Source organism: Variovorax sp. GW821-FHT09B05 (assembly GCF_059418265.1).
The window spans coordinates 282,919-340,170 of the sequence record NZ_JBWKPN010000010.1 but is presented as its reverse complement, the minus strand read 5'-3'; the positions used below and the strand labels follow the sequence as shown (position 1 = coordinate 340,170).

47 protein-coding genes (2 of these 47 cut by a window edge) are annotated in these 57,252 nt (G+C 70.1%); 15 read left to right on the top strand and 32 right to left on the bottom strand.

The genetic code is table 11. The features are described 5' to 3' along the window. The 14 genes from AC07RM_RS25925 to AC07RM_RS25860 all read right to left on the bottom strand — a co-directional run. A protein-coding gene (locus AC07RM_RS25925; RefSeq protein WP_495336386.1) for an NAD(P)-dependent oxidoreductase crosses the window boundary here: on the bottom strand, positions 1-668 show its 5' portion. 238 nt of this gene lie to the left of the window's left edge; the window shows 668 of its 906 coding nt (coding positions 1-668); it begins with the start codon at positions 666-668; its stop codon lies beyond the left edge, outside the window. Positions 669-686: 18 nt separating this feature from the next. Further along, a complete protein-coding gene (locus tag AC07RM_RS25920; RefSeq protein ID WP_495336385.1) occupies positions 687-2,135 on the bottom strand; it encodes an aldehyde dehydrogenase family protein in 1,449 nt (482 codons plus the stop codon). A gap of 97 nt (positions 2,136-2,232) precedes the next feature. After that, the gene (locus AC07RM_RS25915; protein ID WP_495336384.1) at positions 2,233-3,636 is read right to left on the bottom strand and encodes an amidase; all 1,404 of its coding nucleotides are present in this window, start codon (positions 3,634-3,636) and stop codon (positions 2,233-2,235) included. Between the two features lie 4 nt (positions 3,637-3,640). After that, on the bottom strand, positions 3,641-5,134 hold the full coding sequence (locus tag AC07RM_RS25910; RefSeq protein ID WP_495336383.1) for an ABC transporter substrate-binding protein: 1,494 nt from the start codon (positions 5,132-5,134) through the stop codon (positions 3,641-3,643). Positions 5,135-5,170: 36 nt separating this feature from the next. After that, complete coding sequence (locus tag AC07RM_RS25905; RefSeq protein WP_490879810.1) at positions 5,171-5,977, bottom strand: ATP-binding cassette domain-containing protein; 807 nt, start codon at positions 5,975-5,977, stop codon at positions 5,171-5,173. Beyond that, a complete protein-coding gene (locus tag AC07RM_RS25900; protein ID WP_209546387.1) occupies positions 5,974-6,957 on the bottom strand; it encodes an ABC transporter ATP-binding protein in 984 nt (327 codons plus the stop codon). Before AC07RM_RS25900 ends, AC07RM_RS25905 begins: the two co-directional genes overlap by 4 nt. A gap of 35 nt (positions 6,958-6,992) precedes the next feature. Continuing rightward, positions 6,993-7,874: an ABC transporter permease gene (locus tag AC07RM_RS25895; protein WP_057598410.1), complete on the bottom strand. Its 882-nt coding sequence runs from the start codon at positions 7,872-7,874 to the stop codon at positions 6,993-6,995. Continuing rightward, entirely contained in the window at positions 7,871-8,821 is a 951-nt protein-coding gene (locus AC07RM_RS25890; protein ID WP_057596054.1) for an ABC transporter permease, read from the bottom strand. The genes AC07RM_RS25895 and AC07RM_RS25890 overlap by 4 nt, the downstream gene beginning before the upstream one ends. A 336-nt stretch (positions 8,822-9,157) precedes the next feature. Then, a complete protein-coding gene (locus AC07RM_RS25885) occupies positions 9,158-10,240 on the bottom strand; it encodes a tartrate dehydrogenase (protein ID WP_093355354.1) in 1,083 nt (360 codons plus the stop codon). Between the two features lie 476 nt (positions 10,241-10,716). Then, a complete protein-coding gene (locus tag AC07RM_RS25880; protein ID WP_495336382.1) occupies positions 10,717-10,992 on the bottom strand; it encodes a hypothetical protein in 276 nt (91 codons plus the stop codon). Positions 10,993-11,204: 212 nt separating this feature from the next. After that, on the bottom strand, positions 11,205-11,714 hold the full coding sequence (locus AC07RM_RS25875) for a hypothetical protein (protein WP_296780589.1): 510 nt from the start codon (positions 11,712-11,714) through the stop codon (positions 11,205-11,207). 42 nt (positions 11,715-11,756) lie between these two features. Next, positions 11,757-12,200, bottom strand: a complete 444-nt coding sequence (locus AC07RM_RS25870) for a hypothetical protein (protein ID WP_281081115.1) — start codon at positions 12,198-12,200, stop codon at positions 11,757-11,759. 174 nt (positions 12,201-12,374) lie between these two features. Further along, positions 12,375-14,942, bottom strand: a complete 2,568-nt coding sequence (cphA, locus tag AC07RM_RS25865) for a cyanophycin synthetase (RefSeq protein ID WP_495321664.1) — start codon at positions 14,940-14,942, stop codon at positions 12,375-12,377. A 64-nt stretch (positions 14,943-15,006) separates the two neighbouring features. Next, positions 15,007-17,244, bottom strand: a complete 2,238-nt coding sequence (locus tag AC07RM_RS25860) for a cyanophycin synthetase (protein WP_256223074.1) — start codon at positions 17,242-17,244, stop codon at positions 15,007-15,009. Between the two features lie 139 nt (positions 17,245-17,383). On the opposite strand from AC07RM_RS25860, the gene AC07RM_RS25855 reads away from it, so the two are divergent. Both AC07RM_RS25855 and AC07RM_RS25850 read left to right on the top strand, forming a co-directional pair. Beyond that, the gene (locus AC07RM_RS25855; protein ID WP_093355374.1) at positions 17,384-19,666 is read left to right on the top strand and encodes a cyanophycin metabolism-associated ABC transporter; all 2,283 of its coding nucleotides are present in this window, start codon (positions 17,384-17,386) and stop codon (positions 19,664-19,666) included. Next, positions 19,663-20,151 (top strand): cyanophycin metabolism-associated DUF1854 family protein, encoded by a 489-nt coding sequence (locus tag AC07RM_RS25850; RefSeq protein WP_495336381.1) that lies wholly within the window; start codon positions 19,663-19,665, stop codon positions 20,149-20,151. The genes AC07RM_RS25855 and AC07RM_RS25850 overlap by 4 nt, the downstream gene beginning before the upstream one ends. Position 20,152: 1 nt before the next feature. Here the strand turns inward: AC07RM_RS25850 and AC07RM_RS25845 are convergent, their stop codons facing one another. Further along, positions 20,153-20,563 (bottom strand): DUF2177 family protein, encoded by a 411-nt coding sequence (locus AC07RM_RS25845; RefSeq protein WP_296780600.1) that lies wholly within the window; start codon positions 20,561-20,563, stop codon positions 20,153-20,155. Positions 20,564-20,722: 159 nt separating this feature from the next. Between AC07RM_RS25845 and queC the strand changes: the two genes are divergently transcribed. Then, positions 20,723-21,451 carry a 7-cyano-7-deazaguanine synthase QueC gene (queC, locus tag AC07RM_RS25840; protein WP_209546412.1) on the top strand — a complete coding sequence of 243 codons (729 nt, stop codon included), beginning with the start codon at positions 20,723-20,725 and terminating at the stop codon, positions 21,449-21,451. On the opposite strand, the gene AC07RM_RS25835 is transcribed toward queC, so the two are convergent. Together AC07RM_RS25835 and AC07RM_RS25830 are read right to left on the bottom strand one after the other, a co-directional pair. Beyond that, entirely contained in the window at positions 21,409-23,193 is a 1,785-nt protein-coding gene (locus AC07RM_RS25835) for an ABC transporter ATP-binding protein/permease (RefSeq protein ID WP_495336380.1), read from the bottom strand. The two genes, queC and AC07RM_RS25835, sit on opposite strands and share 43 nt — an antisense overlap. Before the next feature lie 118 nt (positions 23,194-23,311). After that, the gene (locus AC07RM_RS25830) at positions 23,312-23,878 is read right to left on the bottom strand and encodes a phosphonate degradation HD-domain oxygenase (RefSeq protein ID WP_495336379.1); all 567 of its coding nucleotides are present in this window, start codon (positions 23,876-23,878) and stop codon (positions 23,312-23,314) included. Positions 23,879-24,121: 243 nt separating this feature from the next. Between AC07RM_RS25830 and AC07RM_RS25825 the strand changes: the two genes are divergently transcribed. The 12 genes from AC07RM_RS25825 to AC07RM_RS25770 all read left to right on the top strand — a co-directional run bounded on the left by AC07RM_RS25825 (position 24,122) and on the right by AC07RM_RS25770 (position 36,744). Further along, positions 24,122-25,153 carry a putative 2-aminoethylphosphonate ABC transporter substrate-binding protein gene (locus AC07RM_RS25825; RefSeq protein WP_093355391.1) on the top strand — a complete coding sequence of 344 codons (1,032 nt, stop codon included), beginning with the start codon at positions 24,122-24,124 and terminating at the stop codon, positions 25,151-25,153. Positions 25,154-25,218: 65 nt separating this feature from the next. Continuing rightward, on the top strand, positions 25,219-26,295 hold the full coding sequence (locus AC07RM_RS25820) for an ABC transporter ATP-binding protein (RefSeq protein ID WP_296801450.1): 1,077 nt from the start codon (positions 25,219-25,221) through the stop codon (positions 26,293-26,295). Positions 26,296-26,594: 299 nt separating this feature from the next. Continuing rightward, positions 26,595-28,310 (top strand): putative 2-aminoethylphosphonate ABC transporter permease subunit, encoded by a 1,716-nt coding sequence (locus tag AC07RM_RS25815; RefSeq protein ID WP_495336378.1) that lies wholly within the window; start codon positions 26,595-26,597, stop codon positions 28,308-28,310. Then, positions 28,307-29,440, top strand: a complete 1,134-nt coding sequence (locus AC07RM_RS25810) for a TIGR03364 family FAD-dependent oxidoreductase (RefSeq protein ID WP_495336377.1) — start codon at positions 28,307-28,309, stop codon at positions 29,438-29,440. Before AC07RM_RS25815 ends, AC07RM_RS25810 begins: the two co-directional genes overlap by 4 nt. 29 nt (positions 29,441-29,469) lie before the next feature. Next, positions 29,470-30,294 (top strand): phosphonoacetaldehyde hydrolase, encoded by an 825-nt coding sequence (phnX, locus tag AC07RM_RS25805; protein ID WP_495336376.1) that lies wholly within the window; start codon positions 29,470-29,472, stop codon positions 30,292-30,294. A gap of 75 nt (positions 30,295-30,369) precedes the next feature. Further along, positions 30,370-30,504, top strand: coding sequence for a hypothetical protein (locus AC07RM_RS25800; protein ID WP_256223075.1), 135 nt, complete (start codon positions 30,370-30,372; stop codon positions 30,502-30,504). Between the two features lie 126 nt (positions 30,505-30,630). After that, a complete protein-coding gene (locus AC07RM_RS25795; RefSeq protein WP_208512520.1) occupies positions 30,631-31,893 on the top strand; it encodes an MFS transporter in 1,263 nt (420 codons plus the stop codon). A gap of 67 nt (positions 31,894-31,960) precedes the next feature. Then, positions 31,961-32,701, top strand: a complete 741-nt coding sequence (locus tag AC07RM_RS25790; protein WP_296800552.1) for a GntR family transcriptional regulator — start codon at positions 31,961-31,963, stop codon at positions 32,699-32,701. 118 nt (positions 32,702-32,819) lie between these two features. Beyond that, entirely contained in the window at positions 32,820-33,863 is a 1,044-nt protein-coding gene (locus AC07RM_RS25785) for a taurine ABC transporter substrate-binding protein (RefSeq protein ID WP_057593783.1), read from the top strand. 4 nt (positions 33,864-33,867) lie between these two features. Then, positions 33,868-34,683, top strand: a complete 816-nt coding sequence (locus AC07RM_RS25780; protein WP_495336375.1) for an ABC transporter ATP-binding protein — start codon at positions 33,868-33,870, stop codon at positions 34,681-34,683. Further along, on the top strand, positions 34,680-35,495 hold the full coding sequence (locus AC07RM_RS25775) for an ABC transporter permease (protein ID WP_296780635.1): 816 nt from the start codon (positions 34,680-34,682) through the stop codon (positions 35,493-35,495). The genes AC07RM_RS25780 and AC07RM_RS25775 overlap by 4 nt, the downstream gene beginning before the upstream one ends. 7 nt (positions 35,496-35,502) lie before the next feature. Continuing rightward, positions 35,503-36,744, top strand: coding sequence for a pyridoxal phosphate-dependent decarboxylase family protein (locus AC07RM_RS25770; protein WP_495336374.1), 1,242 nt, complete (start codon positions 35,503-35,505; stop codon positions 36,742-36,744). A gap of 12 nt (positions 36,745-36,756) precedes the next feature. Here the strand turns inward: AC07RM_RS25770 and AC07RM_RS25765 are convergent, their stop codons facing one another. From AC07RM_RS25765 to gspD, 15 genes are all read right to left on the bottom strand, one after another. Further along, the gene (locus AC07RM_RS25765; RefSeq protein ID WP_495336373.1) at positions 36,757-38,769 is read right to left on the bottom strand and encodes a lipoxygenase family protein; all 2,013 of its coding nucleotides are present in this window, start codon (positions 38,767-38,769) and stop codon (positions 36,757-36,759) included. Between the two features lie 204 nt (positions 38,770-38,973). Beyond that, the gene (locus AC07RM_RS25760; RefSeq protein ID WP_495336371.1) at positions 38,974-40,398 is read right to left on the bottom strand and encodes an 8-oxoguanine deaminase; all 1,425 of its coding nucleotides are present in this window, start codon (positions 40,396-40,398) and stop codon (positions 38,974-38,976) included. Position 40,399: 1 nt separating this feature from the next. Beyond that, complete coding sequence (locus tag AC07RM_RS25755) at positions 40,400-41,815, bottom strand: nucleobase:cation symporter-2 family protein (protein ID WP_495336370.1); 1,416 nt, start codon at positions 41,813-41,815, stop codon at positions 40,400-40,402. A gap of 119 nt (positions 41,816-41,934) precedes the next feature. Next, positions 41,935-42,837 (bottom strand): LysR substrate-binding domain-containing protein, encoded by a 903-nt coding sequence (locus tag AC07RM_RS25750; RefSeq protein ID WP_495336368.1) that lies wholly within the window; start codon positions 42,835-42,837, stop codon positions 41,935-41,937. A gap of 47 nt (positions 42,838-42,884) precedes the next feature. Further along, entirely contained in the window at positions 42,885-45,146 is a 2,262-nt protein-coding gene (locus AC07RM_RS25745) for a phosphocholine-specific phospholipase C (protein WP_495336367.1), read from the bottom strand. A 32-nt stretch (positions 45,147-45,178) separates the two neighbouring features. After that, complete coding sequence (locus tag AC07RM_RS25740; protein ID WP_093355428.1) at positions 45,179-45,361, bottom strand: hypothetical protein; 183 nt, start codon at positions 45,359-45,361, stop codon at positions 45,179-45,181. A gap of 234 nt (positions 45,362-45,595) precedes the next feature. Continuing rightward, entirely contained in the window at positions 45,596-47,848 is a 2,253-nt protein-coding gene (locus AC07RM_RS25735; RefSeq protein ID WP_495336366.1) for a phosphocholine-specific phospholipase C, read from the bottom strand. A gap of 14 nt (positions 47,849-47,862) precedes the next feature. Then, a complete protein-coding gene (locus AC07RM_RS25730) occupies positions 47,863-50,055 on the bottom strand; it encodes a phosphocholine-specific phospholipase C (protein ID WP_495336365.1) in 2,193 nt (730 codons plus the stop codon). A 47-nt stretch (positions 50,056-50,102) separates the two neighbouring features. Beyond that, the gene (locus AC07RM_RS25725) at positions 50,103-50,288 is read right to left on the bottom strand and encodes a hypothetical protein (RefSeq protein ID WP_208512533.1); all 186 of its coding nucleotides are present in this window, start codon (positions 50,286-50,288) and stop codon (positions 50,103-50,105) included. A gap of 52 nt (positions 50,289-50,340) precedes the next feature. After that, positions 50,341-52,437, bottom strand: a complete 2,097-nt coding sequence (locus AC07RM_RS25720) for a LamG-like jellyroll fold domain-containing protein (RefSeq protein ID WP_495336364.1) — start codon at positions 52,435-52,437, stop codon at positions 50,341-50,343. Between the two features lie 247 nt (positions 52,438-52,684). Then, a complete protein-coding gene (locus AC07RM_RS25715; protein WP_495336363.1) occupies positions 52,685-53,686 on the bottom strand; it encodes a 5'-nucleotidase in 1,002 nt (333 codons plus the stop codon). A gap of 17 nt (positions 53,687-53,703) precedes the next feature. Continuing rightward, positions 53,704-54,288, bottom strand: coding sequence for a DUF7822 domain-containing protein (locus AC07RM_RS25710; protein WP_495336362.1), 585 nt, complete (start codon positions 54,286-54,288; stop codon positions 53,704-53,706). Positions 54,289-54,323: 35 nt separating this feature from the next. Next, complete coding sequence (gene gspF / locus AC07RM_RS25705; RefSeq protein WP_093355440.1) at positions 54,324-55,562, bottom strand: type II secretion system inner membrane protein GspF; 1,239 nt, start codon at positions 55,560-55,562, stop codon at positions 54,324-54,326. Between the two features lie 18 nt (positions 55,563-55,580). Next, the gene (locus AC07RM_RS25700) at positions 55,581-56,972 is read right to left on the bottom strand and encodes a GspE/PulE family protein (RefSeq protein WP_495336361.1); all 1,392 of its coding nucleotides are present in this window, start codon (positions 56,970-56,972) and stop codon (positions 55,581-55,583) included. A 65-nt stretch (positions 56,973-57,037) separates the two neighbouring features. Next, positions 57,038-57,252, bottom strand: the 3' end of a protein-coding gene (gene gspD, locus AC07RM_RS25695) for a type II secretion system secretin GspD (RefSeq protein ID WP_296780675.1). 2,119 nt of this gene lie beyond the right edge of the window; the window shows 215 of its 2,334 coding nt (coding positions 2,120-2,334); the start codon falls outside the window, past its right edge — the gene reads right to left on this strand; its stop codon occupies positions 57,038-57,040.

The following is a 57,252-nucleotide window of genomic DNA, read 5'->3' as shown; positions in this document are numbered from 1 at the left end:
CCACCCTTGGCCAGCACGTCGACGAACACCTCGGGCTTGACGCCCGCGCGCTCGGCGCAGGCCGCGGCCTCGCACAGCAGCGCCACGGTGCCCAGCGAGACGAAGTTGTGCAGCAGCTTCATCGCATGGCCGGCGCCGATGCCGCCCACGTGCGTGACGTTCTCGGCGAAGGCACGCAGCAGCGGCAGGCAGGAGGCCAGCACCTCGGCGTCGCCGCCCACCAGCAGGTTGAGCCGGCCCTCGGCCGCTTCCTTCGCGGTGCGGGTCATCGGGGCGTCGAGGAAATGGCCGCCCCTGGTTTCGACGGCGCGCGCCACGCGCGAGGTGGATTCGGGCACCGCGGTCGAGCAGTCGACCACCACGGTGCCGGGACGCAAGGCCGCGAGCGCGCCCTTCTCGCCGAGCATCACGGCCTCGACCTGCGGCGTGCCGGTCACGCAGAGGATCAGCACGTCGACCTCGGCCGCGAGCTTCGCCACGTCGGGCGTGGAGGTCGCGCCGGCCGCGAGCAGGGCGTCGATCGGCTGGTTGCCCGGGTGCTCGAGCACCGTGAGCGCATGGCCGTGGCCCGCGATGTTCTGCGCGATGCCGCTGCCCATCAGGCCCACGCCCACCAGGCCCACGCGGCGCTTGGGAGCGGCCGCCTTCTCTTGTTCGTTCAATGCCATGGTCTGGTTCCGCCTTGCTTATCCGTGCTTGATCGCGATGGTCTTGAGGGTGGTGAAGCCGAGCAGGGCCTCGAAGCCCTTCTCGCGGCCGAAGCCCGAGGACTTCACGCCGCCGAAGGGCAGTTCCACGCCGCCGGCCGCGCCGTAATTGTTGATGAAGACCTGGCCGCAGTGCATCTTGTGCGCCATGCGCAGCTGGCGCGCGCCGTCGCGCGTCCAGATGCCGGCCACCAGGCCGAAGTCGGTGCCGTTGGCCAGGCGCACGGCCTCGGCCTCGTCGGCGAAGGGCGTGAGCGCCAGCACCGGGCCGAAGATCTCGCGCTGCGCGATGTCGCTGTCGCCGGGCACGTCGCGGAACAGCACGGCCTCCTGGTAGAAGCCCTGGGCCGATGCATTGGGTGCCACGCTGCCGCGCGCGGCCACCTCCAGGCCCTGGGCCTCGGCGGTGGCGACCATGTCGCGCACTTGGCGAAACTGCTTCTCGTTGATCAGCGGGCCCATGTCGAGGTCATCGGCCGGCGGGCCGGCGCGCACGGCCGAGAAGCGCTTCGCGAGCCGCTGCACCACCTCTTCGTAGACCGACTGCTCGACCAGCACCCGGCTGCCCGCCGAGCAGGTCTGGCCGGCGTTCTGGATGATGGCGTTGACCAGCACCGGCTCGGCCGCGTCGAGGTCGGCGTCGGCGAACACGATCTGCGGCGACTTGCCGCCCAGCTCCAGGGTCACGGGGCAGTGGCGCTCGGCGGCCGCCAGGCCGACGCTGCGGCCGGTGACGGTGGAGCCGGTGAAGGAGATGTGGTCGATGCCCGGGTGCGCGCACAGCGCCGCGCCGGCTTCCTTGCCGTAGCCCGTGACCACGTTGAGCGTGCCGGCCGGAAAGCCGACCTCGGCCGCCAGCTCGGCCAGGCGCAGCAGCGAGAGGCTCGCGTCCTCGGCCGGCTTGACCACGCAGGCATTGCCCGCGGCCAGCGCGGCGCCCACGCTGCGGCCCGCGATCTGCATCGGGTAGTTCCAGGGAATGATGTGGCCGGTCACGCCGTGCGGCACGCGCACCGTGAGCACGGTGTAGCCGCGTTCGTAGGGCAGGGTGTCGCCGTGCAGCTTGTCGCAGGCGCCGGCGTAGTACTCCATGTAGCGCGCGAGCGCGGTGGCGTCGTTGCGCGCCACGCGCAGCGCCTTGCCGGTGTCGCGCGCCTCGAGCTGGGCCAGTTCCTCGTGGTGGGCGACCACGGCCGCGCCGAGCTTGGCCATCAGCCGGCCGCGCTCGAGCGCGCTCAGCGTGCCCCAGGGGCCGTCGAAGTTCTCGCCGACCGCGCGGCGCGCGGCCTTCACGGCGGCATCGATGTCGCCCGCGGTGCCGCGCGCGAGCTGGCCGAAGCGCTCGCCGTCGCTGGGGTCGATCACGTCGATGGTGGCGTTGCCTTCCGAGGGCACGCGCCGGCCGTCGATGAAGTGGGTGGGGTTCATGGGGGTGTCTCCTTGCGGGCGGCGCCGGCGGGGCGCCGCGAAAAATCGGGGGCGGTGCGCGAGAGGCTCGCGCGCCGCCCAGTGTCGGACAAGCGCTTCAGCCGAGTTCGGGCCAGGGCTTCTGCGGCTCGCGGATCTGCTCGAAGGCGCGGCTGAACTGCAGCACGCCGAGGTCGTCGAAGCGCCGGCCGATGATCTGCAGCCCGATCGGCAGGCCCTCGGCGGAGTAGCCGCAGTTGATCGAGGCCGCCGGTTGCTCCGACATGTTGTAGGGCACGGTGAAGCCGATGTGCTCGAGCGAGCGCAGCGGGTCGTTGGTGGGCGAGGCATGCTCCGCGGGCGCGGGCATGTTGGGCGACACCGGCGAGAGCACGAAGTCGAAGCCGACCGTGGCGGCCACCGCCGCGGCGCGCGTGGCGATGAACTGGCTGTAGGCCTCGTAGATGTGCTCGCCCGAGAACTCGGCCGCGCTCTCGGCCCAGGTCAGGATGTAGGGCAGCATCTTCGCGCGCTGCTCGGCGCTCATCGTGCGCAGGTCGCTCAGCGAGCGCATGCGCCAGAAGTGGTCCATGCCCTCCAGCATTTTCGGCGTCATGAAGGGCTGCATCGGCTCGACGTGCGCGCCGGCGTCCTCGATGCGCTTGGCGGCGCGGCGCACCGCCTCGGCGATCTGCGGATCGAGCGGCAGGCCGCAGCCTGCCTCCATCAGCAGGCCCACGCGCTTGCCCTTGATGAAATCGGGCTCGACCGCGAAGGCGGCCCAGTCGATCGCGCCGGGCGGCAGCTCGGAGTAGTCGCGCGCATCGGGCTGGGCCATCGAGGCCATCATCAGCGCCGAGTCTTCCACGGTGCGCGTCATCGGGCCGGCGCAGCGGCCCATGTAGGGCGTGCTCAGCGGAATGCGGCCGAAGCTGGGCTTGAGCGAGTAGATGCCGCACCAGCTCGCGGGCAGGCGCAGCGAGCCGCCGATGTCGGTGCCCACGTGCAGCGGGCCGTAGCCGGCCGCGGCGGCCGAGCCGGCGCCAGCGCTGGAGCCGCCGGGCGTGCGCGACAGGTCCCAGGGGTTGCGCGACAGATGGTGGAAGGTCGACAGGCCCGAGGACAGCATGCCCACGTCGGGCATGGTGGTCTTGGCCACGAGCACCGTGCCGTCTTCCTTGAGGCGCGCGGCGGGCGGCGAGTCCTGCGCCATCGGCACCAGCGGATAGGCGGCGGTGCCCAGCGGCATCGGGTCGCCCGCGGTCGCGAGGTTGTCCTTGATGGTCACGGGCACGCCGTCGAGCGCGCCGCGCTGCGTGCCGGCGAGCCAGCGCGCCTCGGAGGCGCGCGCCTGCTCGAGCGCGAGCTCGGGGCGGAACAGCCAGGTGGCGCAGAGCTTGGGCTCGAGCGCCTCGATGCGCGCATTGACCGAGCGCGCCACCTCGACCGGCGAGAGTTCGCGGCGCGCGTAGGCGGCGCCGAGTTCGGCCGCGCCGAGGTCGTACAGGTTCTTCGTCGTCATCGCATCAGCTCCACGAGATGGCCGCGAGGTCGTTCACCACGATCGGCATGCTGGGCCACAGGCCCTTGACTTCCTTGCGCGCGATGGTCGGGAACACTGCCTGGTAGAGGAAGCCGTTGACCGCGTCGGTCGCGAGCATCTTCTGCGCGTCGCCCAGCAGGTCGGCGCGGCGCTTCTTGTTCTCCTCGTTCTGGATCGCGACGTAGAGGTCGCGGAACTTCTTCGAGTCGTAGCCCCAGTAGTAGTCGGTCTCGGTGTACTTCACGAGGTCGAAGGGCTCGACGTGCGCGACCATCGTGAGGTCGAAGTCGTGCGCGCCGCCGAAGGTGCCGCTGAGCCACTGGGCCCATTCCACGTTCTGGATCTTCACGTTGATGCCGATCTGCGCGAGCTGCGCGGCGATCACCTCGCCGCCCTGGCGCGCATACGACGGCGGCGGCAGCTGCAGGCGCAGCTCGAGCGGCGTCTTCACGCCGGCCTCGGCCAGCAGCTTCTTCGCCTTCTCGACGTCGAAGGGATTCATCGCGGTGGTGTCGACGAAGCCCGGCGCGCCCAGCGCGTAGTGGCTGCCGATGGGCTTGCCGAAACCGTCGGCCGCGCCCTGCACGATCGCGTTGCGGTCGATCGCCGCCAGGATCGCGCGGCGCACGCGCACGTCGTCGAGCGGCTTCTTGCGGTTGTTGATGGTGAGGATCACCTTGCCGCGCGTGCCGACCTCGATCACCTGGAAGCGGTTGTTGCCCTTGAACTGGCTCACCGAGCGCGTGCCCGCGCGCGGGAAGATGTCGATGTCGCCCGACAGCAGCGCGGCGGTCTGGGCCGCGGTGTCCGACATGAAGCGGAACACGAAGCGCTCGATCCTGGCCTGCGCCGGATCGCGGTAGGTGGTGGACTTGACCAGCGTGCACGAGGCGCCGCGCTGCCAGCCGCCGAGCTTGTAGGGGCCGGTGCCCACGGGCTGCGTGGCATTGGTGTCGGCGCTCTTGGGCTCGACCAGGCAGGCGGTGGACTGGCCCAGCATGAAGGGCAGGTCGGGATTGGGCAGCGTGCTGTTCACGCCCACCGTGTGCTCGTCGAGCACCACGGTGCCGATCTCGCTGAAGAAGCGCTTGTCCTTGTTGGTGCTCTTGGCGTTGCCCGCGCGGTCGAAGGAGAACTTCACCACCGCCGCGTTGAAGGGTTCGCCGTTCTGGAACTTGACGCCGCGCTTGAGCTTGAAGACGAAGGTCTTCATGTCGGGCGACGAGGTCCAGCTCTCGGCGAGCATCGGCGTGACCGAGCCGTCGGCATTGACCTTGGTCAGCGTCTCGAAGATGTTGTACTGCGTGATCTCGGCGATGGCCGAGGCCGCGCCCGTGGTCGGGTCCAGGCCCGGCGGTTCGAGCGGCATGCCGATGGTCAGCGTGTTCTTGCCGGCCTGCGCGCGCGCCTGCGGCAGGAAGACGCCCGGGATGGCCGCGGCCATGGCGGACGTCATGAGGGTGCGTCGCTTCAACATACTTCGATAGCTCCTGGAAAAGACAACAGAAAAAAATCAGTGGGCCGGCGCCTGCAGCACCGCGCCGAGCAGCGTTCGCGTGTAGGGGTGCTGGGCGTTGGCAAAGAGCTCCTGCGGCGTTCCGCGCTCGACGATCTGCCCCTTGAAGACCACGCAGACTTCGTCGCACAGGTGGTTGACGACGGCGAGGTCATGGCTGATGAGCAGGTAGCTGATGCCGAACTGCTGCTGCAGGTCCTGCATGAGGTTGAGCACCTGGGCCTGCACGGAGACGTCCAGGGCGCTCACGGGCTCGTCGGCGACGATGAGCTTGGGGCGGGTGATGAGGGCGCGGGCGATGGCGATGCGCTGGCGCTGACCACCCGAGAACTCGTGCGGGTACTTGTCGAGGTCGGTGGGGCGCAGGCCCACGGCGGCGAGGGATTCGGCGGCGCGCTCGCGCTGTTCCTTCTTCGAGACCTGCGCCAGTGCTTCGAGCGGCTCGGCCACGATGCGCGCGACCGTCTGGCGCGGGTCGAGGGAGCCGTAGGGGTCCTGGAACACCATCTGGAAGTCGCGCCGGGCGGTGCGTAGCTCGTCTCTTGAGAGGGCATGCAGCTCGCGCCCCTCGAGCTTCACGCTGCCCGAGGTGGGCTTGTCCAGGGCCATCACGAGGCGTGCGATGGTCGACTTGCCCGACCCTGACTCCCCGACGATCCCCACGCTGCGCCCGGCCTGCACCTCGAAGCTCACGCCATTGAGGGCCTTGACCGTGGGCGGCGGGCCCAGCAGCTTCTCGCGCGGCAGCGCGTAGTGGCGTACGAGGTCGGTCACTTGCAGCAGCGGTGTCTTCGTTTGCGTCATGCCACGGCCTCCGCTTCGATCTCGTCGAGTCGGATGCAGCGCACCGCATGGTCGTCAGGCAGCATCACCGCAGGCGGCCGCGTCGACTGGCAGGCATCGACCGTGTAGCTGCAGCGCCCCGCGAACGGACAGCCCGCGGGCAGGTCCACGAGCTCGGGCACGCTGCCGCGGATGGTCGCCAGCCGCTGCCCCTTCGGCGCCCCGATCACCGGCCGCGCCGCGAACAGCCCCTTGGTGTACGGATGCGCGCGGTTCGCGAAGAGCGCGCGCGTGGGCCCGCTCTCCACCACGCTGCCGCCATACATCACGAGCATGCGCTGCACGCTGTTGGCGATTACGCCCAGGTCGTGCGAGATCAGGATCAGCGCCATGCCCATCTCGGCCACCAGGTTCTGGATCAGGTCGAGCACCTGCTTCTGGATCGTCACGTCCAGGGCCGTGGTGGGTTCGTCGGCGATCAGCAGGTCCGGCCCGCAGGCCAGCGCCATGGCGATGCCGATGCGCTGGCGCTGGCCGCCCGAGAACTGGTGCGGATAGGCATCCAGGCGCGAGGCCGCGTCGGGGATGCCCACGCGCTGCAGCAGGTTCAGCGCCTCGGCGCGGGCCTGCTTGGCTGTCAGCCCACGGTGCAGCCGCAGCGGCTCGCCGACCTGGCGTGCGATGGTGTGGACCGGGTTCAGGGCCGTCATCGGCTCCTGGAAGATCATGCCGATGCGGTTGCCGCGGATCTGGCACATGGCGGACTCGGGCTGGCCGATGAGCTCCTGGCCGTCCAGGCGGATGCTGCCGGTGACCTTGGCGGTGGCCGGAAGCAGGCCCATGAGGGACATGACCGTGATGGACTTGCCGCAGCCCGACTCGCCCACGATGCCGAGGGTCTGGCCGCGCTCGAGCGAGAAGGAGACGCCGCGCACGGCCTGGGCGGGGCCGCGCTGGGTCTGCAGGCCGATGTGGAGGTTGTCGACTTCGAGGAGGGGCATGGGATTGGCCACGGTGCTGGTCGTTGCCATGTCGCTCACCTCGCGCGCGCCAGGCGCGGATCGAGCAGGTCGCGCAGGCCGTCGCCCAGCAGGTTCAGGCCCAGCACCGCCAGCGCGATGGCCATGCCCGGGAAGACGGCCAGCAGGGGCTGCTGGAACATCAAGGTCTGCGCCTCGCTGAGCATGCGGCCCCAGGAGGGCTGCGGCGGCTGGGTGCCCAGGCCGAGATAGGACAGGGCAGCCTCGGCCAGGATCGCGATGGCGAAGCGGATGGTGATCTGCACGATCAGCACCGCCGAGATGTTGGGCAGCACGTGCTGCATGGTGATGGCGAAGCTCCCCTTGCCGCAGGCACGCGCGGCGGCCACGTACTCGCGCGACCAGATGGCGTTGGCCGAGGCGCGCGTGATGCGCGCGAAGGTGGGGATGTTGTAGATGCCGATGGCGATGATGGCGTTGACGATGCCCGCGCCGAAGACGGCCGTCATCATGATGGCCGAGAGGATGGCGGGGAAGGCCAGCGAGAAGTCGGAGAAACGCATGATGGCTTCCTCGACCCAGCCCCGGCGCGCGGCGGCCAGCAGGCCCAGGGCGGTGCCGACCACCAGGCCGATGCCGACCGCGATGACGCCCACCAGGATGGAGGCGCGGGCGCCTACCAGCAGCAGCGAGGCCACGTCGCGCCCGAAGGCGTCGGTGCCCAGCCAGTGGCTGGCCGAGGGCGCCTGCATCTTGTTGGCCATGTCCATGGCGTAGGGCGAGTAGGGCGTCCAGAGGTAGGAGACCAGGGCCGCGAGCAGCAGCAGGGCGGCGAGCACGCCGCCGATGACGAAGCTGCGGTGGTGGCGCGCGCGCTGCCAGAAGCCGGGCAGCTTGAGGGCGGCGGCGCTGGGGGTAACCGATGCAATGGCGCTCATATGTCGCTCGCCTTGATGCGCGGGTCGATGACGGCATAGAGCACGTCGACCACGAAGTTGACGATGACGACCATGGCTGCGAGCAGCATGACGCAGTTGCGCACGACGATGAGGTCGCGGTTGCTGATGGCCTGGAAGATCAGGCGGCCCAGGCCCGGCAGGTAGAACACGTTCTCCACCACGATGGTGCCGGCCAGGAGTTCGGAGAACTGCATGCCCATGACGGTGATGACGGGGATCAGGGCGTTGCGCAGCACGTGGGTCCAGAGCACGGCGCGCTGGGTCACGCCCTTGGCGCGCGCGGTGCGCACGAAGTCCTCGCGCATGACCTCCAGCACGGCCGAGCGGGTGATGCGCGCGAGGATGGCCGCCTGCACGACGGCCAGGGACAGGGCGGGCAGCAGGAGCGACTTGAGGCCGGCAAAGACGCCTTCGCCCCAGCCGTCGAAGCCGCCGGCGGAGAACCACTGCAGCTGCACGGAGAAGACGAGGATCAGCAGGATGGCGAACCAGAAGTTGGGGATGGCAATGCCGACCTGGGTGAGGCCCATCAGGCCGACGTCGCCGAGCTTGTTGTGGCGGGCGGCGGCGGTGACGCCCACGAGCAGGGCGAGCACGGTGGTGAAGGCCATGGCCAAGAGGGCCAGGGGGACGGTGAGTGCGAGGCGCTCGAGGATGAGGTCGAGCACGGGGGAGCTGTAGGCGTAGGAGTCGCCGAGGTCGCCGGTGAGCAGGCCCGCGATCCAGTGCCAGTAGCGGGTCCAGGCGGGTTGGTCGAGGCCGAGCTTGGTGGCCAGGGCGGCGACGGCCTCGGGGGCGGCGTCCGGGCCCATGAGCATCTGCGCGGCGTTGCCGGGCAGGATCTCCAGGACCAGGAAGACGATGATGGAGGCGCCGATCAGCGTGCCGATCAGCGTGGCAAGGCGCTTGATTAGGAAGAGGCTCATCTCTGGGTGTTCATCGCTTTGCGTGGTGGTTTTTGTCCGGGGCGCGTGCACAGGACAGCGGGTACTTCCCTCCGCGAATGTCCCCCGCCTTCGGCTCCTCCTTTATTTCGCTGCGGGAAGCACCCACTGCCCTGTGCACGGAGGCGCTCGGGTTGTGCCGGCCGATCAGGCGCTGCGCGTCTGGCGCGCGTCGGCGGGGTACTCCCCGCAGCGAAATCAAGGAGGAGGCCGAAGGCCGGGGGACATTCGCGGAGGGGAGTACCCCGTCGGCGCGTGCCCGCCCCGATCCACGCACCCCATCCAAGGCACGATGAATCGGACAGCGGAAGCACAAGCTCATGCCGAGATGCACTCGGCGATCGCACGCCCCACGTCGACAGTGTTGGCGGTGCCACCCATGTCGCGGGTGCGCGGACCTTCGCTGAGCACGGTCTCGATGGCCGAGAGCACGGCGGCCGAGGCTTCGGCGTAGACCGGGTTGTCGCCGCCGAGGTGGTCGAGCATCAGCGCGGCCGACCAGATCTGGCCGATGGGGTTGGCGATGCCCTTGCCCGCGATGTCGGGGGCCGAGCCATGCACGGGTTCGAACAGCGAGGGGAACTTGCGCTCGGGGTTGAGGTTGCCCGAGGGCGCGATGCCGATGGTGCCGGTGCAGGCCGGGCCCAGGTCCGACAGGATGTCGCCGAACAGGTTGGAGGCCACCACCACGTCGAACCAGTCCGGGTGCTGCACGAAGTGCGCGCACAGGATGTCGATGTGGTACTTGCTCGTCGCCACGTCGGGGTAGCGCTTCGCGATCTCGGCCAGGCGCTCGTCCCAGTAGGGCATCGTGATCGAGATCCCGTTCGACTTGGTCGCGGCCACCAGGTTCTTGCGCTTGCGGCGGCTCGCCAGCTGGAACGCGTAGTCGATGATCCGGTCCACGCCCGTGCGCGTGAACACCGCTTCCTGGATCGCCATCTCGCGCGGCGTGCCCTCGAACAGGCGGCCGCCGACCGAGGTGTATTCGCCCTCGGTGTTCTCGCGCACCACCAGGAAGTCGATGTCGCCGGGCTGGCGGTGCGCCAGCGGGCCGGGCACGCCGGGCATCAGGCGCACCGGACGCAGGTTCACGTACTGGTCGAATTCGCGGCGGATCTTGATCAACAGGCCCCACACCGCGATGTGGTCGGGCACCTTGTCGGGCGCGCCCACCGCGCCGAAGTAGATCGCGTCGTGGCCCTGGATCTTGTCGTCCCAGTCGGCCGGCATCATCAGGCCGGTGCGCACGTAGTGGTCCGAGCCCCAGTCGAAGTGGTCGAACGAGAAATCGATGCCGAAGCGGCGGCCCACGGCGTCCAGCACGCGAAGGCCCTCGGGCATCACCTCGACGCCGATGCCGTCGCCGGGAATGACGGCGATCCTGTGTTTTGCTTGCATTTGATCCAGTACCCGGTTGATGAGGGACGGCGCGGGGCGCCCGTCATGCGGGGCGTGCGCCTGCCGCGTCGGAGTCTAGGACTGGATCGGCGGGGCGGGATCGGGAATGGCACGTACGCCGGCTTGCCAATATTGGAAGGGGCTGCGGCGGGTCTTTCCAGGGGAATCAGCAACGGATCCGGTGCGTCGCAGCGCTTGGCCTTCCAAAAATTAGAAGGCTGGAGGCCGCATCGGCGGCCCCGCGACACGGGCGCGACACGCGCGCGTGCCAGCGCCACGCGAGCGCGCTCCCGCCGCGCGCCCACGCAAAAGCAGGCGCGTCGCGCGGCGCGGGTTCGGGAAGCGAGAGGGAAGCGGATCAGCCGGCTGCGACGGTGCAGCGGTCGCGTCGAACGCGAGGGGAACTGGGAGAAAGAGAGAGGCGGGGAGCGGGAGGGAGGGAAACGGAAAACGAAAAGGCGCGGAACCGTCGAATCTCAGTTGCTGCTGCTGTTGCTGCTGCTCTTGTCGAGCTCGGTGACTTGCAGCGACAGATCGAACAGCTTGGACTTGCTGGCGTAGTAGCGATCGAGGCGCCATTCCTTGAGGATGTCCATCGCCAGCTGGAAGCTCTTGTAGTCGAGGCTGTAGAGCGTGACGAGTTCGAAGCTGTGTTCGGATTCGAGGGCCAGCACGAGCTGGGCGAGGATCTTGGCCGATTCGTTGGCCGGGTCCGTTTCGATGAATCGGCGAGCGACCTTGATGGCATTCATGGGTGAAAAGTTTCTCGGTAAGGCAGGAGCCGAGAACTATAGCTAGCAGCCCCCAAGGCTTTTATGACAATTCTGTGACATTGCGGGGCATCGAATTGCAGGCCTGCAGAACCTCGCCAAGAGGGAAAACACCCGGATTTCGGGGCTTCGCGGCGGTTTTTCGCATGAAAAAGGCGCCCCGAAGGGCGCCTCGTGGCGGATGCCGATGACGATCAGCGGATCGGCTGCGGTGCCGGGTAGGGCATCGGCGCGGCCGGATAGGCGGCCGGCGGCACCATCACGGGCTCGGGCGCGCGCATCGCCGGGGCCACCGGGTACGGCGCGGGGGCCGGCATCACGACCGTGGTGACCGACTCGCGGATCACGCCGCCGCCCATCACGCTGCCGTCGACCGCGGCGCGGGTGTTGCCCTCGCCGCCGAGCACGCGGGCTTCGCAGTCGGCACGGTCGCCCGGCGGTTGCAAGGCGCAGCGCTGCAACGCATTGCGGCGGTAGTCGGGCGCGGCGGTGAGGCCGCCGCGCGCCGCTTCCTGGCGCGCCGCGCCGGCTTCGCGGATGCAGGCCGCGCGGTCCTGCTGGTTGTGGCCGCAGACGGCCAGCTCGCGTTCGTAGGTGGCCTCGCCGCGGCGCGATTGCGCGCTGGCACTGCCGGCGCTCGCCAGGGCGCCGAGTGCCACGAGGGCGGCGATGGCGCCGCGGGTGAGAAGAAGACGCTGGTTCATGGTGTGTGCTCCTTGAGATCAGCCGATGAAGAGGACGAGGGATCAGCGCGCCGGTGCCGGCTGCGCGGGCAGCGGCGTCACGGTCTCGCGGATCACGCCGCCGCCCATCACGCTGCCTTCGGTGGTGGTGCGGCCGGCGCCCGCGCTGCCGCGGATGCGCGCTTCGCAGTCGGCGCGATCGGCTGCGGGTTGTTCGCGGCAGCGCGCGAGCGCATTGGCGTCGTAGCCGCCGGGACCGGCGCTCGTGAGGCCATTGCGGCCGGCTTCCTGCCGCGCCGCGCCGGCTTCGCGCAGGCAGGCCGCGCGGTCCTGCTGCACGCCGTCGCAAGTGGCGCGCTCCTTCTGCATGCGCGCCTCGGAACCGGGGGCCTGGGCCTGCGCACCGAGCGCGACCAGACCGGCCGCGAGCGCGAGGATGCGAAGGGAACGCAGCGGCCGCGTCGCGCGGCGGGTCGGGATCGTTCCCGCGTGGATCGTTGGGGTCATCGTGCCTCCTGGAAAGGACGCGACTTCCTCGAGAGCGAGGCAGTGCGCGACTGGAGGGCCAGTGTCCGGCCGCGCATGGCGCGCGGCCTGTGGGACGGCACAGACAGCGGACCCGGCGGGACGCGCCCCTGCGTGTGGGACGAATCCCGCAGCTGCGGGACTCGGCCCGTGGGCTCAGCCTTCGGCGATGCGCTTCGCGAGGTGAGCGAGCGCTTCGTCGACCTGGTCGACCAGGATCAGCGAGAGGTCGCCGGGCTGCAGCCGGGCCAGCGCGGCGTCGATGGCGATGAACTCGCCGCGGATCTCGTCGATCTGGCGCGTGCGGGTCGCGCCCTGCAGGCCCTGGCGCAGCAGGCCCATCACCTCGCCGTCGGCGCGGCCGCGCTGGGCCGCGTCCTGGTAGAGGATCACGTCGTCGAAGGCCTGGCCCAGGATCGCGGTCTGGTCGCGGATGTCGGAATCGCGCCGGTCGCCCGCGCCGCTGATGACCACCGAGCGCTTCTTCGCCGGCATGGTGTCCACGGCCGAGACCAGCGCGCGCATGGCGTCGGTGTTGTGGCCGTAGTCGGCGATCACGGTGGCGCCGCGGTAGTCCATCACGTTGAAGCGGCCGGGCACGCCGGCGGCGTCGTTGAGGAAGCTCGCGAGGCCGCTGCGGATGGTGTCCCAGTCCAGGCCCACGGCCCAGGCCGCGGCCACGGCGGCCATCACGTTGTCGACCTGGAAGCCGATGCTGCCGCCGCGCGTGATCGGCACGTCGCGCAGCGAGATGCGTTCGCGCCACGAGCCCTCGGCCGCCACCACGGTGTCCTGGTCGACGTAGACGGTGCGCTTGCCCTGCGCGCGGTGCGTGGCCATCACCGGATGCTGGCGGTCGGCCGCGAAGAAGATCACCTCGCCCGGGCAGTTGGTGGCCATCGCGGCGACGTTGGGGTCGGCCGCGTTGAGCACGGCATAGCCGCCGGGCGCCACGTTGCGCACCACCACGCGCTTGAGCACCGCGAGGTCCTCCACCGTGGTGATGTAGTTCAGGCCCAGGTGGTCGCCGCTGCCGATGTTGGTGACCACGGCCACCGAGCAGCGGTCGAAGCCCAGGCCCTCGCGCAGCACGCCGCCGCGCGCGACCTCGAACACAGCCGCGTCCACGTCGGGATGCAGCAGCACGTTGCGCGCGCTCTTCGGACCGCTGCAGTCGCCGCTGTCGGTCTGGCGGCCGTCGACGTACACGCCGTCGGTGTTGGTCATGCCGGTGCGCAGGCCGCTGGAGGCGACGATGTGGTTGATCAGCCGCGTGGTGGTGGTCTTGCCGTTGGTGCCGGTGACCGCGATCACCGGGATGCGGCCGTCGTCGCCATGGGCGAACAGCGCATCGACCACCGCCTCGCCGACCGCGCGGCCACGGCCGAACGAGGGCGAGATGTGCATGCGCAGGCCGGGCGCGGCATTGACCTCGACGATGCCGCCGTGCTGCTCTTCGAGCGGGCGCAGCACGCTCTCGCAGACCACGTCGACGCCGCAGATGTGCAGGCCGACCATCTGCGCCGCGTCCACCGCGCGCGCCGCCACCTCGGGATGCACGGTGTCGGTCACGTCGGTGGCGGTGCCGCCGGTCGAGAGGTTGGCGTTGTTGCGCAGCACCACGCGCTGGCCCAGCGCGGGCACGCTGTCGGGCGTGAGGCCTTGCGCCTCGAGCCGGCCGACGGCGATGTCGTCGAGGCGGATCTTGGTCAGCGAGGTGGCATGGCCCTCGCCGCGGCGCGGATCGAGGTTGACCGTGTCGACCAGCTGGCGCACGGTGGCGCTGCCGTCGCCGATCACGTGCGGCGGATCGCGCCGCGAGGCGGCCACCAGGCGGTCGCCCACCACCAGCAGGCGGAAGTCGAAGCCCGGCAGGAATTTCTCGACCATCACCTCGCCGTGGGCATCGGCGGCCGCGTAGGCCGCATCGAGCTGTTCGCGCGTCGTGATGTTGACGGTCACGCCCTTGCCCTGGTTGCCGTCCTGCGGCTTCACCACCACGGGCAGGCCGATCTCCTGCGCGGCGGCCCAGGCATCGTCCATGTCGGCCACCGGGCGGCCCAGCGGCACCGGCACGCCGGCGGCGTTGAGCAGCTGCTTGGTGAGTTCCTTGTCCTGCGCGATCGATTCGGCCACGCCGCTGGTGCTGTCGACCTCGGCGGCCTGGATGCGGCGCTGCTTCGAGCCCCAGCCGAACTGCACCAGGCTGCCGCTGGTGAGGCGGCGGTAGGGGATGCCGCGCGCGACGGCGGCGTCGACGATGGAGCCGGTGCTCGGGCCCAGGCGTTCCGACTCGTCGAGGTCGCGCAGCTCGGTGATGGCGGCGGTGGCGTCGAAGGCGGTGCCGTTCTGCGCCGCGGCGATCAGCGCCTCGGCCAGCTCGAGCGCGCGGCGGCCGACGGCCTCCTCGGTGTATTGCACGACCACCTGGTAGACGCCTTCCTCGAGCGTGGGCGAGGTGTGGCCGAAGTTGACCGCGCAGCCGGCCTGGGCCTGCAGCGCCACGGCCGCGTTCTCCAGCACGTGGGCCAGCGCCAGCGGCTGGCCGAGCACCATCGGGTGCAGCTCGCCGATGGTCGGGAAGGCCGCGCGCAGGCGGTCCTCGAAGCCGGCCAGCCGGCCGATGGCGTTCTCGTCGCCGTCGCAGGCAACGACCGCCTCGATGGCGGTGTGGCGGCTCCAGAGGTTGGGGCCGCGAAGGGCGCGGGTGCGGGTGACTTTCATGGGGCGGCGCGGTTCTTCTGGGGTATCGGCGGGTGCCCCGCGAGAACGCGGGGGACCGGATGGATCAAGCGAGCTGGAGTTGGGGCGAGGGCTGGCTCTGCGAGAGCTGCAGCGAGGCCAGTGCCGCCTGCAGGTCGGCCTCGAAGGCTTCGATGCCCGCGCCGATGAGGTTGAGCGGAATGCCCAGCGCCCAGGCCGCGGCCACGGCGGCCAGCAGGCTCTCGAGGCTGACGCCCGCATGGGTGGCGCGCCACACGGTGAGGCGGCCCAGGCCCGGCAGGAACGACTCGCTGGTGCCGTTGGCCAGCACCACGCGGTCCTGGCGGATCAGCACCGCCTTGCCGCCGGCGGCCTGGTGGGCCGTCAGCGACGCGGCCTGCGCGTCCACGCTGTAGAGGATCACGGCGCCGTCGCACAGCGGCGCCAGGCCGGCCACGCGTTCGTCGTCGGCGTTGAGCACCGCGGTGCCCTCGGGCAGCACCACGTCGACCTGGGTGCGCAGCACCTTGACCATGTGGTCGCTCTCGCGGATGTCGAAGTCGCCGAGCTGCTCGAAGCCGCCGAGGTCGGTCACGATGCCGACCTCGCAGCGGTCGTAGGGCAGGCCGTCCTGCAGGATGGTGCGCGCGCCGTTCTCGATCACCACGGCCTGCACCTGGCGGTTCATCAGCAGGCGGTGGCCGGCTTCCCAGTTGGCGCTGTCGCGCGCATCGACGCGGCGGCGCTCGAGGAACAGGCCGTCGCGGCAGGCCAGGCCGGTGTGGCGGCCGCCGAGGCCGACCAGCCAGGCCACCAGGCGGGCGATCACCGCGTTGTCGCGCGAACCGGCCACGCCCACCACGGGGATGCGGCCTTGCGAGTCGTCGGGGAACAGGTGGTCGCAGATCGCGCGGCCCACCGGGCGCGGCGAGCCGACGGCCGGCTTCAGGTGCATCAGCAGGCCGGGGCCGGCGTTCACCTCGACGATGGCGCCGCCCTGCGGGCCGAGCGGCTTCGAGATGTCCTCGCAGACCAGGTCGATGCCGGCGATGTCCAGCCCGACCACGCGCGCGGCCAGCTCGACCATGTGCGCGACCTCGGGGTGGACGCTGTCGGTGCAGTCGATCGCGACGTTGCCGTTGCGCTGGATCAGCACGCGGCGGCCGGCTTCGGGCACCGACTCGGGCACCAGGCCCTGGCGGCGCAGGTCCGACAGGATCGCGCCGTCGCGCGCGCCGAGGAACGACAGCGGGAAGTCCTCGGTGTCGCCGCGGCGCGGGTCGCTGTTGATCTGCAGGTCGATGAGTTCGCTGCAGTCGGACTTGCCGTCGCCCGTGACCCAGACGGTCTCGCCGCGCGCGGCCGCCACCATGCGGCCGCCGACCACCAGCACGCGGTGTTCCTCGCCGCGGATGTAGCGCTCGACCAGCACTTCGCTGCCGTGGCGCTCGGCCACGGAGAAGGCGGCCTCGATGTCCTCGCGCTTGGTCAGGTCCAGGATCACGCCGCGGCCATGGTTGCCGTCGGAGGGCTTGACCACCACCGGCACGCCCATCTCCTCGGCCACTTCCCAGGCCTCGGCCGGGCTGGCGACCGCCTGGCCGCCGGGCACCGGGATGCCGCAGCCCGCGAGCAGCGACTTGGTCAGCACCTTGTCGCTGGCGATCGATTCGCCGATGGCGCTGGTGTAGTCGGTCTCGGCGGTCCAGATGCGCTGCTGGTTGGCGCCGTAGCCCATCTGGACCAGGTTGCCGCTGTTCAGGCGCATGTAGGGGATGTCGCGGTCGATCGCGGCATTCACGATCGCCTCGGTGCTCGGGCCGAGGTAGCAGTCGTCGACCTTCGACTTGATCGCCTCGATCGCGGCCTGCACGTCGGCCGGGCCGATCGGGTCGTCATTGATCGCGGCCATCATGATGCGATGGCCCTCGGCCAGCGCCACCCGCGCCACCTGCTCGTCACGCGAGCGGAACACCATGCGGTAGGTGCCCGAGACCGAGGTCTCGCGGGTCTGGCCGAAACCGGTGGCCATGCCGGCCAGGTTCAAAAGCTCGATCACCACGTGCTCGAGCACGTGGCCCGACCAGGTGCCTTCGCGCAGCCGCTGGATGAAGCCGCCGCGCTCGCCGACGCCGCAGTGGTGCTCGATCAGCGCCGGCAGCAGGGTCGTCAGCCGGTCGCCGAAGCCTTCGATCTTGTTGGAGGGGAATTCCTCGAGCCGGCCGAGGTCCAGCCAGACTTCGAGCACCGGGCGGTAGGTCCAGATGCTCGGGCCGCGCAAATAGTTGATGCGCAGCAGGCGAATGTCGTCGAAACGGGTCATGCAAACGTTCGATGTGCTTTGGCCGAGCACCGCGGCGCCTTCAAGCGCGCCCATGGCGATCGGTCAGAATCGGCGCCCCGCGAAGGGCGTCATGGCGCGGTCCCAGCGGGCCGCGACGGGCAAGAGTCAAAGAAACACAATGCAACATCACGATCCAGTCGGCACCCAGGAGGGCGAAAACGAAGCGGTTTCAGAGGCTCTGAAAAGCCGGCTCGCAGTCGCGGAAAACGTTCTGGCAACACTGTCGGTTGACCTCGATGAAGAACTTCGTTTCAGTTTTGGCCTGGTGGCGCTCACCGACCAGCGGCTGCTGGCGCTGGAGCCCGGCGGCAAAGGCGTCTGGCGTGAGTGGTCGCTCGCCGACCCGGCGCTGGCGCTGCAGCTGAGCGACCAGTCGGGGGTCGGCCTGCTCGACCTGGTGGGCGGCGAGGGCCGGCTGGCGCGCTGGCGCTACACCCTGGCCAGCCAGGTCGCCGCGCTGCGCCTGCTGCGGCTGTTCGGCCAGCGTGCCAGCCATGCCGGCGGTGTCGCGCGCGCGACACCCGAGGCCGAGGCCGACGAGGTCGACACCGAGCTCCAGACCCCGCCCTCGACCTGGGTGCTGCTGCGGCTGGGCCGCTTCGCCCGGCCCTATCGCAAGCAGCTGATCGCCGGCTTCTTCCTCACCGTGCTGTCCACGGCCGCCACCCTGGTGCCGCCGTACCTCACGATCCCGCTGATGGACGACATCCTGATCCCGTTCCAGAACGGGCAGAAGATCGATCCGATGCGCGTGGGCCTCTACCTGAGCGGCCTGCTCGGCGCGGCGCTGGTCGGCTGGGGCCTGGGCTGGGCGCGCACCTACCTGCTGGCGCTGGTGTCCGAGCGCATCGGCGCCGACCTGCGCACCACCACCTACGAGCACCTGCTGACCCTGCCGCTCGACTACTTCGGCGGCAAGCGCACCGGCGACCTGATGGCGCGCATCGGCTCCGAAACCGACCGCATCAACGTCTTCCTGTCGCTGCATGCGCTCGATTTCGCCAACGACGTGCTGATGATCGTCATGACGGCGGCGATCCTGATCTCGATCAATCCGCTGCTGGCCGTGGTCACGCTGGTGCCGCTGCCCTTCATCGCCTGGATGATCCACGTGGTGCGCGACCGCCTGCGCACCGGCTTCGAGAAGATCGACCGCGTCTGGTCCGAGGTCACCAACGTGCTGGCCGACACCATTCCCGGCATCCGCGTGGTCAAGGCCTTCGCGCAGGAGCGCCGCGAGGCCGAGCGCTTCCGCGCCGCCAACGCCTACAACCTGCAGGTCAACGACAAGCTCAACCGCACCTGGTCGGTGTTCACGCCCACCGTGTCGCTGCTGACCGAGATCGGCCTGCTGGTGGTCTGGGGCTTCGGCATCTGGCAGGTAGCGCGCGGCAGCATCACGGTGGGCGTGCTGACCGCCTTCATCGCCTACATCGGCCGCTTCTACACGCGCATGGACTCGATGAGCCGCATCGTCTCGGTGACGCAGAAGGCCGCGGCCGGCGCCAAGCGCATCTTCGACATCCTCGACCACGTGAGCAACGTGCCCGAACCCGCGAACCCGGTGAAGGTGGAGCGGGTGCAGGGCGCGATCGCGATGCGCGGGCTGGGCTTCCGCTACGGCTCGCGCGCCGTGATCCACGACCTCGACCTGCGCATCGAGCCCGGCGAGATGATCGGCCTGGTGGGCCACAGCGGCTCGGGCAAGAGCACGCTGGTCAACCTGATCTGCCGCTTCTACGACGCCACCGAGGGCGCGATCGAGGTCGACGGCACCGACATCCGCCGCTTCGCCGTGGCCGACTACCGGCGCCACGTCGGGCTGGTGCTGCAGGAGCCCTTCCTGTTCTTCGGCACCATCGCGCAGAACATCGCCTACGGCAAGCCCGACGCCACGCGCGAGGAGATCGTGGCCGCGGCCCGCGCCGCCCATGCGCACGACTTCATCCTGCGCCTGCCGCACGGCTACGACTCGCTGGTGGGCGAGCGCGGCCAGGGCCTGTCGGGCGGCGAGCGCCAGCGCATCAGCATCGCGCGCGCGCTGCTGATCGACCCGCGCATCCTGATCCTCGACGAGGCCACCTCGGCGGTCGACACCGAGACCGAGAAGGAGATCCAGAAGGCGCTCGACAACCTCGTGCAGGGCCGCACCACGATCGCGATCGCGCACCGGCTCTCGACCCTGCGCAAGGCCGACCGCCTGGTGGTGATGGACCGCGGCGAGATCGTCGAGGTCGGCCCGCACGACGCACTCATGGCCAAGCAGGGCGCCTACTGGCGCCTCTACCAGGCGCAACTGCGCCAGGGCGACGACGATGCCAGCGAAGGCGCGGCCAACGAGCGCGTGGGCGCGCAGGGCATCCCGGTGAGCCATGCGGCGCATCCGGCGGGAGACGCATGATGGAAACGACGACGATCACCCTGCCCGACTTCGGGCTCGAGCGCGATGCCTTCGGCCGGCTGGTGCTGACCGATGCCCAGGGCCAGCGGCACGTGGGCGTCGCGCCGGTGCGGGCCTTCCCGCTCAGCGCGCCGGGCGAGGGCATCTCGCTGGTCGGTGGCGAGGGCCGCGAGCTGGTCTGGATCGACCGCGTCGATCAGCTGCCGCCCGCGGCGCGCGCGCTGCTCGAGGAGGAACTCGCGGTGCGCGACTTCGCGCCCACGCTGCTCAAGCTGCATGCCGTGTCGAGCTTCGGCGTGCCCAGCACCTGGACCGTGAGCACCGACCGCGGCGACACCCGCTTCGTGCTCAAGGCCGAGGAGGACATCCGCCGGCTCGAGCACGGCGCGCTGCTGATCGCGAGCGCGCACGGGGTGCAGTTCCGCATCGCCGACCTGAAGGCGCTCGACCGCGCGTCGCGCAAGTTGCTCGAGCGCTTTCTCTAGGTCAGCGAGAGCCCATCCAGCGCAGCGCCGCCCCGCCCGCCGTCGCCGCCACGCCGCTCGCGAAGGTGCCCCAGGCCATGTCGAGCAGCGACAGGCCCAGCGGCCAGCCCTTCATGATCGAGAGGTTGGTGAGGTCGTAGGTGGCGTAGGCGAACAGGCCGAGCAGGGCACCCAGCAGCGCGGTGCGCGCGAGGCTCGCGGCCTCGGCGCCGGGCAGCACCGCGAAGAACACCAGCCCCACCGGGTACAGCAGGTAGAACAGCGCCGCGAAGCCCAGCTTCGGCTCGGAGGCCATCAGGTGGCCCAGCCCCTGCTGGTAGAGGTTCTTGGCGATCACGCCGAGCCAGAGCGAATCGATCAGCGCCATCACGAGGAAGGTGGCGGCCCAGGCGGCGAGGTGTTTGGTGGTCATGGCGGCGGTGCGGATGGGTGGGGTGTCGCGGCCATCGTAGCGAGGCCCGGGGGCCGCGGGTAGCGCCGGCGGCGCGGGCTGCGAAAATCGCGCGTTCGGACTACAGCTCCGTCGTTCCCGCGCACCGATGCGCCTTGCCATCCATTCCTCGAGCCCACCATGCCCCTGCACACCACCGCCCTCGTCCTGTTCTCCGGCGGGCAGGACTCCACCACCTGCCTGGCCGACGCCCTCTCGAAGTACCAGCGCGTCGAGACCCTGGGCTTCGACTACGGCCAGCGCCACCGCGTCGAGCTCGACGTGCGCGCCGGCATCCTGGCCTCGCTGCGCGCGCGCTTTCCCGACTGGGCGCCGCGCCTGGGCCAGGACCACGTGCTCACGCTGGCGGCACTGGCGCAGCTCGGCGGCTCCTCGCTGACCGAGGAGGTCGCGTTCGAGATGCAGGCCGACGGCCTGCCCAACACCTTCGTGCCGGGGCGCAACCTGCTGTTCCTCACGCTGGCCGGCGCGCTGGCCTACCGGCGCGGGCTGCAGGTGATCGTCACCGGCGTCTGCGAGACCGACTTCTCGGGCTACCCCGACTGCCGCGACGACACCATGAAGGCGATGCAGCTCGCGCTGTCGCTGGGGCTGGAGCGCCGGCTGGTGATCGACACGCCGCTGATGTGGATCGACAAGGCCGAGACCTGGCAGCTCGCGCACCGCCTCGGCGGCCAGCCGCTGGTGGACCTGATCGTGGAGGAGACCCACACCTGCTACCTGGGCGACCGCACGCACCGGCAGGCCTGGGGCTATGGATGCGGCGAGTGCCCGGCCTGCGAGCTGCGCGCCCGGGGCTGGGCGCGCTATGCCGAGCCGGCCGTGCCCGGCACCACCTCCACGCGGTAGCGCGCGGGCGCGCCCTCGGCCTCGGGCACCAGCGTCCAGCGCTGGGTGTGGAACTCGCCGACCGCGGCGCGGTGCGCGATCGAGACCATCGCGCCGCCTTTCTCGCGCACCATCCCGGCCAGCCGCTGGTAGAGCGTGCGCTCGGCCGGCGCGTCGAGCGCGCTGCTGATCTCGTCGGCGAAGATCCAGCGCGGCTTCTTGAGCAGCACGCGCGCGATCGCGAGCCGCTGCTGCTCGCCGCCCGAGAGCTTCTGGCCCCAGGCGTCGCTGTCGTCGAGGCGCGCCACGAGGTCGGGCAGCAGCGCATCGGCCAGGGCCTGGCGCAACTGGTCGTCGCTGAAATCCGTCGACGGGTTGGGATAGGTCAGGGCATCGCGCAGCTTGCCGTCGGGCACGTAGGGACGCTGGGGCATGAAGGCCACGTCCTCGGGCACCTCGAGCCGGCCCTTCGAGAACGGCCAGATGCCCGCGAAGGCGCGGAACAGCGTCGACTTGCCGCTGCCCGAGGGACCCTGGACCAGCACGCTGTCGCCGGGCTGCACCGACAGGGCGGCGCCGCTGAGCAGCGGCGTGCCGTTGGGCAGCGAGACCGACAGGTCCTGCGTGCTCAGCGCCGCGGCCGGCGCGCGCTCCAGCGTCTCGGGGCGCGCGGCGTGCGCGGTCATGCCCTCGTCGAAGCTCGAGAGGCGGTCCGCGGTGGCGCGCCAGACGGCCAGGCTGTCGTAGTTGTCGACGAACCAGCTCAGCGACTCCTGCACCTTGCCGAAGGCCGAGCCGATCTGCATCAGGTGGCCGAGCTGGAAGGCGCCGCCGAAGTACTGCTGCCCCGCGACGAGGAACGGGAAGATCACGGCCGCCTGGCCGAAGAAGGAGGTGAAGGTGACGAGGTTCTTCTGCTGCTTGATCAGCAGCAGGTAGTTGCGCAGCACGTTGCCGAAGCGCGTGTCGAGCTGGGCGCGCTCGACCTTCTCGCCGTGGTCCAGCGCCACCGCTTCGCTGTATTCGCGCACGCGCATCAGGTGGTGCCGGAAGTCGGCCTCGTAGCGCTGCTGGCGGAAGTTGATCCCGATCAGCGGGCGGCCGATGAAGTGGGTGATCGCGGTGCCCACGATGGAATAGGCGAGCGCGATCCAGACCATCGCGCCCACCACCTGGTAGGTGGTGCCGCTGAAGGTGAACGAGAAGTTGCCCGACAGGCCCCAGAGCAGGCCGATGAAGCTCATCAGCGTGACGACCGCGTTCAGCAGGCCCATCGACAGCGACATGGTGGCGCTGGTGAACATCTGCACGTCCTCCTGGATCCGCTGGTCGGGGTTGTCGGGCGCCTGGCCTTCCTTGCCGGCATAGCGCGCCAGCTCGAGGTGATAGAAGGTCCGGTCGGCCATCCAGCGCGACATGTACTCGCGCGTCATCCAGGTGCGCCAGCGCAGCTGCAGCAGCTGCGTCACGTAGAACTTGAGCACCTGCACCGCGATGTTGAAGAAGGCGATCCAGCCGAACACGCCGACCTCGCGCCAGAAGCTCGCCGCATCCTTGTTCTGCAGCGCATCGTAGAAGCGCCCATACCACTGGTTGCCGAGCACCGCCACGTACACGTAGCCCAGGTTGAGCGCGACGATGGTCGCGAACATGAGCCGCGCCTTCCATTTCTCGTCGGACCGGAAGTAGGGCGCCGCGAGCTTGAAGACGCGGCGCAGCACCTGCAGGAAGGTCTGGGCGCGTTCGTTGACGGTGGGGGACATGCTGGCTTTCCTCGCTGGCGCAGGCGCGCCGGTCATCGTGAGGAGGCCATAGTAGACAAATGTTTCTTAAACCGGGCTGAAACATGCCGGCACGGCATGCGACCGGCCTGCGCCGCCCTCAGTAGGTGTCCAGCATCACGCGCGCCGCGGTCGCCAGGAAATGCGAGAGCGGCGGTGTCTTCAGGCCTTCGACCTTCGCCTCCTCGTCCCACAGCCGCAGCCGGATCGCATCACTCGACCACGGATGGTCGGCGAAGCGCCGCGCGGCCGCGTCGTTCATCGGCCCGCCCTGCAGTTGCAGGCTGCGCACCGAATCGGGCGAGAGCCGCGCGAAGTAGTCGGGCCGCGTCGCGCAGAGGTAGCGCTTGGCATCCACGTGCAGCCGGATCGGCTCGCGCACCTCGAGGCCGAAGGCGCCGCGCAGCAGCGGCAGCGCAATGTACTGGTGGCGGTCGTCGATGCCGAGCTCGGTCGGCGAGCGCTCGAGCGTCTGGTGCTCGGTGATCAGCATGTGGCCCAGGTCGTGCAGCAGCGCGGCCGTGACCAGCGCGTCGCCGGCCCCGGCCTGCTCGGCCAGCCAGGCGCATTGCAGCGCATGCTCGGCCTGCGACACCGGCTCGCCCGCATAGGCGACGCCGCCGCGTTCGGCAAACAGGCGGGCGATCTCGGCGAGGTCGAGTGTCATTGTTCTGAAACGAAGCGCGGGCGACAGCACACCGAAGTTCGCGGATCTCGATGACAAGGCCATGACCGCCCGTGCGAGCCCGGTCGCGGGAAGGGTTTTGGCATGCCCCAACGCATGCGTTTGACAAATCCCTGTCACACGCCGCTGCCAGCATCGCCGCGTCCACGGCAGGCCTGCGCCACCGTGTTGCGTTTTCGTTTTTCTCCCGTTTTTCGCTCCAATTCTTTCCCGAGGGATCTCACCATGCTGCGTCGTTGTCTTCGCTGGGCCGCCGTGCCCGCCCTGCTTTCGCTGGCCTTCGCCGCCACCGCCCAGGGCCGCACCGAGCTGCTGGTCTATACCGCGCTCGAGGCCGACCAGGTGCAGGCCTACAAGGCCGCGTTCGAGAAGGAGAACCCGACCATCGAGCTGAAGTTCGTGCGCGACTCCACCGGCATCGTCACCGCCAAGCTGCTGGCCGAGAAGGCCAACCCGCAGGCCGACGTGGTGTGGGGCCTGGCCGCCACCTCGCTGATGCTGCTCGACAAGGAAGGCATGCTGCAGCCCTACGCGCCCAAGGGCCTCGACGCGGTGAAGCCCACCATGCGCGATCCGGCCAACCCGCCCAAGTGGGTCGGCATGGACGTGTGGTCCTCGGCCATCTGCTTCAACACCGCCGAAGCGACCAAGAAGAACCTGCCCAAGCCCACGAGCTGGGCCGACCTCACGAACCCGGTCTACAAGGGCCAGATCACGATGCCCAACCCGGCCGCCTCGGGCACCGGCTACCTGATGGTCTCGGGCTGGATCCAGATGATGGGCGAGGACAAGGCCTGGAAGTACATGGACGCGCTGCACCAGAACATCGGCATCTACAGCCAGTCGGGCAGCAAGCCCTGCCGCCAGGCCGGCGCCGGCGAGTTCGCGCTCGGCATGTCCTTCGAATACCGCGCCAACAAGACCAAGCGCGACGGCGCGCCGATCGACATCGTGCTGCCCAAGGAAGGCCTGGGCTGGGACATGGAAGCCACCGGCATCATCAAGACCAGCAAGAAGCAGGACGCCGCCAAGGCACTGGCCGACTGGGCCGTGACGAAGCAGGCCAACGAGCTCTACGCGAAGAACTTCGCGGTGCTGGCGCTGCCTGGCATCCAGGAAAAACTGGAATTCGTGCCGGGCGACGTGGAGAAGCTGCTGGCCAAGAACGACTTCACCTGGGCCGCCGCGAACCGCGACCGCATCCTGGCCGAGTGGTCCAAGCGCTACGAATCGAAGTCCGAGAAGAAGCCGATGTGAGGGGCTGACGGCTCTTCGCATCCCTCTTTCCTTTTTTCTTCTTCTCTTCCAGCAGGCAGCCGCGCATGACGACGAGCTTTCTTTCCCTCCGCGGCATCGGCAAGTCCTTCGGCGCGACGCGCGTGCTCGACGGCATCGACCTCGACATCGAACCGGGCGAGTTCGTCTGCCTGCTCGGCCCCTCGGGCTGCGGCAAGACGACCTTGCTGCGCATCGTCTGCGGCATCGAGCGCGCGGACCACGGGCAGATCCTGCTCGGCGGCCAGGACATCGCGGGCCTGCCGCCGGCGGCGCGCGGCTTCGGGGTGGTGTTCCAGTCGTATGCGCTGTTCCCGAACCTGACGGCGGCGCAGAACATCGCCTACGGCCTGCATCCGACGGGCGCGTTGGCGCGCGAGATGGCCAAGCGTTCGCGCGAGATGCTCGACCTGGTGGGCCTGGCGGCGCATGCCGACAAGTACCCGGTGCAACTCTCGGGCGGCCAGCAGCAGCGCGTGGCACTGGCGCGCGCGCTCGCGCCCAATCCGCGCCTGCTGCTGCTCGACGAGCCGCTGTCGGCGCTCGACGCGCAGGTGCGCGCCAGCCTGCGCACCGAGATCCGCGCGCTGCAGAAGCGCCTGGGCATCGTCACCATCATGGTCACGCACGACCAGGAAGAGGCGCTCTCGATGGCCGACCGCGTGGTGCTGATGCACGACGGCCGCATCGAGCAGGCCGGCACGCCCGACGAGCTCTACCGCCAGCCGCGCACGCGTTTCGTGGCGGGCTTCGTCGGCCGCATGAACATGCTGCCGGCCACGGTGCTGGCCGACGGCAAGGTGCGCGTGCGCGACGCCGAGCTGTTCTGCGCCCCCGGCAACCTCAGCGTGGGTTCGCAGGCCACCGTGGGCATCCGTCCCGAGCACGTGGTGGTGAAGCGCTTCGGTGCCGAACTCGGCGCCAACAGCTTCGCGGCGCGCCTGCTCGACACCGAGTTCTTCGGCAACCGCACCGCCGCGCGCCTGGCCTGCGAGCCGCTGGGCATCGAGATCGAGGCCGAGCTGCCGGCCGATGCGCAAGGCAATGGCGGCGAGCCGCTGGTGCCGAGCAGCATGGTGCATATCCAGTTGCCTTTGCATGCGCTGTCGGTGCTGGCGCATTGAATGACGAACCGCTTTGTCGTTTGTTCGACGATGGAGCGATGGGGGCGGACTCACGCCGACGGGGTACTCCCCTCCGCGAATGTCCCCCGGCCTGCGGCCTCCTCCTTGATTTCGCTGCGGGGAGTACCCCATCGACGTGAGTCTGGAGCAGGTCGGTTGAACCGGATGGCACCACCGCTGCGCCCACGTGCACAGGCCAGGGGGTGCTTCCCGCAGCGAAATCAAGGAGGAGCCGAAGGCGGGGGACATTCGCGGAGGGAAGTACCCGCTGTCCTGTGCACGCGCCCCGGACACACACAATGAGCAGCACCCCCGAAGCCATCGCCATCATCCCTGTCACGCCGATACGCGCCAATGCCATCGACCGCGAGCGCTGGCTCACGGGCGCTGCCGTGGCATTGGTCGTGCTGCTGTTGCTCGTGATCGTTGCGTTGCCCGTAGGCGCACTCGTAGGCCAGAGCTTCTTCGACCGCGAGGGCGGCTTCGTAGGCCTCGCCAACTTCGCGCGCTACCTCGACAACCCCGCCCTGGTCCAGTCCGCCTTCAACAGCCTCTGGCTGGCCGCGGTCAGCGCCGTGATCTGCACCGCCATCGCCTACGTCTACGCGTATGGCCTCACGCTTTCGTGCATGCCGGCCAAGGGCGTGCTGCGCGCCGTCGCGTTGATACCGCTGCTCGCGCCTTCGCTGCTGCCCGCCATCAGCCTGGTCTACCTGTTCGGCAACCAGGGCCTGTTCAAGGGCCTGCTCGGTGGTGCGTCCATCTACGGCCCGCTGGGCATCGTGCTGGGCTCGGTGTTCTGGACCCTGCCGCATGCGCTCCTGATCCTCACCACCGCGATGGCGACCTCCGACGGTCGCCTCTACGAGGCCGCGCAGACGCTCGGTGCTTCGCGCTGGCGCATGTTCCGCACCGTCACCTTGCCGTCCACGCGCTACGGGCTGATCGTGGCCGCGATGGTGGTGTTCGTGCTGGTGATCACCGACTTCGGCGTGCCCAAGGTGGTGGGCGGCCAGACCGGCGTGCTCGCGACCGACATCTACAAGCAGGTGGTCGGGCAGCAGAACTTCCAGATGGGCGCGGTGGTGGGCTTCGTGCTGCTGATCCCGGCCGTGCTGTCCTTCCTGGTCGAACGCCATGTGCGTCGCAAGCAGGCCGCGGCGCTGTCGGCGCGCGCCACGCCCTATCAGCCCGAGCCGGTGCGCACGCGCGACCGCGCGCTGCTCGTGTTCTGCGCGCTCACGGCCTGCGCCATCCTCGTGATGATCGGCATGGCCGTGTTCGCCTCGCTCGCCACCTACTGGCCCTACCAGCTCGCGCCCTCGCTGAAGAACTACGACTTCAGCAACATGGACGGCGGCGGCTGGGGCAGCTACTTCAACTCGCTGCGGCTCGCGGTCTGCGCCGCCGTGGCGGGGGCGCTCCTCACCTTCGTGTCGGCCTACCTGGTCGAGAAGCCGCGCCACTTCGGCCTGCTGCGCGAACTGCTGAACCTGCTGGCCAACCTGCCGCTCGCGGTGCCGGGCCTGGTGCTCGGCGTGGGCTACATCTTCTTCTTCATCTCGCCCTCGAACCCGCTGCGCGCCATCTACGGCAGCATGACCATCCTCGTGGTCTGCACCGTGGCGCATTTCTTCTCGGTCGCGCACCTCACCTCGCTGACCGCGCTGCGCCAGCTCGACCGCGAGTACGAGCTGGTCTCCGAATCGATGGGCATCCCGTTCTGGCGCACCCTGTGGCGCGTGCACCTGCCGGTCGCGCTGCCCACGGTGCTCAACGTCGGCGGCTATTTCTTCGTCAACGCGATGACCACCGTCTCGGCCGTCGTGTTCCTCTATTCGCCGCAGACCACGCTGGCCGCCATCGCCGTGCTCAACATGGACGATGCCGGCGACGTGGCGCCCGCCGCGGCCATGGCCTCGCTGATCATGCTCACGGCCGCCGCCGGCCGCGGCCTGTTCGCGCTGGCCGGCCACTGGGCGCTCGCGCGCACCCAAGCCTGGAGACACCGTTGACCGCCGCTCCCAACTCCTCCTCCTTCGATGTCATCGTCGTCGGTGCCGGCATCGTCGGCCTCGCGCACGCCTACACGGCCGCCAAGCGCGGCCTGCGGGTCTGCGTGGTCGAGCGCGACGCCGCCTGCATCGGCGCCTCGATCCGCAACTTCGGCTTCATCACCGTGACCGGCCAGGCGCCGGGCGACAGCTGGCGCCGCGCCATGCACTCGCGCGACGCGTGGCAGGAGATCGCGCCGCAGGCCGACATCGACATCGTGCACCGCCACCTGTGGCTCGCGGCCTACCGGCCCGAGGCGCATGCGGTGCTCGAGGCCTTCATGCGCACGCCCATGGGCGAGGCCTGCCAGCTCATCGATGCCGCCGAGGCCCAGGCCAAGGCGCCCGCGCTGCACCTGGCCGAGGCGCGCTCGGTGCTGTTCAGCCCGCACGAGCTGCGCGTGGAGTCGCGCACCGCGATCGCCCGGCTCGCCGCCTGGCTGGCGCGCGCGCATGGCGTGACCTTCCGCTTCGGCGAGGCCGTGCTCGAGGTTCAGACGCCGCGCGTGCGCACCTCGCGCGGCGAACTGCATGCCGAGCGCGTGGTGGTCTGCACCAACAGCGAACTGCACGGCCTGTTCGCCGATCGCATCGCGGCCCACGACCTCACGCTGTGCCGGCTGCAGATGCTGCGCGTGCAGCCCGAGGCCGGCTTCCGGCTGCCGGGCGCGGTGATGATGGACCTGAGCCTGGTGCGCTACGAGGGCTACAGCACGCTGCCCGAGGCGGCCGCGCTGCGCGAGCGCCTGCAGCAGGAAGAAGCGGCTTCGCTCGCGCACGGCATCCACCTGATCGTGGTGCAGAGCGCCGACGGCTCGCTGGTGGTCGGCGACTCGCACCACTACGCCGCCGCGCCCGAGCCCTTCGCGCTGGAGGAGGTCGACCGCCTGATCCTGCGCCACCTGCGCAGCACGCTCGACCTCGAGAGCGCGCAGATCGTCGAGCGCTGGAACGGCGTCTATCCCTCCTCGAAGACCACGCCCTGCGTGGTCGACGCGCCCGACGACGCGACCCGCGTGGTGCTGGTCACCAGCGGCACCGGCGCCAGCACCGGCTTCGGCATCGCGCACGACGTGTTCGCCGGCTGGTGATCCCTTTTCATTCACGCGAGTCCTTCTTCATGTCCGCCACGCATTCCTCCAGGCTCCAGGCCGTCGTCTTCGACTGGGCCGGCACCATCCTCGACTTCGGCTCCTGCGCGCCCATGGGCGCCTTCGTGAAGCTGTTCGAGCAGTTCGGCATCGAGATCACCATCGCCGAGGCGCGCGGCCCGATGGGCATGGCCAAGTGGGACCACATCAAGGCGCTGGGCTCGCAGCCGCGCATCGCCGCGCAGTGGGAAGCGAAGCATGGCCATGCCTTCAATGATGCCGACGTCGACCGGCTCTACGAGGTGTTCACGCCGATGAATGCCGCCAGCGCACGCGACCATGCCGACTTCATCCCGGGCGCGCTCGACGCCGTGGCCGCCGCGCGTGCGCGCGGCCTGAAGATCGGCTCGACCACCGGCTACAACCGCCCGATCATGGAGGTGGTCACGGCCATCGCCGCGCAGGGCGGCTACGTGCCCGACAACCTCGTGTGCGCGGGCGACCTCGCGGCCGGCCGGCCTTCGCCGCTGATGATGTACCGCTGCTTCGCCGACCTCGGCGTGTGGCCGGCCCACGCCGTGGTGAAGGTCGACGACACCGGCGTGGGCCTCGAGGAAGGCCTGAACGCCGGCACCTGGGCCGTGGGCCTCGCGGTCAGCGGCAACGTGATGGGGCTGACCCTGGCCGAATGGCAGGCGCTCGGCGCCGACGAGCAGCAGGCACGCCGCGAGCAGGCCACCGAGCAGCTGAAGGCGGCCGGCGCCCACTACGTGATCGACAGCGTGGCCGAGCTCATGCCGGTGCTCGACGACATCGAGCGCCGCCTCGCGGCCGGCGAGCGGCCCGGGCGCTGAGTTCCGTTTTCACGGCGGCGCGATCGGGTTCGCGTCCGACTTGACCGACCATGGAGCGGGCCTAGCATGCCCGCCATGCGACACCTCTTCCTCGCACTCTGCTGCTGCCTCGGCCTGATGGCCGCCGGCTGCGACGACAAACCCAGGCCGGGCGGTCCGATGCCCAAGGCCTCGGCCGCGCAGCCGCTCGTCGCGCCATCGCTGGCCTGACGCGCACCGGCGCATGGCGGCGCCGCCGACGCGCGGCGCGGTGCGCTCGTGCGCCAGCGCGGCTTGCCTTGTATGCTCGACCTCGCCGTCTTCCCGACGGACGCATGCAAGACAAGAAAGAGAACGATGACGGAGACGCTCGCCGCACGCCACCCCTCCCACCAGCCCGATTCGCGCTACGCCATGGTGCGGCTCGGCCTCACGCTGCTGATCATGACCGTCGGCAGCAGCGGCATGTACGTGGTGTCGGTGATGCTGCCCTCGGTGCAGGCCGAGTTCGGCATCGACCGCGCGCAGGCCTCGCTGCCCTACACGCTGCTGATGCTGGGCTTCGGCATCGGCGGCGTGCTCATGGGCAAGCTGGCCGACCGCTTCGGCATGATGTGGCCGCTGCTCGGCGGCGCCGTCTGCCTCGGGCTCGGCTACGTCGCCTCGGGCCTCGCGGGCGGCATCGTCTCCTTCACCATCGCCCAGACCCTGCTGGTTGGCCTGCTCGGCAGCTCGGTGGCCTTCGCGCCGCTGGTGGCCGACACGTCGCTCTGGTTCGTCAAGCGGCGCGGCATCGCGGTGGCGATCTGCGCCAGCGGCAACTACGTGGCGGGCGCCGTGTGGCCGCCGATCGTGCAGCACTTCATCGAGACCGTGGGCTGGCGCCAGACCTACATCGGCATGGGCCTGTTCTGCAGCGTCACGATGGTGGCGCTGGCCTTCTTCTTCCGCGCGCGTGCGCCGGCCGCGGTGGCCACGCCCCCCGTGGCGGGCCCTGGTGGCGCCGCGGTGCGTAATCTCGCGCGGCCCTTCGGCTTCAGCGCCGGCACGGCGCAGGGCTTGCTGTGCGTGGCGGGCGTGGCCTGCTGCGTGGCGATGGCGATGCCGCAGGTGCACATCGTGGCCTACTGCAGCGACCTCGGCTTCGGCGCCGCGCGCGGCGCGCAGATGCTCTCGCTGATGCTGGCCTTCGGCGTGGTGAGCCGGCTGGTGTCGGGTGCCATCTGCGACCGCATCGGCGGGCTGCGCACGCTGCTGCTCGGCGGCGCGCTGCAGTGCGTGGCGCTGCTGCTGTTCCTGCCCTTCGACGGGCTGGTGCCGCTGTACGTGGTGTCGGCGCTGTTCGGCCTGTTCCAGGGCGGCATCGTGCCCTCGTACGCGATCATCGTGCGCGAGCACTTCCCGGCCTCCGAGGCGGGCGCGCGCGTGGGCACGGTGCTGATGTTCACGCTGTTCGGCATGGCGCTCGGCGGCTGGATGTCGGGCAAGGTGTTCGATCTCACGGGCAGCTACCACGCGGCCTTCCTCAACGGCATCGCCTGGAACCTGGTCAACGTCTCGATCGCGGCCTTCCTGCTGTACCGGGTCATGGGGCGCGGCCGCCGCGTCGCGCCGGCCTGAGCCAGCGGCCGGACGGCTGGAAGCGGCAGAGTATATTCAAGCCACAATCCCACCGAGCCGACCCCCGATGCCCGCCTCCAAGCCCACCGCCCGCCGACCCGAGGTCCGTCCGCGCGCGCGCCGTGCCGCCCATGCGGAACCGGCGTTGCGCGACGAGGGGCAGGGCGCGCGCGCCGACACGCTGACCGACCAGGTCTACCAGCGGCTGCGCCAGTCGCTGATGACGGGCGCGCTGCTGCCCGAGCAGGTGCTGACCGTGCGCGGCGTGGCCGAGAGCCAGGGCGTGAGCCTGACGCCGGTGCGCGAGGCGGTGCAGCGGCTGGTGGTGGAGCACGGGCTCGAGGTGGTCAACGGCCGCACCATCCGCGTGCCGCGCCTCGACGTCGAGACCTACCGCGAGATCCTCAAGATCCGCATGGAGCTCGAATGCCTGGCGGCCAAGGAGGCCGCGCCGCGCATCTCGAACGACGAGATCGAGCGTCTCGATGGCGTGGTGCAGGCGCACCTGGCGGCGATCCAGGCCGGCGACGCGCACCGCACGCTGCTCGAGAACACCGAATTCCATCTCTCGATATATCGAGCCTCGGGCCAGGCCATCCTGATCCGCATCATCGAGAGCCTGTGGCTGCGCGTCGGCCCCACGCTGAACCTGCTGTTCCCGCAGTACTGCGGCAGTCTCACGGGCCACGAGACGCATCTGACCGCGATGGACGCGCTGCGCCGGCGCGACGGCGACGCGCTCGGGCAGGCGATGCGCGACGACCTGACGCACGGCTCGCGCTACCTGATCCGCCTGCTCAAGCCCTGAAAAAGCGGCTGGCGCGGGTTTTTGCGTAGACAGAATATATTCTGATCGCCTAAAGTGCGGCCCAAGGCCTCGTTGCCGGGGCTCCAGTTCCTTCGTCTGTTCGAAGAAAGGCCGTCGCATGAAGTTGAATCTCTCCCGCCGCGAGTTCCACCTGGCCAGCGCCCACATGCTGCTGGCCTCTTCCGCCGGCTCGCTGCTGCTGGGGGCCTCGGGCCCGGCTGCCGCGCAGGCGCGCTCGGTCAAGCTCGGCACCTTCGGCGCCATCGATGCGCAGAACTACATCCGCGCGAAGAACATGGCGGCCAAGACCTTCGGCGCCGGCACCAGCGCCGACTTCGTGACCGTGCGCGCGGGCTCCGAGGTGATCGCGGCCATGGCCGGCGGCAGCCTCGACATGTGCAACATCGGCTCCAGCCCGATGATGGTCGGCTACGCCAACGGGCTGAAGGCCTCGATGGTCTACGTCTACAAGAACATCGTCGACAGCGAATGCCTGGTGGTGCAGGGCAACTCGGGCATCACCACGGTGGCGGGGCTCAAGGGCAAGAAGATCGGCCTGCCGTTCAACACCTCGGTGCACTTCGCGGCGGTGGCGGCGCTCAAGACCGCGGGCATCGGGCTGGCGGACGTGCAGCTCATCAACATGCGCGCCGACCAGATCGCCTCGGCCTGGCAGCGCCGCGAGATCGATGCCAGCTACATCTGGGTGCCGGTGCTGCCGCGCCTGACCGAGGACGGCGGCAAGATCATCTTCAAGACCGGCGACCTCAACAAGAACAACCTGCTGATCTTTGACGGCCTGCTGGTGCGCGACGAGTTCAAGCAGAAGTCGCCCGACCTGGTGCTGGCCTTCCTCAAGGACTACGAGCAGATCGCGCGCACCTTCAAGCAGGAACCGAAGGAAGTGGTCGAGACCATGACCAAATTCCTCAACGTCGACGAGGCCGCGGTGATGCGCTCGCTCAACACCTTCTACCCGGTGCCCGCGCGCGAGCAGCTGCAGAGCCACTGGATGGGCAAGCCCGGCGAGAAGGACACGGGCGTGCTCAAGACCTTGCAGACCCAGGCGCAGTTCCTGCTGGAGTCGGCGCAGATCTCGGCCATGCCGAAGGACCTGAGCGGGCTCGTCGATTCGAGCTTCGTCGCCAAGATGGCCGCCTGAGGCCATGGGACTGCCACCGCAGCAGGCGGGCACGCCCAAGGTCCGTTTCGAGGAAGTCTCCAAGCGCTTCGGCGACGGCCCCGACGCGGTGCAGGCGCTGGAGCCGATCACGCTCGACATCGCCGAGGGCGCCTTCACCTGCCTGCTCGGCCCCTCGGGCTGCGGCAAGAGCACGTTGCTGAACATCCTCGCGGGCTTCGAGCAGCCCACGGCCGGCCGCGTGCTGATGGACGGCCAGCCGGTGCGCGGCCCCGATCCGCGCCGCGGCGTGGTGTTCCAGCAGGGCGCGCTGTTCACCTGGATGCGCGTGATCGACAACGTGGCCTTCGGGCCGCTGGCCACGGGCAAGTCGTCCGCCGAGGCCACGCGCATCGCTTCGCAGTACCTCGAGATGGTCGGCCTCACGAGCTTTGCCAGGCGCTATCCCTACGAGCTCTCGGGCGGCATGCAGCAGCGCGTGGGCATCGCGCGCGCGCTCGCCAATTCGCCCGAGATCCTGCTGATGGACGAGCCCTTCGCCGCGCTCGACGCGCAGACGCGCGAGCTGCTGCAGGAGGAGATCAAGCGCATCTGGCACGAGACGCGCAAGACCGTGCTCTGGATCACCCACAGCATCGACGAGGCGCTGTTCCTCGCGACCGAGATCGTCGTGATGTCGGCGCGCCCGGGCCGCATCAAGGCGAAGTTCCATCCGGGCTTCGCGCAGAGCGACGACCCGGCCGTGGTCGCGAGCGCGGAGTTCGCGCGCATGAAGGCCGAGATCTTCGGCCTGCTGCGCGAGGAGGCGCTGGCCGCGCAGCACCAGGAGGCGCAGCGATGAGCGCCGCACCGAACCGGCCGAATGGTGCCCGCGGCCGCGCGCGCTGGATCAACCTCGGCTCCTTCGCCGCGCTGTTCGTGCTGTGGTTGCTGATCACCGTGCCGATCGTGGGCGACCAGCCGCTGGTCGCGCCGCTGTTCCTGCCCTCGCCGATGTCGGTGTGGAACACCTTCCTCCAGCTCATGCAGAACGGCTACCAGGGCAAGACGCTCGCGCACCACCTGGGCATCAGCCTGTTCCGCTTCGGCGTGGCCTTCGGGCTCACGGTGCTGGTGGCGGTGCCGCTGGGGCTGTGGATGGGCATGAACGAGACCGTGAAGGCGCTGCTCGATCCGCCGATCGAGATCACGCGGCCGATGCCCAAGCTCGCGCTGCTGCCGCTGCTCATCATCTGGTTCGGTATCGGCGAGGTCTCGAAGATCGTGATCATCGTGCTCGCGCTGTTCCCGATCCTCTCGATCAGCGCCATGCAGGCGGTGCGCGCGGTGGGCCGGCGCAAGGTGCAGGCGGCGATGGCGCTGGGCGCCTCGCGCACCATGATCTTCCGGCGCGTGATCTTCCCGGCCAGCCTGCCGGGCATCTTCACCGGCATCCGCGTGAGCATCGGCCTGGGCGTGACCATGCTGGTGGGCGCCGAGATGATCGCCACCAACGCGGGCATCGCCTACATGGCGATGTCGGCCTCCGACTTCCTGCTCACCAACGTCGTGATCGTCGGCGCGCTGATCATGGCGATCCTCGGCTACCTGCTCGACCTGCTGGCGCGGGCGCTCGAAAACAAGGTCGTCCACTGGGGCGGCAAGGAAGGATGAAGCGACCATGGCATTGACATTCCCCGAGCAAGGCGCGTCCTGGCCCGAGCTGCAGCGGCGGCTCGAGGAAGCCGGCCGCGGCGACGCCGACTGGCGCAACGGCCGCGTGCCGATGTTCATCCACTACGCGGGCGAGGACGTGCTCGAGGTGGCCAAGCAGGCCTACCTGATGTACTTCTCCGAGAACGGCCTGGGCCCGCGCGCCTTCGCGAGCCTCGCGACCTTCGAGCGCGAGGTGGTGGAGATGGGCCTTTCGCTGCTGCATGGCGGCCCCGAGTCGCGCGGCGCCATGACCACCGGCGGCACCGAGAGCATCTTCCTCGCGGTCAAGTGCGCGCGCGACCGCGCGCTGGCGCGGCGCCCCGGCATGGCGAAGCCCGAGATCCTGATGCCGCAGAGCGCGCACCCGGCCTTCGACAAGGCCGCGCACTTCCTCGGCCTGGTGCCGGTGCGCACGCCGCTGGCGGCCGACTTCCGCGCCGACCCGGCGGCGATGCGCGCCGCCTTCACGCCCGACACCGCGATGGTGGTGGGCTCGGCGCCGGCCTTTCCGCACGGCGTGGTCGATCCCATTCCCGAGATCGCGGCGCTGGCGCGCGAGCACGGCTGCTGGATGCATGTGGATGCCTGCGTGGGCGGCTACTTCGCGCCCTTCGCGCGCGAGCTCGGCGCCGACATCCCCGACTTCGATTTCGCGGTCGAGGGCGTGACCTCGATCTCGGCCGACCTGCACAAGTACGGCTACACGGCCAAGGGCGCCTCGACCCTGTTCTTCGCCGACCCCGAGGCCTTCGCGCTGATGGGCTACTACTTCGACGACTGGCCGCGTGGCCAGTACTTCACCCACACGCTGGTGGGCACGCGCGCCGGCGGCGCCATCGCCGCGGCCTGGGCGGTGATGAACTACCTGGGCCATGCGGGCTATCTGCGCGTGACCGAGCGCGTGCTCGCGACGCGGCGCGCGATGCAGCAGGGCCTCGATGCGCTGGGCCTGCCCACGCTGGGCCGGCCCGAGCTGTCGATCTTCGCCTTCGGCTCGCCCGAACGCGACATGGGCGCCATCGGCCGCGGCCTCGGTGCGCGCGGCTGGACCGTGGGCTACGTGAAGAACCCCGACGGCATCCACCACATGCTGAACCTCACGCACGAGCCGGTGGTGGGGCAGTACCTGGGCGACGTGGCCGCGGTGCTGGAGGATCCGGCGACCTTGGCGAGCGGCGCGGCGAGCGCGGTGAAGGCGCAGTACTGAGCCGCCCCCGGTTCAGATGTTCGTGCTCGACGGAATCCGGCTCGGCAGCAGGTGCTCGTAGGGCCGCGAGCGCGTCGTGTTGCGCTGCTTGATCGTGGCCTCGATGTTCGCCAGTGCCGCGCGGAAGCGCTCGAGCGGCCCGCCCTGGCCCGCGATGGCCGGATCGATCAGCACCGGCAGGTGCGGAAAGGCGTTGTCCTTGTACTCGCCGAGCGGCCGGTAGTAGACGCCGCCGAGAATGTGGAACAGCAGGATCTGCTCCTGCGCCGCGAGCCGCGCGGGCAGCATCTGCGACCAGGTGGCCTCCGACTGGCCGGCCGTCGAGGCGGGCGCCGGCGTGCCGGCCATGCCCGCGCTGAAGGGCGCATAGGTCATCACCGAGAGCTGCGGGAAGTTCACCGCCGCATGCTGCGCGCTCGTGTTGAAGACGATGGCCGTGATCACGTCGGCCAGCCTGGCGCGCGTGGAAATCGCCGGCAGCCCCTTCACCTTGCCGTGGGTCGAGAGGTCGACGGCCCAGGCCTGCAGCTCGTGGTCGCCGCTCACGTCGGTGTCGCTGAGGTAGTAGGTCGCGACGTAGTCGCCCACCCATTGCGCGATCGCGTTCCACAGCAGCAGCGCGTCGTCGCGGTACGGGTACTCGGGCAGCTCGCCCGGGTTGTCGACGCCGCGCGCGCGCAGCTCGTCGGGCAGCATCAGGTTGGCCTGGAAGTCGTAGGCCAGGCGGTCGCGGCCGCACTCGCGCTGCAGGGTCTCGATCGGCGCCGCGAGGATGCCGTCGCCCGTGGTCAGCGGCGCCATGATGATCAGCGTGGCCGCCTCGTTGATGAACATCGCGCCCTCGAGGTGCGGCGACAGCAGGCGGCTCAGCGGATGCGCGGTCGCGAGCTGGCGCTGCGTGGCCATCGCGAAGGCCTCCGACATCAGGTGCGTGCGGCCCAGGTGCACGAACATCTCGTGGTAGTTGAAGTCGGCCACCTGCACCGTGGTCTTGGCCGATTGCCAGGCCCAGTAGGCCTCGGCGTTCGAGGCGTCGTCCACGCGCAGGAAGATCGGATGCTGCGCCGGGTTCTGGCCGCACTGGATGGCCACGGGCACCAACGAACGGCCGGCCCTGGGCCGCGCGAACAGCGCGACCGGCATGAAGACATAGGCGGTGCCGGTCAGCGGCTTGGTCACCGGGCCCGTGGGCGCCATGTCGCCCAGGCCTTCGTAGTCGAGCAGGTAGAGACGACCCTCGGCGGCCGCGTCGGCGAGGCTGTCGGCGTTGCCCATGGCCTGCCGGTACTGCGCGTCGGTCAGCGGGAACTTCGAGGGCAGCACGCTCGCCTTGCGGATCAGCATCGGGTTCGGGCCGGCCACGCGCATCCAGGCGAACAGCGCGTTGTCGCGGAAGACCTGCGCGATCGACGGCTTCTCGATGGTCGCGAACAGCGCGTCGTACTGCGCCACGGTGCGCGGCCCGCCGAGCAGGCCCTGCGTCATCAGGTCGTGGTGCACCTGGCGCAACTGGGTGGCGATGTCGCCCGCGGTGCCGGTCAGCGTGCCCAGCAGCGCAAGCGCCGCGGCCGGCAGCGTGAGCAGGCCGGCGTTCTGCGACAGCAGCTGCGCGAAGCTCGCCTGCAGGCTCGAAAGCCGCGTGCGCAGGTTGTCGAGCGTCTGCAGGCTGCCGCTGGCGAGCGGGCTGGTGGCGAAGGAGGCCGCGAAGTTCACGGCCGCCTCGAGCGCGCGCGACAAGGTCAGCAACTGGTGCTCGAGCGCCGGCAGTTCGGCCGGCGGCACGACAGTGCCCATCGGCACGCCCGCGAGGTTGAGGTGCGACTCGGTCCAGAGGTAGGTGGCCTGCCGGCTCACCAGTTCGAGCCGGCGCAAGGTGGCGCTGATCGGATCGATCTTCTGCGGCAAGGTGGGCCTGGGCACCGGCAGCGCGGCCGAGGCGGTGGAGGGCGCGCCGACCAGCAGGCTGCCGAATCCGGCCGCGGTGCCGGCCGCGGCCGCGCCCTTGAGGAGTTCTCTGCGTTTCATCGCTGGTGTTCCCTGTTGTTGTCGTGCATCTGGAACATCGGCCGATGGTTCTCGCCCTGGCCGACAAAATCGAACGCTCGTTCTATTCGAGCCAGCGGATTCTGCGGACGAGGCATGACGCCCGCAATGCGGGTAGCTGCCTAGGGCGAAGGTTCGCATCCGGCGTGGCGAAAGCGCACGCCGGTCAGGTGGAGCTCAGCCGTCTCAGGCCGTATGCGGATGCCGCGCGCGCTCGTACAGCGTGCGTGCGAGTTCGCGGTGCCGCGCGAGCAGCGGCGGCAGCTCGAGATCGACGAAGCGGCCCTCGCGGATGCGCACCTGGCCGTCGATGATGCTGAGCGCGGCCGAGGCGGGCGTGCAGAACACCAGCGCCGCCACCGGGTCGTGCCACGCGCCCGCGTGCGACACGCCGCGCAGGTCGAAGCCCACCACGTCGGCCGACATGCCCGGCGCGAGCGCGCCGATGTCGTCGCGGCCCAGCACGCGCGCGCCGCCCAGGGTCGCGATCTCGAGCGCCTCGCGCGCCGTCATCGCGGCCGGGCCATGGCCCACGCGCTGCAGCAGCATCGCCTGGCGCGCCTCGCCGAGCAGGTGCGCGCCGTCGTTCGAGGCGCTGCCGTCCACGCCCAGGCCCACCGGCACGCCCGCGCGGCGCATGGCGCCGATGGGCGCGATGCCCGAGGCCAGCCGCATGTTCGAGCACGGGCAGTGGGCCACGCCGGTGCCGGTGCGGCCGAACAGGGCGATGCCCGCGGGGTCGAGCTTCACGCAGTGCGCATGCCAGACGTCGCGGCCGACCCAGCCCAGGTCCTCGGCGTACTCGGCCGGCGTCATGCCGAACTTCTCGCGCGAGTAGGCGACGTCGTTGTCGTTCTCGGCCAGGTGCGTGTGCAGCGACACGCCGCGCTCGCGCGCGAGCAGTGCCGAGTCGCGCATGAGCTCGCGCGAGACCGAGAACGGCGAGCAGGGCGCGAGCACGATGCGCCGCATCGAATGGCGCGAGGCATCGTGCCAGCGATCGATCAGCCGCTCGCTGTCGCGCAGGATCGCGGCCTCGCTTTCCACCACCTCGTCGGGCGGCAGGCCGCCGGCGCTGCGGCCCACGCTCATGCTGCCGCGCGCGGCATGGAAGCGCATGCCCATCGTGGCGGCCGCCTCGATCGAATCGTCGAGCCGCGCGCCGTTGGGGAACAGATAGAGATGGTCGCTGGTGGTGGTGCAGCCCGAGAGCATCAGCTCGGCCATCGCGGTCTGGGTCGACACGTGGATCATCTCGGGCGTGAGCCGCGCCCACAGCAGGTAGAGGTTGGTGAGCCAGCCGAACAGCTCGGCGTCCTGCGCCTCGGGCACCGCGCGCGTGAGGCTCTGGTACATGTGGTGGTGCGTGTTTACAAGGCCCGGCATCAGCACGTGGCCGTGCAGGTCGATGGCCTTGGCACCGCCGCTGCGCAACGCCTCGAGGTAGACCGAAGGCAGCTCGGCCGTGGCACCGACCCAGGCGATGGCCGGCCCGTCGATCACCAGCGCGCCATCGGCGATCTCTCGCCGCGCGGCGTCCATGGTGACGAGCACGTCGGCGTGGCGCAGCACGCGCAACGGCCGGGGCGAGGAAGCGGTGGAGGAAGTCATGTCATTCGGTTCCGTGCGAGGTGCGTGCCGTCAGTGTGAAGGAACGCTCCCTCGACTGCACGCCGTTGTAGAAGAGATTGAGCAGCACCGCGGCGACGGTGCCGAGCACGATGCCGCTGTGCGTCAGCGGATGGGTCCAGGCCGGAAAGTGCTGGAAGAAGTTCGGCGACAGCGTGGGAATCAGCCCGAGGCCGACGGAGATCGCGATCACGTAGAGCGCATGGCGCTCGCGCGCATAGTCGATGCTGCCGAGGATGCGGATGCCGGTGGCCGCGACCATGCCGAACATCACGATGCCGGCGCCGCCGAGCACGAAGGAGGGCACCGAGGCCACGACGTGCGCGACCTTGGGGAACAGCGCGAGCGCGATCAGCAGCACGCCGCCGCCGGCCGCCACGTAGCGCGAGCGCACGCCCGTGACCGTGACCAGCCCCACGTTCTGCGAGAACGAGGTGTAGGGGAAGGTGTTGAACACGCCGCCGATCACCGTGCCCAGGCCGTCGGCACGCAGGCCGCGCGAGAGCGCGTCGGTGTCGACCTTGCGGCCCGTGATCTCGCCGAGCGCGAGGAACATGCCGGTCGATTCAACCAGGGTGATCAGCATCACGATGCACATCGAGGCGATGGCCGTGAGCTCGAAGCGCGGCAGGCCGAAGTGGAAGGGCGTGGTCAGGGCCATCCAGCTCGCTTCCTCGAGCCCGTCGAACTGCATGCGGCCGAGCGCCAGCGACAGCAGCACGCCGAAGACGATGCCCAGCAGCACCGCGATGTTGGCGATGAGGCCCTTGCCGAAGCGCGTGATCGCGATGATCGCCGCCAGCACGGCCGCGGCGATGGCGAGGTTCACCGGCTCGCCGTAGGCCGGGTTGGCCACCGCATGCGCCACGCCCTCGATGCTGCGCGTCGAGGTGGGCTGCCCGCCCGCGGCCCAGTGGATCGCCACCACCATCAGCGAGACGCCGATCAGCGTGATGACCGTGCCCGTCACCAGCGGCGGGAACACGCCGAGCACGCGCCCCATCAGCGGCGCGAGCGCGATGCCGAACAGCCCCGCCACGATGGTGGCGCCGTAGATCGCGGGCAGGCCCAGCGAGGGATCGATGCCGATGGCGATCATCGGGCCCACGGCCGCGAAGGTCACGCCCATCATCACCGGCATGCGGATGCCGAAGCGCCAGAAGCCGATGGCCTGCACCAGCGTGGCGATGCCCGCGGCCAGCAGGTCGGCATTGATGAGGAAGGCGATGTCGGCCTTCGAGAGGCCGAGCGCGCCGCCCACGATCAGCGGCACCGCCACCGTGCCCGCGTACATCACGAGCACGTGCTGCAGGCTCAGCGCGCCGCAGCGCATGAGGGGAAGCTTCTGGTCGACCCCTTCGCCGTCTCCTGCGGGGGTCTTTTTGTCGTTCGAAAGCATGGGACTTTTCCTTCCGGCCGATGACCGGCGCGGCAGTCTAGGAGCCATGCCTTCGAACGCGCAAAGTCAATAAATGGCGCGCCCCGTGCACAAAAAGTGGACGGCCGCCGGCGCCGTGTTCAGGGCGCGAGCAGCTCGTCGAGGCAGGCCGTCACGTGGTTGGCGAACAGCTCGGCCGCGGGGCTCGGCGACTGCGCGGCGCGGGCCTCGAGCGTGAGCGTCTGGGCCGGCAGGGTGGCGTCGCGCAGCGGCACGAAGACCAGCGAGCCGTCGTGCATCTCCTCGGCCACGTCGAGCCGGTTGAGCAGCGTGATGCCCTCGCCCTCGCGCACCAGGCGGCGCATCAGCGCGGTGGAGGTGGTCTCGATGACCGGCGAGGCGCTCAGGCCCGAGCGTTCGAAGGCGGCATCGATGATCGGCCGGATCGACAGCGAGGGCGCGGGCAGCAGCAGCGGATGGCCCACGCACTCGGCCAGCACGGTGCTCGCATGGGCCGTGAGCGCATGGCCGGGCGGCACCACCGCGCCGATCGGCCACTCACTGGCGAACAGGGTGCGAAAGCCCGCCGTGGCGGGCACGTCGTAGGCCAGCGCGAGGTCGGCATCGCCTTCGCGCACGCCATGCAGCACGGCCGCGATCGGCAGGCCCAGCAGCTTGAGCTGGATGCCGGGATGGGCCGCGCGAAAGCGCCGCACCACGCCCGGCAGGAAGGCGTCGGCGAGGCCGGCGGTGGTGGCCAGCGTGACCTCGCCCTGGCGCAGCCCGCGCATGGCCTCGATGCGCTGGCGCACGCCGTCGAACTCACGCAGCGTGCCGCGCGCATGCGCCAGCACCAGCTCGCCCACCGGCGTGAGCTTGAGCGTGTTGTGGATGCGCTCGAACAGCGGCGCGCCCAGCTCCTCCTCGAGGTTGAGGATCTGCCGGTTGATCGCGGTCGGCACCACGTGCAGCTGCGCGGCCGCCTTGCGGATCGAACCCGCGCGAACCACCTCGACGAAGTACCGGACCACCTTGGCGTGCATGACATCTCCCGCGCCACCGTGGGCGCGGGGGGATCATGCATGCGGGCTCAGAGGTCGGGCAAGCCCAGCGCGGGGTCGCTGACCGAATGCTTGCCGGTCTCGACGCGGCCGGCGAAGCGGCGGTAGTAGGCCGGATCGGCATCGCAGGTGACGGCGAAGTCGTACCACTGGCCGCTGGCCGCGAGCTCCCAGTGCAGCTCGGCCTTGGCGCCGCCCGCGACGGTCGCGGTCCACGGGCCGTCGTCGCGGTAGGCCTTGGCGCGCACGCTGAACTTCGCCGCGGCCTGGCCGCCGTTCATCATCTCGAGGTAGACGTTGCCGTTGGCGATGTCGTAGCACACGCGCAGCTCGGGCACGGCCGCGCCGCCGGCGCGCAGCGCGTTGAGGTCGCCCTGGAAATGGCGGTGGTAGCCGTTGGGGCCGAGCACCCAGAGGTCGTAGCGGCCGGCGTTGTCGGCGGTCGCGTTCCAGCGGTCGTCGAGCGACTTGCCGGCTTCGACCATGTAGCGGCGCGGCAGGCGGTCGAGGTTGAGCCGGTCGTAGACATGGAACACGGCGGCCGCGTTGCCGGTGTTGGCGAACAGCAGCTGCAGCGTGCCGCCGGCCGCGTCGGCCCTGGCGCTGGTATGCAGCTCGTAGGGCAGCGCGCGCGAGGGCCGCGTGCCCGTGGCCTGGCGCGGCAGCAGGCCGTTGGCCGGCGGCGTGACCTGCGGCAGCGCCTGCTGCGCGGCGCGCAGCTGGTCGGCCTCGGCCTTGGTGCGGCGGCCCGCGAGCGTGGGCAGCGCCTCGCCGTTGGGGTTGGCGAAGTTGAAGGCGCTCGTGAGGTCGCCGTTGACCGCGCGGCGGAACGGGCCGATGTTGCCTTCCTTCACGCCGAAGCGGGCCTCGACGAAGCGCAGCACCGAGGTGTGGTCGAAGGTCTGCGAGTTGACCCAGCCGCCGCGGCTCCAGGGCGAGATCACGTACATCGGCACGCGCATGCCGGGGCCGTAGACGTTGCCGTCGGGCGTGGGCTGCGACTGCGTCATGCCCGGCGGCTTGGGATGGTTGAAGTACTCGAAGCTCAGGTCCGCGTCGGACATCGTGGTCTTGCCCGCGAAGGCCTTCACCGAGGGGTCGGCCGATGCGATGGGCGAGGGCGCCGAGGCCGAGGGCACGTGGTCGAAGTAGCCGTCGTTCTCGTCGAAGTTCACGAACAGCACGGTCTTGCTCCAGACCTCGGGCACGGCGGTGAGCGCCTCCAGCACCTGCTGGATGTACCACGCGCCCTGCACCGGGCTCGAGGGGCCGGGGTGCTCGGAGTAGACGTCGGGCGGGATCACCCACGACACCGCCGGCAACCGGCCGGCCTTCACGTCGGCGCGGAAGGCATCCATGATCGCGCCCGCGTCGAAGGCCGCCTGGTCGGCCACCGGCAGCGTGTTGGCCGTGCCCTTGTAGAGCGGGTTGCCGACGTCGTCGCCAGGCGCGTAGGCCGGCGATGCGCCCTGCGGCAGCGAGGTGCTGACCGGCTTGGCCGAGGCCTCGTTGGCCTTGCGGAAGTTCTTGAAGCCCAGCAGCGGATTGCAGCCGTAGTTGTTCGGGATGTTCTGGTAGACCATCCAGCTCACGCCCGCGTCCTGCAGGCGCTCGGCATAGGTCTTCCATTCGTAGCCCTCGGTCGAGGGACCGGTCGAGCTCCAGGCATTGACGTTGTTCACGTAGGCCACGTTGCCGCCGGTGGGGCCGTTGGTGCCGGTCCAGTGGAACGAGCGGTTGGCGTGCGTGCCGGTGTGCATCGCGCAGTGGTAGTCGTCGCAGATCGTGAAGGCGTTGGCCAGCGCGAACTGGAACGGCAGCTCGGCCTCGGCGAGGTAGCCCATCGACTGCACGTAGGGCGCGGTGCTGCTGACCTTCTTGTAGCGCGGCCACTGGTAGAGGCGGCCGCCGTCCCAGGCGTTGTGCGAGTCGACCCAGGTGTGCGGCGTGCTGCTCACGCGCTGCGCGTTGCCTTTGCTGCCGTCGAGGTGATAGGGCAGCACCACCTTGCCGTTCTCGTCGAGCTGCTGCCACACGTTGAGCCCGTTGGGCAGCGGGATCGGGAAGCGGTCGCCGAAGCCGCGTACGCCCTGCAGCGTGCCGAAGTAGTGGTCGAACGAACGGTTCTCCTGCATCAGGATGACGATGTGCTCGACGTCCTGGATGGTGCCGGTCTTGTTGTTGGCGGGAATCGCGAGCGCGCGGCGGATGGCCGGCGGAAAGGCCGAGAGCGCGAGCGCGGCGGCGCCGGTGGTGGCGCTGCCGGTTAGGAATTTGCGGCGTGAGGTCATGGTCTTGTCGTGTTGTTTTTCGGGCCGTTGTATCAGGGCGCGCAGCGCATCACGGGCTGCGTGGTGGCGGGCGGGTTCTGCGTGCCGCCGTCGCCCGGGTTGCCCGTGCCGGGCAGTCCGCCGAAGCCGCCGCCGCTGCCGCCACCGCAGGCGGCGAGGGTGCAGGCCAGGATCAGCGCCGGCAGCAGCCGTGCGCGCGAGAAGAAGAGATGCATGGGAAATCCTCGCAGGTGTGTTTTCTTGTGAAGAGGCGACGAGGAGCGCGCCGCCACTGCCACGGTAGGAAGCGGCAATGACAGTCGAGTGAAGAACGAGGCCCAGGTGTAAGCGCGCGTTGCGCCTGCGCGCGCGATGAATACCAAAGCCGGACAGGCAGCGCGCGAAGGGCTCGCGCGTACCGTGTCCGGCTTGGTGGGAAGGCTTCGGAAGCCTTCAGCGATGCATGTGCTTCAGAGGTCGGCCATGCCCATCGCGGGATCGCTGACCGAGTGCTTGCCGGTCTCGACGCGGCCCGCGAAGCGGCGCGCGAAGATCGGATCGGCATCGCAGCTCACGGCGAAGTCGTACCAGGCGCCGCTCGACGAAAGATCCCAATGCAGCTCGGCCTTGGCGCCGGGCTGCACGGTCGCGGTCCATGGGCCGTCGTCGCGGTAGGCCTTGGCACGCACCGTGAACTTCGCGGCCTTCTTGCCGCCGTTGAGCAGCTCGAGGTAGACGTTGCCGTTGGCGATGTCGTAGCACACGCGGACTTCGGGGGCGGCCGCATCGCTCGCGCGCAGGCTGCCGAGGTCGCCCTTGAAGTGGCGGTGGTAGCCGTTCGGGCCGAGCACCCACAGGTCGTAGAAGCCGCTGTTGTCGCGTCCCGCCATCCAGGTGTCGTCGAGCGTCTTGCCGGCCTCGACCATGTAGCGGCGCGGCAGGCGCGCGAGGTTGAGCTTGTCGTAGACGTGGAACACCGCGGCCGCCTTGCCGGTGTTCGCGAACAGCAGCTGTACCGTGCCGTCGAGCGGTGCCGTGCGCGCGCTGGTGTGCAGCTCGTAGGGCAGGGCGCGCGAGGGCCGCGTGCCGGTGGTCTGGCGCGGCAGCTGCGGATCGAGCGGCAGCGGCACCTGCGACAGCGCCTCCTGGTTGCGCCGGATCTGGTCGACCTCGGCGCGAGTGGCGCGGCCGGTCAGCGTGGGCAGCGCTTCGCCGTTGGGGTTGGCGAAGTTGAAGGCGCTCGTGAGGTCGCCGCACACCGCGCGCCGGAAGGCGCTGATGTTGGGCTCCTGCACGCCGAAGCGGGTTTCGAGGAAGCGCAGCACCGAGGTGTGGTCGAAGGCCTGCGAGCTGACCCAGCCGCCGCGGCTCCACGGCGAGATCACGTACAGCGGCACGCGCGGGCCCGGGCCGTAGACGCGGCCGTCGGCCTTGGGCTGGCCGCCGCTGCCCAGCGGCGCGGCATGCGTGAAGTACTCGGGACCCATCGCCGAGTCCGACAGCGTGGTCTTGCCCGCGTAGCTGCCGTCGCCGTTGGGCGAAGGTGCCGAGGGCGAGGGCAGGTGGTCGAAGTAGCCGTCGTTCTCGTCGAAGTTGATCAGCAGCACGGTCTTGCTCCACACCTCGGGCACGGCGGTGAGCGCGTCCAGCACCTCCTGCAGGAACCAGGCGCCCTGGATCGGGCTCGAGGGGCCGGGATGCTCGCAGTAGATCGACGGCGCGTTCATCCAGCAGACCTGCGGCAGCTTGCCTTCGCGGATGTCGCGCTTGAACGCGTCGAGGTAGTCCTCGGGCTTCGTGCCGGGCAGCGTGTTGGCCACGCCCTTGTAGAGCGGGCTCTTCGCATCGTCGGTGGCGCGGTCGTAGGCCTTGTAGGGCAGCGCCTGGCCGGTGTCGGCATAGGGCTTGTTGGGCTCGCCGCCGCTGGAGACCGGGTAGCCCGAGTCGATGTTGGCCTTGCGGAACTGGCGGAACGCGCCGAGCATGTTGTCGCCCCATTCGTCGGGCATGTTCTGGTAGCTGATCCAGCGCACGCCCGCATCTTCCAGGCGCTCCGCGTAGGTCTTCCAGGTGTAGCCCACGCCCAGCGAGCCGGGCCGGCCGTCGATCCAGTCCCATTCGTTGCGCACGAAGGCGGTGTTGGTCGCGGTCGGGCCGTTGGTGCCGGTCAGGTGGAAGGAGCGGTTGGCGTCGGTGCCGGTGTGCATCGCGCAGTGGTAGGCATCGCAGATCGTGAAGGCATTGGCCAGCGCGAACTGGAACGGGATCTCCGTCGCCTTGTGATAGCCCATGGCCTTGCTGGTCTTGTAGCGCGCCCACTGGTACATGCGCCCGCCGTCCCACGCGTTCTGGCTGTCGGCCCAGTCGTGCGGCGTGCCGCCGTCGCGCTGCGCATTGCCCTTCGAGCTGTCGAGGTGGTAGGGCAGGATGGCCTTGCCGCTGGCATCGCTCTGCTGCCAGACGTTCATGCCCTTGGGCAGCGGGATGGTGAAGCGGTCGCCGAAGCCACGCACGCCGGCGAGCGTGCCGAAGTAGTGGTCGAACGAACGGTTCTCCTGCATCAGGATGACGACGTGCTCGACGTCCTGGATGGTGCCGGTCTTGTTGTTGGCGGGGATCGCGAGGGCGCGGCGGATGCTCGGCGGGAAGGCCGAGAGCGCGAGCGCGGCGGCACCGGTGGTGGCGCTGCCGGTGAGGAACTTGCGGCGTGCGTTGTCGGTCATGGTGCGTGCCTCCTTCACAGATCGCCCAGGCCCATGGCCGGATCGCTGACCGAATGCTTGCCGGTCTCCACGCGGCCCGCGAAACGGCGCTGCCAGCTCGCGTCGGCATCGCAGCTCACGACGAAGTCGTACCAGGCGCCGCTCGACGAGAGATCCCAATGCAGCTCGGCCTTGGCGCCGCCCGCGACGGTCGCGCTCCACGGGCCGTCGTCGCGGTAGGCCTTGGCGCGCACCGTGAACTTCGCGGCGGCCTGGCCGGCGTTGAGCATTTCGAGGTAGACGTTGCCGTTGGCGATGTCGTAGCACACGCGCACCTCGGGGATGGCGGTGCCGCCGGCGCGCAGCCGGCTCAGGTCGCCCTTGAAGTGGCGGTGGTAGCCGTTCGGCCCGAGCACCCAGAGGTCGTAGAAACCGCTGTCGTCGCTGACCGCGTTCCAGGCGTCGTCGAGCGTCTTGCCCGGCTCCACCATGAAGCGGCGCGGCAGGCGGTCGAGGTGCAGCCGGTCGTAGACGTGGAACACGGCGGCGGCCTTGCCGGTGTTGGCGAAGATCAGCCGCACGCTGCCGCCGATCGCATCGCTGCGCGCGCTGGTGTGCAGCTCGTAGGGCAGGGCGCGCGAGGGTCGCGTGCCGGTGGCCTGGCGCGGCAGCTGCGGGTCGAGCGGCAGCGGCACCTGGGGCAGTTTCTCCTGGTCGTCGCGCAACTGAGTGGCCGCGTTGCGCGTGGTGCGGCCCGCGAGCGTGGGCAGCGTCTCGTTGTTCGGGTTCGCGAAGTTGAAGGCGCTCGTGAGGTCGCCGCACACCGCGCGCCGGAAGGCGCTGATGTTGGTCTCCTTCACGCCGAAGCGCGCCTCGATGAAGCGCAGCACCGAGGTGTGGTCGAAGGCCTGCGAATTGACCCAGCCGCCGCGGCTCCAGGGCGACACCACGTACATCGGCACGCGCACGCCGGGGCCGTAGACGCGGCCGTCGGGCGCGGGCTGGCCGGTGGTGCCCGGCGGCTTCGGATGGTTGAAGTACTCGGGCTTGAGCGCGTCGAGCGGCAGCGTGGTCTTGCCCGCGGGCGTGCCGTCGGGGTTGATCGAGGGCGCGGCGGGCGAGGGATAGTGGTCGAAGTAGCCGTCGTTCTCGTCGAAGTTGATGAGCAGCACGGTCTTGCTCCACACCTCGGGCACGGCGGTCAGCGCATCGAGCGTTTCCTGGATGTACCAGCCGCCCTGCACCGGGCTCGACGGTCCGGGATGCTCGGAGTAGGTGGCCGGCGCGACGATCCACGACACCTGCGGCAGCTTGCCGCTCTTGATGTCCTGGCGGAACTGCTCGAGGAAGCCGCCGTCGCCCATGGTGTTGGCGATGCCCTTGTAGAGCGGGTTGCGCGCGTCGTCGCTCGCCGGGTCGTAGACCGGCGAGGGGTCGTCGTTGCTGACCGGCTTGCCCGAGGCCTCGTTGGCCAGGCGGTACTGCTTGAAGCCCGCGAGCGGGTTGTCGCCGAAGTTCTCCGGCATGTTCTGGTAGACGATCCAGCTGACCTTGGCCTCCTGCAGGCGCTCGGGATAGGTCTTCCACTCGTAGCCCTTGGCCGAGCTGTCGATCGAGTCCCACTCGTTGTTGACCGTGGCCACGCCCGCGCCGGTCGGGCCGTTGGTGCCGGTCCAGTGGAACATGCGGTTCGAGTTGGTGCCGGTGTGCATGCTGCAGTGGTACTCGTCGCACAGCGTGAAGGCGTTGGCGAGCGCGAACTGGTAGGGCACCTCGGCTTCCTTGAAGTAGCCCATCGCCGCGTTGGTCTTGTAGCGCGCCCACTGGTAGGTGCGCCCGCCGTCCCAGGCGTTCTGGCCGTCGCTCCACGAATGCGGCGTGCCGCTCACGCGCTGGGCGTTGCCCTTGGTGCTGTCGAGGTGGTAGGGCAGGATGGCCTTGCCGCTGGCGTCGCTCTGCTGCCAGACGTTCATGCCCTTGGGCAGCGGGATGGTGAAGCGGTCGCCGAAACCGCGCACGCCCATCAGGGTGCCGAAGTAGTGGTCGAACGAGCGGTTCTCCTGCATCAGGATGACGATGTGCTCGACGTCCTGGAGGGTGCCGGTCTTGTTGTTGGCGGGGATCGCGAGGGCGCGGCGGATGCTCGGCGGAAAGGCCGAGAGCGCGAGCGCGGCGGCGCCGGTGGTGGCGGTGCCGGTGAGGAATTTGCGGCGTGAGTTGGCGGTCATCGTGGTGGCGTCCTGGGCATTCTTTCGGTGCGCAAAGGAGCGGACGCTCAGGGCGCGCAGCGCTTCACCGGCTCGGTGGCGGCCGGCGGATTCGTGCCGCCGCCGGGGTTGCCGGCGCCGGGCAGGCCGATGAAGCCGCCGCCGCCGTCGCCGCCGCCGCAGGCGGACAGCAGGCAGGCCAGCAGCAGGGCGGGCGCGAAGCGAAGCAGGTGAAGGGAACGTGGGGCTTGCATGGTGATCCTCTCTCTCGGGTCGTTGTGTGTGGGGGAAGGGGTGCGATGGGGCTCAGGGCTCGAGCGTGGACAGCGGCTGGCCCGACTTGAAGATGCTCGTGAGCTCGTCGGCTGTGAGCGCGCGGTTCCAGATCGCGAACTCGTTGAAGTCGAGCGGGCCGCGCGGCGAGCTGGTCCAGCGCTTGTAGTACTGGCCGGTGCCGTCCTCGTTGAGGCTCAGGCCGTTCTTCAGACCGCCGAGCTGGGCCACGATGTCGGCGGTCATGTCGGCGCTGCCGGTCTGCAGCGCGCGCGCGGCGTCGAACAGGAAGCCGGTCATCTTGAGGTTGGCCTTGTCGATCACGACCGCCACGTAGGCCCACTGGCCGGCGCTCAGGCGGTAGCCGTTGCTGTCGGCGCGGTCGCCGCCCTTGCCGACGTTGAAGCGCAGCTCGCAGCCATCGAACAGGCCGATCGCGAGGCCGGCATTGCTGCCGCTGTCGTAGTTCTTGTTGGCGATCACCGAGGCGCCGTCGCCCGCGCCCACGCTGCAGGTCGCGTCGGTGCGCAGCCAGAAGCCGATGGTGTAGGCCGTGACCGAGGGCGCGGTCGCCACGTCGGTGGTCTGCAGCAGGCGGTAGCCGGCGGTGCCGTCGGCGGTCTTCACGTTGCTGTCCACGCGCAGGGCCTTGGCCTTGTACGGGGCCTTGAAGCCGTCGTCCGTCAGGCTGCCGCCATCGGCGCCGGCGGCCCAGGGCGCGAGCGTGGAGGCGCTCTTGCGGTCGGCGGGCGGCAGCGCGTCGAGCGGGTAGTAGTTGACCAGGCCGTTGCGCAGCGTGGGCGCGAGCGTGGCGGGCTTCACGTAGGTGACGCGCGCCGGCAGCGCGAGGCTCGCATCGCCCGCGACCACGGTGTAGTCGAAGGCCAGGATGCCGTCGCTGGCTGCTTCCACGGGGTCGTTGTAGGCGGTGGCGCCGGCCGCGAGCGTGGCGACCAGCTTGCCGTCGCGCAGCACCTTCACCGGCACGTTCGCGTTGCCCGCGAGCGTCCACGAGAGATCGACGCTGGTCTTGTCAGCGCCGGTCTTCGCCAGCAGGCCGCGCAATGCGGTGGCGGCCTGCAGCGGCTGGCCGTTGAAGCGGTAGGCCTCGGCCGCGGGCAGCGCGCCGAGGTGGCGCAGCACGGTCGGCGCGATGTCGGTCGCGGCGGCCAGCTTCGTCAGCGTGGCGACGTCGGTGGGCGCGGCCTCGCCGGTGGCGGGCAGCGCGGCCAGCGTCTTGTTGCTCGTGACGAAGATCGTCTTGGTCTGCGCGCTCTGCGTGCCGGTCGCGTTGCCGAAGGCATCGAGGCCGTTCGGGGTGGTGAGCACCACGAGCCAGTCCTCCTTCGCATCGTTGGCGCTGCGCCGCGCGATGCGCGCGAGCAGCTGGCCGACCGCGGCGGCGGTGTCGGACACGGCGCGCTGGTAGGCCTCGCCGCGCAGGCCTGAGGGCGCCGCGGCGGCGGGCGCGCCGTACTGCGCCACCAGCAGGTCGTAGCCCTGGTCGATGAGCTGCGCGGTGCGTTCGGTCACGCAGGCGTCGGCCCCCGCGCAGTCGACGGTGGCATCGAGCGTGCCGCTCTCGTTCGCGAGCAGCGAGCGGTAGTTGGCGCCGGCCGTCACCGAGGCGGTGAGGTAGCCGGCGTCCTTCTTCTGCTTCGCGAGCGCGAACACCGAGGGCGCGAGCTTGGCGTCGATGCGCTGGTCGACCGTGTCCCACTGCACCGAGTGGCGCTGCGCCCAGGTGCCGGTCACGAGCGTGGCCCAGCCGGGGCTCGCGGTGGTGCGCTGCTCGGTGAGCGCGCCATTGGCACCGCCGGTCCAGGCCGGCGCGAGCTTCAGGCCCTGCAGCGCGGGCACCTTGTTCTGCGCCATCGCATCGCGCAGCGCGGCGTGGGTGAGGCCGTCGACCTGCACCACCAGGGCCTTGGGACCGCTCTTGCCCTGGTTGGTGGTGGGCGGGTTGGCGCCGCCGCCGTCGCCGGCCGGCGGAGCGACCGGCGGGAACACCACGCCTCCACCGCCACCGCCGCCGCATGCGGCGAGTGCCGTGGCCGCTGCCAGCGGCAGCAGCCAGCGGGCCGTGGCACGGGATCGGGAAACGGAAAGCGGATGAAGTTTCGGACGCATCGTGGAACCCTGGAATGGAGAGGGAGCAAGGGGCCGGTGACAGTCGGCCCGAGGCAAAAAAAAGTGCCCGGAGGGCACGTGTGCGGACGCCGCGAAGATTAGGGAGAACCCGTGACGCAGCAGTGAACTGCGCATGACAAAGCGAAGGCATGCGCGTGACAGCGCGCCGCCCGTTACTGCGAAAGAATGAAGTCGGAGGTGGCCGATGTGCTCGGCCCGGCGCCGCGTGTCGAGGCGGCGCTCGTGCCTATCGCGAGCGCGGCTTCGGCGAGCGCGGCTTCGCGGGCTTCGCTGCGCGTTGCTTCGCTGGCGCCTTCGCGGTCTTCGGCACCGCCTTCACCGCTTCTTGCGCCGGCTCGTTGCTGATCCCGCTCGACACATGCCCCGCCGGCACATGCCGTGCCGCCGCATCGACATGGCCGGTCTGGTCGTCGAAGAAGAAGTCGGGCTCGAACTCGCGCAGGAACTCGCCCTTGGGCAGGCCGCCGAGGAACATGGCCTCGTCGACGCGGATGTTCCAGTTCATCAGCGTGCGGATGGCGCGCTCGTGCGCGGGCGCGCTGCGCGCCGTGACCAGCGCGGTGCGGATGCGCATCTGCGCATTGCCCGCCATCTGCAGCCGGTGCAGCGCGGCCAGCAGCGGCTTGAACGGGCCGCCGGGCAGCGGCAGGTCGACCTTGCTCGCCTCGTGCGCCTGGAAGGCATCGAGGCCCTCGGCCTGGAACACGCGCTCGGCCTCGTCGCTGAACAGCACGGCGTCGCCGTCGAAGGCGATGCGCACCTCGTTGGGCCAGGCATCGCCGGCCTTCACCGATTCGACCAGCACGCGCGCGGCCGGGAAGCCCGCGCCCAGCGCCTCGCGCACGTCCTGTGCGTTGACCGAGAGGAACAGGTGCGCGCGCAGCGCGCGCAAATAGCCGAAGGGCGGGCGGCCCTGGGTGAACACGCCGCGCTGCAGCTTGATGTCGGCCGCGGCGCTGGAGCGGAAGATGCGCATGCCCGAGACCGGGTCGTTGCGCGAGAGGATCACGACCTCGACGCGCTGCACGCCGTCGTCGTTGAAGCGCAGCAGCTTGCGGATCAGCGAATAGGCGATGCCGGGAGCGGCCGGCACGTCGAGCCGGTCGAGCTGCAGCTTCATGTAGCCCGTGTCGTCGCCCGACTCGAAGATCTTGTTCTCTTCTTCGAGGTTGAACAGGGCGCGCGAGGAGATCGCGACCACGAGCTTGTCTTCGAGGGTGACGGGCATGGCGTGCGGTTGTGCGGTCAGGAGTCGGCGCGGCCATCGTCGGCCGCGTCGAACGAGAAGTAGAGCGTATCCGACCAGTGGCCCAGGCCGAGCTCGCGGATCGGTGCCTCGACCACCTGCTGCGCGGGCGGCAGCAGGCGCTGCCAGAAACTTTTCGGGCGCGGCGCGAGCGCGGCGAGTGTTCGCTCGATCTCGGCATCGAGGTCGGCCAGGCCCTGGCGCAGCTTCTCGACCTCGCCGGCCACGGGCGCGTCGCCCATGCTCAGCACCTCGGCCGGCTCGAGCACGAACCATTCGTCGGGCCGCGTGTGTTCGGCCAGGAAGCGCAGCGCGTCCTCGCGCATCGGCGAGATCGCGGGGTGGTCGATGCGCGCGAGGAAGGCAGCGACGCGCGCGATGCCCGGTCCGCAACGCCCGGCCAGCGCGAGCGGCTCGGCCCCGTCCCAGATCGCCGAACGGCAGGGCCGGGTCTCGCACGACACCAGCAGGCGGAACACCAGCGGCACGTCGTAGGCGTATTCGGAGAGGCCGCGCAGCGCGGACGGGCGGGCGCCCGCGTCCGGCAGGGCGGCGCTGGCATAGAGGTAGCTTCGATTGGCCATCGGCGTGTTCCTTGCCCGCGGCCGAACCGCGGGCGCTACTTCACGAACTGGTTGAGCTGGATGATCGGCAGCATCACGGCCAGCACGATCAGCATCACCACGCCACCCATCGCCACGATCAGCAGCGGCTCGAGGATGGTGGCCAGGTGCATGGCGCGGCGCTGCACTTCGGCGCCGAGCTGGTTGGAGGCGCGCTGCAGCATCAGCGGCAGCGTGCCGGTCTGTTCGCCGAGCCGCGCGAACATCGACACCAGCCCCGGGAAGCGCTTCTTCTGCGCCAGCGCCGAGGCCAGCGGCGCGCCCTCGCGCACCAGCACCAGCGCATCGAGCGCGTCGGCGCGCATGGCGCGGTTGCTCAGGGTCTCGGCGGCCGCCTGCAGCGCGCGCAGGATCGGCACGCCGGCGGTGGCCAGCATGGCGAGCGTGCTCGCGAAGCGCGCCGCGTTGTAGCCGCGCGCGAGCTTGCCCACCAGCGGCAGCTTGAGCCAGGCGGCATCGAACTTGAGGCGGAAGGCCTCCTGCGCCAGCGCCAGCCGCGCGCCGACGGCGGACAGCAGCACGATGCCGAGCATCCACCAGCCGTAGTTGCGCACGGCGGCGCTGAGGCCCAGCATCACGGTGGTGAGGAAGGGCAGCGAGCGCTTGGTGCCCGCGAACACCTGGGCCACCTGCGGCACCACGTAGCTCACAAGGAAGATCACGATCACGATCGCCACCAGCGTGACGATGGCCGGATAGAGCGCCGCGCCGACCAGCTTCTGCTGCAGCGCCTGGCGTTCCTCGAGGTCGTCGGCCAGGCGGTCGAGCACCAGGCCGAGGTTGCCGCTCTGCTCGCCGGCGCCGATCACGGCGGTGTAGATCGGCGAGAACTCGCGCGAGTGCGCCGACAGCGCGCGCGCGAACGGCGAGCCGGCGTTGACCTCGGCGCGCAGCGAGGCCACGAGGTTGCGTTGCTGTTCCGATTCGGCTTCGTCGGTGAGCGCCGTGAGCGCGCGCTCGAGCGGCAGGCCCGAGGACACTAGGCCCGCGAGCTGGCGTGTCCAGACCGCGAGGCCGGTGGAATTGAAGACCCGCTTGCCGCCGCCGAGCCAGCGCGACAGGCCGCTGCGCTGGCCGGTGCCGTTGACGTGGTCGCTGCCGACCGGCTTGACCGACAGCGGGATCAGCGCCTGGGCGCGCAGCATGCTGCGCGCGCTGCGCGCGGTGTCGGCCTCCAGCACGCCTTCGCGCGACTGGCCGGCGGCATCGATGGCTTCGAAGGAATAGGCGGGCATGGCGGAACCGGTGCTGCGCTAGTCGCGCGTGACGCGCAGCAGCTCGGCGCGCGAGGTGATGCCGGCCTGCACCAGCCGCTCGCCGTCCTCGCGCATCAGGCGCAGGCCGCCGCGCGCGCCGGCCTTGAGCAGCTCGCTCTCGGCCGCCTTGCTGTGGATCAGGCCCTGGATGGTCTCGTCGGCCACCAGCAGTTCGAAGATGCCGGTGCGGCCCTGGTAGCCAGTCTGGCCGCAGGCCTCGCAGCCGGCGCCGCCGCAGCTGGTGCAGACCTTGCGCACCAGCCGCTGCGCGAGCACACCCAGCAGCGAGGAGCTCAGCAGGAAGGGCTCGACGCCCATGTCGGTGAGACGCGTGACCGCGCTGACCGAGTCGTTGGTGTGCAGCGTGGCCAGCACCAGGTGGCCGGTGAGCGAGGCCTGGATCGCGATCTGCGCGGTCTCGAAGTCGCGGATTTCGCCGATCATGATCACGTCCGGGTCCTGCCGCAGGATGGCGCGCAGGGCCTTGGCGAAAGTGAGCTCGATCTTGGCGTTGATCTGGGTCTGGCCCACGCCCGGCAGCTCGTACTCGATCGGGTCTTCCACCGTCATGATGTTGCTGCGGCTCGCATCGAGCCGGGCCAGCGCGGCATACAGCGTGGTGGTCTTGCCCGAGCCGGTGGGACCGGTCACGAGGATGATGCCGTGCGGCTGCGTGATCAGCTTCTCGAAGCGCTCCAGCGTGTCGCCCAGCATGCCCACCGATTCGAGCGTGAGCTTCGACTCGCTCTTGTCGAGCAGCCGCAGCACGGCGCGTTCGCCGTGCGCGCTCGGCAAGGTCGACACCCGCACGTCGACCGCGCGCGTGCCGATGCGCAGCGAGATGCGTCCGTCCTGCGGCAGCCGCTTCTCGGAGATGTCGAGGTCGGCCATGATCTTCAGGCGCGAGATCAGCGCGGCATGCAGCGCGCGGTTGGGCTGCACCACCTCGCGCAGCGTGCCGTCGATGCGAAAGCGCACCGACGACGTGCGCTCGTAGGGCTCGATGTGGATGTCGCTGGCGCCGTCGCGCGCGGCCTGCGTGAGCAGCGCGTTGAGCATCCGGATGATGGGCGCGTCGCCCGCGCTCTCCAAGAGGTCCTCGACCGCCGGCAGCTCCTGCATCATGCGCGAGAGGTCGGCATCGCTCTGCACCTCGCTGACCACCGCGGCGGCGCTCGATTCGCCCTGTGCGTAGGCGGCGCTGATGCGCTGCGCGAGCGGGCCGTCGGCCAGCACCTCGAAGGCCTGCACGCCGTACTTGCGCGCGACCTCGCCGACGGCGCTGCGCGCGGGGTGGCTCGACATCCACAGCGTGTAGCGGCCGTCGTCGGCCTCCTCGAGCAGCAGTTGCTGGCTGCGGGCGAAGGCGTAGGGCAGGGGATAGCGCATGGGGCGGGTCGGCGGGGCGTGGTCGGTGCGGGTTTCGAACGGGGCGGGCGTGCGGCCTTCGGGCCTCAGGGCATTTCGCGCTGCGTGGCCGGGTCGGCGGTGGGGGGCAGGGCGCCGCGCAACGGGCTGGCCGGCAGCTTGCGGTTGTCGGGCGCGGGGATCGGCGGCGGGATCAGCTGCGTGCCTTCCTCGCGCAGGCTGCCCGAGGGCGCGCGTGGCGCGCGCGTCAGCGGCGTGTCGGGCAGGATCGGCGCGGCATCGACCTTGTTGAGCATCGGGT

Coding starts and splice junctions, on each gene's coding strand:
- AC07RM_RS25920 (WP_495336385.1), bottom strand. CDS start 2,135: ATGAACCCCACCCACTTCATCGACGGCCGGCGCGTGCCCTCGGAAGGC.
- AC07RM_RS25915 (WP_495336384.1), bottom strand. CDS start 3,636: ATGACGACGAAGAACCTGTACGACCTCGGCGCGGCCGAACTCGGCGCC.
- AC07RM_RS25910 (WP_495336383.1), bottom strand. CDS start 5,134: ATGTTGAAGCGACGCACCCTCATGACGTCCGCCATGGCCGCGGCCATC.
- AC07RM_RS25905 (WP_490879810.1), bottom strand. CDS start 5,977: ATGACGCAAACGAAGACACCGCTGCTGCAAGTGACCGACCTCGTACGC.
- AC07RM_RS25900 (WP_209546387.1), bottom strand. CDS start 6,957: ATGCCCCTCCTCGAAGTCGACAACCTCCACATCGGCCTGCAGACCCAG.
- AC07RM_RS25895 (WP_057598410.1), bottom strand. CDS start 7,874: ATGAGCGCCATTGCATCGGTTACCCCCAGCGCCGCCGCCCTCAAGCTG.
- AC07RM_RS25890 (WP_057596054.1), bottom strand. CDS start 8,821: ATGAGCCTCTTCCTAATCAAGCGCCTTGCCACGCTGATCGGCACGCTG.
- AC07RM_RS25885 (WP_093355354.1), bottom strand. CDS start 10,240: ATGCAAGCAAAACACAGGATCGCCGTCATTCCCGGCGACGGCATCGGC.
- AC07RM_RS25880 (WP_495336382.1), bottom strand. CDS start 10,992: ATGAATGCCATCAAGGTCGCTCGCCGATTCATCGAAACGGACCCGGCC.
- AC07RM_RS25875 (WP_296780589.1), bottom strand. CDS start 11,714: ATGAACCAGCGTCTTCTTCTCACCCGCGGCGCCATCGCCGCCCTCGTG.
- AC07RM_RS25870 (WP_281081115.1), bottom strand. CDS start 12,200: ATGACCCCAACGATCCACGCGGGAACGATCCCGACCCGCCGCGCGACG.
- cphA (WP_495321664.1), bottom strand. CDS start 14,942: ATGAAAGTCACCCGCACCCGCGCCCTTCGCGGCCCCAACCTCTGGAGC.
- AC07RM_RS25860 (WP_256223074.1), bottom strand. CDS start 17,244: ATGACCCGTTTCGACGACATTCGCCTGCTGCGCATCAACTATTTGCGC.
- AC07RM_RS25855 (WP_093355374.1), top strand. CDS start 17,384: ATGCAACATCACGATCCAGTCGGCACCCAGGAGGGCGAAAACGAAGCG.
- AC07RM_RS25850 (WP_495336381.1), top strand. CDS start 19,663: ATGATGGAAACGACGACGATCACCCTGCCCGACTTCGGGCTCGAGCGC.
- AC07RM_RS25845 (WP_296780600.1), bottom strand. CDS start 20,563: ATGACCACCAAACACCTCGCCGCCTGGGCCGCCACCTTCCTCGTGATG.
- queC (WP_209546412.1), top strand. CDS start 20,723: ATGCCCCTGCACACCACCGCCCTCGTCCTGTTCTCCGGCGGGCAGGAC.
- AC07RM_RS25835 (WP_495336380.1), bottom strand. CDS start 23,193: ATGTCCCCCACCGTCAACGAACGCGCCCAGACCTTCCTGCAGGTGCTG.
- AC07RM_RS25830 (WP_495336379.1), bottom strand. CDS start 23,878: ATGACACTCGACCTCGCCGAGATCGCCCGCCTGTTTGCCGAACGCGGC.
- AC07RM_RS25825 (WP_093355391.1), top strand. CDS start 24,122: ATGCTGCGTCGTTGTCTTCGCTGGGCCGCCGTGCCCGCCCTGCTTTCG.
- AC07RM_RS25820 (WP_296801450.1), top strand. CDS start 25,219: ATGACGACGAGCTTTCTTTCCCTCCGCGGCATCGGCAAGTCCTTCGGC.
- AC07RM_RS25815 (WP_495336378.1), top strand. CDS start 26,595: ATGAGCAGCACCCCCGAAGCCATCGCCATCATCCCTGTCACGCCGATA.
- phnX (WP_495336376.1), top strand. CDS start 29,470: ATGTCCGCCACGCATTCCTCCAGGCTCCAGGCCGTCGTCTTCGACTGG.
- AC07RM_RS25800 (WP_256223075.1), top strand. CDS start 30,370: ATGCGACACCTCTTCCTCGCACTCTGCTGCTGCCTCGGCCTGATGGCC.
- AC07RM_RS25795 (WP_208512520.1), top strand. CDS start 30,631: ATGACGGAGACGCTCGCCGCACGCCACCCCTCCCACCAGCCCGATTCG.
- AC07RM_RS25790 (WP_296800552.1), top strand. CDS start 31,961: ATGCCCGCCTCCAAGCCCACCGCCCGCCGACCCGAGGTCCGTCCGCGC.
- AC07RM_RS25785 (WP_057593783.1), top strand. CDS start 32,820: ATGAAGTTGAATCTCTCCCGCCGCGAGTTCCACCTGGCCAGCGCCCAC.
- AC07RM_RS25780 (WP_495336375.1), top strand. CDS start 33,868: ATGGGACTGCCACCGCAGCAGGCGGGCACGCCCAAGGTCCGTTTCGAG.
- AC07RM_RS25775 (WP_296780635.1), top strand. CDS start 34,680: ATGAGCGCCGCACCGAACCGGCCGAATGGTGCCCGCGGCCGCGCGCGC.
- AC07RM_RS25770 (WP_495336374.1), top strand. CDS start 35,503: ATGGCATTGACATTCCCCGAGCAAGGCGCGTCCTGGCCCGAGCTGCAG.
- AC07RM_RS25765 (WP_495336373.1), bottom strand. CDS start 38,769: ATGAAACGCAGAGAACTCCTCAAGGGCGCGGCCGCGGCCGGCACCGCG.
- AC07RM_RS25760 (WP_495336371.1), bottom strand. CDS start 40,398: ATGACTTCCTCCACCGCTTCCTCGCCCCGGCCGTTGCGCGTGCTGCGC.
- AC07RM_RS25755 (WP_495336370.1), bottom strand. CDS start 41,815: ATGCTTTCGAACGACAAAAAGACCCCCGCAGGAGACGGCGAAGGGGTC.
- AC07RM_RS25750 (WP_495336368.1), bottom strand. CDS start 42,837: ATGCACGCCAAGGTGGTCCGGTACTTCGTCGAGGTGGTTCGCGCGGGT.
- AC07RM_RS25745 (WP_495336367.1), bottom strand. CDS start 45,146: ATGACCTCACGCCGCAAATTCCTAACCGGCAGCGCCACCACCGGCGCC.
- AC07RM_RS25740 (WP_093355428.1), bottom strand. CDS start 45,361: ATGCATCTCTTCTTCTCGCGCGCACGGCTGCTGCCGGCGCTGATCCTG.
- AC07RM_RS25735 (WP_495336366.1), bottom strand. CDS start 47,848: ATGACCGACAACGCACGCCGCAAGTTCCTCACCGGCAGCGCCACCACC.
- AC07RM_RS25730 (WP_495336365.1), bottom strand. CDS start 50,055: ATGACCGCCAACTCACGCCGCAAATTCCTCACCGGCACCGCCACCACC.
- AC07RM_RS25725 (WP_208512533.1), bottom strand. CDS start 50,288: ATGCAAGCCCCACGTTCCCTTCACCTGCTTCGCTTCGCGCCCGCCCTG.
- AC07RM_RS25720 (WP_495336364.1), bottom strand. CDS start 52,437: ATGCGTCCGAAACTTCATCCGCTTTCCGTTTCCCGATCCCGTGCCACG.
- AC07RM_RS25715 (WP_495336363.1), bottom strand. CDS start 53,686: ATGCCCGTCACCCTCGAAGACAAGCTCGTGGTCGCGATCTCCTCGCGC.
- AC07RM_RS25710 (WP_495336362.1), bottom strand. CDS start 54,288: ATGGCCAATCGAAGCTACCTCTATGCCAGCGCCGCCCTGCCGGACGCG.
- gspF (WP_093355440.1), bottom strand. CDS start 55,562: ATGCCCGCCTATTCCTTCGAAGCCATCGATGCCGCCGGCCAGTCGCGC.
- AC07RM_RS25700 (WP_495336361.1), bottom strand. CDS start 56,972: ATGCGCTATCCCCTGCCCTACGCCTTCGCCCGCAGCCAGCAACTGCTG.